The sequence below is a fragment of the Marinobacter pelagius genome, assembly GCF_003315345.1.
GTDB classification, from domain to species: Bacteria; Pseudomonadota; Gammaproteobacteria; order Pseudomonadales; family Oleiphilaceae; genus Marinobacter; species Marinobacter pelagius_A.
This window is the reverse complement of sequence record NZ_QNRO01000012.1, coordinates 57,405-115,075: the sequence shown is the minus strand read 5'-3', so window position 1 is coordinate 115,075 and position 57,671 is coordinate 57,405. Positions and strand designations below refer to the sequence as shown.

At 58.7% G+C, this 57,671-nt stretch carries 45 protein-coding genes (2 of these 45 cut by a window edge); 17 read left to right on the top strand and 28 right to left on the bottom strand.

Going from position 1 to position 57,671, the window contains the following annotated elements; all coding sequences use genetic code 11:
• The 8 genes from hflK to DET50_RS11835 all read right to left on the bottom strand — a co-directional run.
• Positions 1 to 110, bottom strand: partial view of an FtsH protease activity modulator HflK gene (hflK, locus tag DET50_RS11870; RefSeq protein ID WP_113863059.1) — the beginning only. It extends 1,093 nt beyond the left edge of the window; the window shows 110 of its 1,203 coding nt (coding positions 1–110); the start codon lies at positions 108 to 110; the stop codon falls past the left edge of the window.
• Positions 111 to 188: 78 nt separating this feature from the next.
• Positions 189 to 1,487, bottom strand: a complete 1,299-nt coding sequence (gene hflX, locus DET50_RS11865) for a ribosome rescue GTPase HflX (protein ID WP_113863058.1) — start codon at positions 1,485 to 1,487, stop codon at positions 189 to 191.
• A 118-nt stretch (positions 1,488 to 1,605) separates the two neighbouring features.
• Positions 1,606 to 1,857 (bottom strand): RNA chaperone Hfq, encoded by a 252-nt coding sequence (hfq, locus tag DET50_RS11860; protein ID WP_008170056.1) that lies wholly within the window; start codon positions 1,855 to 1,857, stop codon positions 1,606 to 1,608.
• A gap of 38 nt (positions 1,858 to 1,895) precedes the next feature.
• Positions 1,896 to 2,924 (bottom strand): tRNA (adenosine(37)-N6)-dimethylallyltransferase MiaA, encoded by a 1,029-nt coding sequence (gene miaA / locus DET50_RS11855; protein WP_113863057.1) that lies wholly within the window; start codon positions 2,922 to 2,924, stop codon positions 1,896 to 1,898.
• A gap of 10 nt (positions 2,925 to 2,934) precedes the next feature.
• Positions 2,935 to 4,845 (bottom strand): DNA mismatch repair endonuclease MutL, encoded by a 1,911-nt coding sequence (mutL, locus tag DET50_RS11850; RefSeq protein ID WP_113863056.1) that lies wholly within the window; start codon positions 4,843 to 4,845, stop codon positions 2,935 to 2,937.
• A 20-nt stretch (positions 4,846 to 4,865) separates the two neighbouring features.
• Positions 4,866 to 6,221 carry an N-acetylmuramoyl-L-alanine amidase gene (locus tag DET50_RS11845; protein WP_113863055.1) on the bottom strand — a complete coding sequence of 452 codons (1,356 nt, stop codon included), beginning with the start codon at positions 6,219 to 6,221 and terminating at the stop codon, positions 4,866 to 4,868.
• Positions 6,222 to 6,257: 36 nt separating this feature from the next.
• Positions 6,258 to 6,755, bottom strand: coding sequence for a tRNA (adenosine(37)-N6)-threonylcarbamoyltransferase complex ATPase subunit type 1 TsaE (gene tsaE, locus DET50_RS11840; RefSeq protein WP_113863054.1), 498 nt, complete (start codon positions 6,753 to 6,755; stop codon positions 6,258 to 6,260).
• A complete protein-coding gene (locus tag DET50_RS11835) occupies positions 6,752 to 8,311 on the bottom strand; it encodes an NAD(P)H-hydrate dehydratase (protein WP_113863053.1) in 1,560 nt (519 codons plus the stop codon). The genes tsaE and DET50_RS11835 overlap by 4 nt, the downstream gene beginning before the upstream one ends.
• Before the next feature lie 147 nt (positions 8,312 to 8,458).
• On the opposite strand from DET50_RS11835, the gene queG reads away from it, so the two are divergent.
• Positions 8,459 to 9,544, top strand: coding sequence for a tRNA epoxyqueuosine(34) reductase QueG (queG, locus tag DET50_RS11830; RefSeq protein ID WP_113863052.1), 1,086 nt, complete (start codon positions 8,459 to 8,461; stop codon positions 9,542 to 9,544).
• Here the strand turns inward: queG and orn are convergent.
• Entirely contained in the window at positions 9,534 to 10,076 is a 543-nt protein-coding gene (gene orn / locus DET50_RS11825; RefSeq protein ID WP_113863051.1) for an oligoribonuclease, read from the bottom strand. The genes queG and orn overlap by 11 nt on opposite strands.
• Before the next feature lie 254 nt (positions 10,077 to 10,330).
• Here orn and rsgA point away from each other — a divergent pair, with 254 nt between their 5' ends.
• Positions 10,331 to 11,386 carry a small ribosomal subunit biogenesis GTPase RsgA gene (rsgA, locus tag DET50_RS11820; protein ID WP_113863050.1) on the top strand — a complete coding sequence of 352 codons (1,056 nt, stop codon included), beginning with the start codon at positions 10,331 to 10,333 and terminating at the stop codon, positions 11,384 to 11,386.
• Between the two features lie 82 nt (positions 11,387 to 11,468).
• Complete coding sequence (gene asd / locus DET50_RS11815) at positions 11,469 to 12,323, top strand: archaetidylserine decarboxylase (protein WP_113863049.1); 855 nt, start codon at positions 11,469 to 11,471, stop codon at positions 12,321 to 12,323.
• 2 nt (positions 12,324 to 12,325) lie between these two features.
• Here the strand turns inward: asd and epmA are convergent, their stop codons facing one another.
• Positions 12,326 to 13,294, bottom strand: coding sequence for an EF-P lysine aminoacylase EpmA (gene epmA, locus DET50_RS11810; protein ID WP_113863048.1), 969 nt, complete (start codon positions 13,292 to 13,294; stop codon positions 12,326 to 12,328).
• A gap of 7 nt (positions 13,295 to 13,301) precedes the next feature.
• A complete protein-coding gene (gene efp, locus DET50_RS11805; RefSeq protein WP_113863047.1) occupies positions 13,302 to 13,877 on the bottom strand; it encodes an elongation factor P in 576 nt (191 codons plus the stop codon).
• Positions 13,878 to 13,922: 45 nt separating this feature from the next.
• Here efp and epmB point away from each other — a divergent pair, with 45 nt between their 5' ends.
• The 3 genes from epmB (at position 13,923) to DET50_RS11790 (ending at position 19,211) form a co-directional block, all read left to right on the top strand.
• Positions 13,923 to 14,963 (top strand): EF-P beta-lysylation protein EpmB, encoded by a 1,041-nt coding sequence (gene epmB / locus DET50_RS11800; RefSeq protein WP_113863046.1) that lies wholly within the window; start codon positions 13,923 to 13,925, stop codon positions 14,961 to 14,963.
• Positions 14,964 to 15,119: 156 nt separating this feature from the next.
• Positions 15,120 to 16,931 (top strand): GTPase, encoded by a 1,812-nt coding sequence (locus DET50_RS11795; protein WP_113863045.1) that lies wholly within the window; start codon positions 15,120 to 15,122, stop codon positions 16,929 to 16,931.
• 195 nt (positions 16,932 to 17,126) lie between these two features.
• Positions 17,127 to 19,211 (top strand): EAL domain-containing response regulator, encoded by a 2,085-nt coding sequence (locus DET50_RS11790; RefSeq protein ID WP_113863044.1) that lies wholly within the window; start codon positions 17,127 to 17,129, stop codon positions 19,209 to 19,211.
• Positions 19,212 to 19,263: 52 nt separating this feature from the next.
• Here DET50_RS11790 and serB read toward each other — a convergent pair whose 3' ends face one another.
• Positions 19,264 to 20,496 carry a phosphoserine phosphatase SerB gene (gene serB / locus DET50_RS11785; RefSeq protein WP_113863043.1) on the bottom strand — a complete coding sequence of 411 codons (1,233 nt, stop codon included), beginning with the start codon at positions 20,494 to 20,496 and terminating at the stop codon, positions 19,264 to 19,266.
• On the bottom strand, positions 20,489 to 22,783 hold the full coding sequence (gene parC, locus DET50_RS11780; RefSeq protein ID WP_113863042.1) for a DNA topoisomerase IV subunit A: 2,295 nt from the start codon (positions 22,781 to 22,783) through the stop codon (positions 20,489 to 20,491). The genes serB and parC overlap by 8 nt, the downstream gene beginning before the upstream one ends.
• Before the next feature lie 256 nt (positions 22,784 to 23,039).
• On the opposite strand from parC, the gene DET50_RS11775 reads away from it, so the two are divergent.
• Positions 23,040 to 23,279, top strand: coding sequence for a hypothetical protein (locus DET50_RS11775; protein WP_113863041.1), 240 nt, complete (start codon positions 23,040 to 23,042; stop codon positions 23,277 to 23,279).
• A 95-nt stretch (positions 23,280 to 23,374) separates the two neighbouring features.
• Here DET50_RS11775 and DET50_RS11770 read toward each other — a convergent pair whose 3' ends face one another.
• Positions 23,375 to 23,959, bottom strand: a complete 585-nt coding sequence (locus DET50_RS11770) for a YceI family protein (RefSeq protein WP_113863040.1) — start codon at positions 23,957 to 23,959, stop codon at positions 23,375 to 23,377.
• Positions 23,960 to 24,025: 66 nt separating this feature from the next.
• Positions 24,026 to 24,571 (bottom strand): cytochrome b, encoded by a 546-nt coding sequence (locus tag DET50_RS11765; protein ID WP_113863039.1) that lies wholly within the window; start codon positions 24,569 to 24,571, stop codon positions 24,026 to 24,028.
• 441 nt (positions 24,572 to 25,012) lie between these two features.
• On the opposite strand from DET50_RS11765, the gene DET50_RS11760 reads away from it, so the two are divergent.
• On the top strand, positions 25,013 to 26,308 hold the full coding sequence (locus DET50_RS11760) for an EAL domain-containing protein (protein ID WP_113863038.1): 1,296 nt from the start codon (positions 25,013 to 25,015) through the stop codon (positions 26,306 to 26,308).
• Here the strand turns inward: DET50_RS11760 and DET50_RS11755 are convergent.
• The 7 genes from DET50_RS11755 to DET50_RS11725 all read right to left on the bottom strand — a co-directional run bounded on the left by DET50_RS11755 (position 26,295) and on the right by DET50_RS11725 (position 37,677).
• Positions 26,295 to 28,070, bottom strand: coding sequence for an SLC13 family permease (locus tag DET50_RS11755; RefSeq protein ID WP_113863037.1), 1,776 nt, complete (start codon positions 28,068 to 28,070; stop codon positions 26,295 to 26,297). The two genes, DET50_RS11760 and DET50_RS11755, sit on opposite strands and share 14 nt — an antisense overlap.
• Positions 28,071 to 28,165: 95 nt before the next feature.
• On the bottom strand, positions 28,166 to 30,061 hold the full coding sequence (gene parE / locus DET50_RS11750; protein WP_113863036.1) for a DNA topoisomerase IV subunit B: 1,896 nt from the start codon (positions 30,059 to 30,061) through the stop codon (positions 28,166 to 28,168).
• Between the two features lie 67 nt (positions 30,062 to 30,128).
• On the bottom strand, positions 30,129 to 30,614 hold the full coding sequence (locus tag DET50_RS11745; RefSeq protein WP_113863035.1) for a protease complex subunit PrcB family protein: 486 nt from the start codon (positions 30,612 to 30,614) through the stop codon (positions 30,129 to 30,131).
• A gap of 2 nt (positions 30,615 to 30,616) precedes the next feature.
• Positions 30,617 to 33,301 carry a S8 family serine peptidase gene (locus DET50_RS11740; protein WP_181799979.1) on the bottom strand — a complete coding sequence of 895 codons (2,685 nt, stop codon included), beginning with the start codon at positions 33,299 to 33,301 and terminating at the stop codon, positions 30,617 to 30,619.
• 174 nt (positions 33,302 to 33,475) lie between these two features.
• Positions 33,476 to 35,527, bottom strand: a complete 2,052-nt coding sequence (locus tag DET50_RS11735) for a TRAP transporter large permease subunit (RefSeq protein WP_113863033.1) — start codon at positions 35,525 to 35,527, stop codon at positions 33,476 to 33,478.
• Positions 35,528 to 35,542: 15 nt separating this feature from the next.
• Positions 35,543 to 36,553, bottom strand: coding sequence for a putative solute-binding protein (locus DET50_RS11730; RefSeq protein WP_113863032.1), 1,011 nt, complete (start codon positions 36,551 to 36,553; stop codon positions 35,543 to 35,545).
• A 59-nt stretch (positions 36,554 to 36,612) separates the two neighbouring features.
• Complete coding sequence (locus DET50_RS11725; protein ID WP_113863031.1) at positions 36,613 to 37,677, bottom strand: hypothetical protein; 1,065 nt, start codon at positions 37,675 to 37,677, stop codon at positions 36,613 to 36,615.
• A gap of 227 nt (positions 37,678 to 37,904) precedes the next feature.
• On the opposite strand from DET50_RS11725, the gene DET50_RS11720 reads away from it, so the two are divergent.
• The 8 genes from DET50_RS11720 to DET50_RS11685 all read left to right on the top strand — a co-directional run bounded on the left by DET50_RS11720 (position 37,905) and on the right by DET50_RS11685 (position 44,967).
• On the top strand, positions 37,905 to 40,403 hold the full coding sequence (locus DET50_RS11720; protein WP_181799978.1) for a penicillin acylase family protein: 2,499 nt from the start codon (positions 37,905 to 37,907) through the stop codon (positions 40,401 to 40,403).
• A gap of 565 nt (positions 40,404 to 40,968) precedes the next feature.
• Entirely contained in the window at positions 40,969 to 41,352 is a 384-nt protein-coding gene (locus DET50_RS11715; protein WP_258546116.1) for a hypothetical protein, read from the top strand.
• 110 nt (positions 41,353 to 41,462) lie between these two features.
• Positions 41,463 to 41,768: a hypothetical protein gene (locus DET50_RS11710; RefSeq protein WP_113863029.1), complete on the top strand. Its 306-nt coding sequence runs from the start codon at positions 41,463 to 41,465 to the stop codon at positions 41,766 to 41,768.
• A 97-nt stretch (positions 41,769 to 41,865) separates the two neighbouring features.
• Positions 41,866 to 42,378 carry a DUF411 domain-containing protein gene (locus DET50_RS11705; protein ID WP_113863028.1) on the top strand — a complete coding sequence of 171 codons (513 nt, stop codon included), beginning with the start codon at positions 41,866 to 41,868 and terminating at the stop codon, positions 42,376 to 42,378.
• 10 nt (positions 42,379 to 42,388) lie between these two features.
• Entirely contained in the window at positions 42,389 to 43,243 is an 855-nt protein-coding gene (locus DET50_RS11700) for a beta propeller repeat protein (RefSeq protein WP_258546115.1), read from the top strand.
• A complete protein-coding gene (locus DET50_RS11695; RefSeq protein ID WP_113863027.1) occupies positions 43,236 to 43,691 on the top strand; it encodes a c-type cytochrome in 456 nt (151 codons plus the stop codon). The genes DET50_RS11700 and DET50_RS11695 overlap by 8 nt, the downstream gene beginning before the upstream one ends.
• Positions 43,692 to 43,742: 51 nt before the next feature.
• Positions 43,743 to 44,219: a hypothetical protein gene (locus tag DET50_RS11690; RefSeq protein ID WP_113863026.1), complete on the top strand. Its 477-nt coding sequence runs from the start codon at positions 43,743 to 43,745 to the stop codon at positions 44,217 to 44,219.
• Positions 44,220 to 44,244: 25 nt separating this feature from the next.
• The gene (locus tag DET50_RS11685) at positions 44,245 to 44,967 is read left to right on the top strand and encodes a cytochrome c biogenesis CcdA family protein (protein WP_113863025.1); all 723 of its coding nucleotides are present in this window, start codon (positions 44,245 to 44,247) and stop codon (positions 44,965 to 44,967) included.
• Positions 44,968 to 45,524: 557 nt separating this feature from the next.
• Here the strand turns inward: DET50_RS11685 and DET50_RS11675 are convergent.
• Positions 45,525 to 47,459 carry a sensor domain-containing diguanylate cyclase gene (locus DET50_RS11675; protein WP_113863075.1) on the bottom strand — a complete coding sequence of 645 codons (1,935 nt, stop codon included), beginning with the start codon at positions 47,457 to 47,459 and terminating at the stop codon, positions 45,525 to 45,527.
• 29 nt (positions 47,460 to 47,488) lie between these two features.
• Positions 47,489 to 50,065, bottom strand: a complete 2,577-nt coding sequence (locus DET50_RS11670) for a sensor domain-containing phosphodiesterase (protein WP_113863023.1) — start codon at positions 50,063 to 50,065, stop codon at positions 47,489 to 47,491.
• Positions 50,066 to 50,379: 314 nt separating this feature from the next.
• Between DET50_RS11670 and DET50_RS11665 the strand changes: the two genes are divergently transcribed.
• Complete coding sequence (locus DET50_RS11665) at positions 50,380 to 53,850, top strand: EAL domain-containing protein (RefSeq protein ID WP_113863022.1); 3,471 nt, start codon at positions 50,380 to 50,382, stop codon at positions 53,848 to 53,850.
• A 56-nt stretch (positions 53,851 to 53,906) separates the two neighbouring features.
• Here DET50_RS11665 and DET50_RS11660 read toward each other — a convergent pair whose 3' ends face one another.
• From DET50_RS11660 to DET50_RS11645, 4 genes are all read right to left on the bottom strand, one after another.
• Entirely contained in the window at positions 53,907 to 54,734 is an 828-nt protein-coding gene (locus DET50_RS11660; protein WP_113863021.1) for a substrate-binding periplasmic protein, read from the bottom strand.
• A 342-nt stretch (positions 54,735 to 55,076) separates the two neighbouring features.
• Positions 55,077 to 55,685, bottom strand: a complete 609-nt coding sequence (locus DET50_RS11655) for a tyrosine-type recombinase/integrase (RefSeq protein WP_113863020.1) — start codon at positions 55,683 to 55,685, stop codon at positions 55,077 to 55,079.
• Between the two features lie 85 nt (positions 55,686 to 55,770).
• Complete coding sequence (locus tag DET50_RS11650; protein ID WP_113863019.1) at positions 55,771 to 56,589, bottom strand: ABC transporter ATP-binding protein; 819 nt, start codon at positions 56,587 to 56,589, stop codon at positions 55,771 to 55,773.
• A 14-nt stretch (positions 56,590 to 56,603) separates the two neighbouring features.
• On the bottom strand, positions 56,604 to 57,671 hold the 3' portion of the coding sequence (locus tag DET50_RS11645) for a FecCD family ABC transporter permease (RefSeq protein WP_113863018.1). 9 nt of this gene lie beyond the right edge of the window; 1,068 of the gene's 1,077 nt are visible here — the last part of the coding sequence; its start codon lies off the right edge, out of view — the gene reads right to left on this strand; its stop codon occupies positions 56,604 to 56,606.

Genomic DNA, 57,671 nt, shown 5'->3' with positions numbered 1-57,671 from the left:
AGGGCCTCATCAAGGTCTGGCGGCCCCTGATCATTTCCGCCGCGACGACCACCACCGGTCCCCCAGGGATCGTTGTCGTTACGGTTTCCACCCGGTTCGTTCCAGGCCATAGTGCTCTCCGTTCCTATACTTGTCGAATGGCTGCAAATACTAGGGATTTATACGCGCCCCGGCAACAGTTTACGCTCTCAGGCGTGGCTGTCTTCAAGGCGAATCTCATGTTCTTTCACGCCCGCCCGGCTCAACAACTGGAGCCAGTCCCGGTTCTGCAGGCGCACTTCCACCACGCTGTCGCCCGTTTCCCGGTGCTCTTCACTGAGCACTGAGCCGGCTTCGTGCAACAAGGCCCGCAACTTTCCGTCGGCGGGACCCAGCAATACGAAATGGTGCACGACGTCCTCGGCCAGGCGTTCGACAATGGCATCAAACAGGATATCAATTCCTTCACCGCTTACCGCCGACACCCAGACCCGCACCGGGACCCCCTCTTCGTTCCGGTCAATCCGTGGGGTGAATCCGTCCAGCAGGTCGATCTTGTTGAACACCTGTAATACGGGAATCTCGTCCGCTCCGATCTCAGCCAGGACGCTTTCAACCTGTTCGATGTTGTCGTCACGACGACCATCGTAGCAGTCGATTATGTGCAACAGCAGGCTGGCTTCGGTGGTCTCTTCCAGGGTTGCCCGGAAGGCTTCCACCAGTTTGTGCGGCAGGTGCCGGATGAATCCGACCGTGTCCGCCAATACGACCGGACCGATATCCGGAAGTTCCAGACGCCGCAGCGTGGGATCCAGCGTTGCGAATAACTGGTTGGCAGCGTAGACGGTAGAGGTGGTCAGCCGGTTGAACAGGGTGGATTTTCCGGCGTTGGTGTAACCCACCAGCGAGACCGTAGGGATGTCGGCCCTGAGCCTGGCACGGCGCCCCTGGTTCCGCTGCCTGCGAACCTTTTCCAGGCGCTTGTGGATAGATTTGATTCGCTCACGCAGCAGGCGACGGTCGGTCTCGAGCTGGGTTTCACCGGGCCCCCGCAAGCCGATACCGCCCTTCTGCCGCTCAAGGTGAGTCCAGCCGCGAACCAGCCGGGTAGACATGTGCTCGAGCTGGGCCAGCTCCACCTGCAGCTTGCCCTCGTGGGTCCGGGCCCTCTGGGCAAAAATATCGAGGATGACGCCGGTGCGATCCAACACCCGGCACTTGAGTTCACGCTCGATATTCCGCTCCTGACTGGGACTCAGGGCATGATTGAACAGCACCACATCCGCCTCGGAGGCGGTAATGGCATCACGGATCTCTTCCAGCTTGCCTTCACCCACAAACAATCGCGGGCTCGGCTGCTTGCGCGAGCCGGTGACCACAGCCACGGGCTCCACACCGGCAGAGGTCACCAGCTCCCGGAACTCTTCCAGGTCTTCGGAATCCTCATAGGCGGTAAAATCAATGTGAACCAGCACCGCCCGTTCGCCGACATCAGGACGCTCAAACAACTTGTACAGACTCCCGGGTCATCAGAATCGACCCCTCAGAAAAACAAACACCCGCGCACCTGAAGCCGCGGGACGGCTCTTCGGAAACGCGGGTGGCAATACCGGGAAAGCGGCTGTATCAGTCTTCAGACTCGCCCTCTCCTCCCGGAGCCTGCTGCGGAATGCGGACATTGCGGGCAGGAACCACAGTGGAAATTGCGTGCTTGTAGACCATCTGGCTGACAGTGTTTTTCAGCAAAATCACGAACTGGTCGAAAGACTCAATCTGGCCCTGAAGCTTGATACCGTTGACCAGAAAGATGGAAACCGGGATGCGCTCCTTGCGCAATGCATTGAGGTAAGGGTCTTGTAAGGAATGCCCTTTTGACATGTGTGTTCTCCTGTTATTTAAGTAGATGCAGATCGTCGTTATTCAGATTTTAATGTGGTGCGAAGTCCGAGCTTTTTCAAGGCTTTTTCGACGACCAGTTTATCGCCACTATCAAGCCAGTGGACATCGGACCATTTTCTCAACCAGGTGAGCTGCCGTTTTGCCAGCTGGCGGGTAGCAGCAACACCCTTGCTCACAAACTCGTCATAGTCACTGTTGCCTGCAAGATGTTCCCATGCCTGCCGATAACCGACACAGCGCATCGACGGAAGTTCCGGATCAAGGTCACCCCGCGCCATAAGCGCCCGTACTTCATCGAGGAAGCCGGCTTCCAGCATTCGACGGAAACGCAGTTCTATCCGGTCATGGAGCACTTTGCGCTCACCGGGTGCGATTGCAAGTTGCGTTATAGTATACGGCAGAGCACTCCCTTCGTCTGCCTGCCACCGGGTGAAATAGGTGTAATCCTCGACTTCTGCTCCACCCGAGGCTCCTTTCTCCGCCTGCCAGAATGCCGAGATCGGCTTCCCGGTGAGCCTGATCACTTCCAGCGCCCGCAACAATCGTTGCCGGTTATTGGGGTGGATAATACGGGCGGCTACCGGATCTTTTTCCGTCAGCTCGTCATGAAGAGCCTGCCAGCCTCTCTCCGCCGCTTCACCCTCCAGACGGGCACGCAACTCAGGGTCCGCAGAAGGTAATCCGGACATGCCGTGCAGCAGGGCCTTGAAATACATCATGGTGCCGCCCACCAGCAGTGGTATGCGCCCGGCTTCGGTAATCTTCTTCATCTCCGCCAGGGCGTCGCGGCGGAAGTCGGCGGCGGAATAACTCTCTGCCGGATCACAGATATTGATGAGCCGGTGCGGCGCCCGGGCCAGTTCTTCAGCCGAAGGCTTGGCGGTGCCGATATCCATTCCCCGGTAGATCAGCGCGGAATCGACGCTGATGATGTCGCAGGGCAGGTGTTCGCACAGGGCGATCGCCAGATCGGTCTTGCCCGAGGCCGTTGGCCCCATCAGGAAGATGGCAGGCGGGTGCTTGCCCGGTACATTACTGGTCGTCATCAGGACTGCCTCAACGCCCGCGCAGGAACAGTTTGTCCAGCTCGCTCAGGGTCACCAGGGTCCAGGTGGGGCGGCCATGGTTGCATTGGCCACTGCGTTCCGTGGCCTCCATGTCCCGAAGCAGGGAATTCATCTCGGGGATGGTCAGCTGGCGGTTTGCCCTGACCGAGCCGTGGCAGGCCATGGTGCCCAGCAGTTCGTGGGTAACGGCCTCGACCCGGTCACTCTGACCATGCTCGATGAGATCGGCCAGCACATCCCGGACCAGCTGCTCGGTGTCGGCACCACGCAGGAGCGCCGGTACCTGCCGGACCGCCAGGGTTTCCGGACCGATCCTTTCGATCTGCAGACCCAGTTGCTGCAACCCTTCACCGTGAGTTTCCGTGAGCGCAGCTTCCTTCTGGCTAACCGCCATCGATACCGGCACAAGCAGCGGCTGGCTTTTCAGGTCCTGCTCCGCCAGCGCCCGCTTCATCCGCTCGTAAGTGATGCGTTCATGGGCCGCATGCATATCCACCACGATAAGACCGGCACGGCTCTGGGCCAGGATATAGATTCCGTGTAGCTGAGCGATGGCATAGCCCAGGGGTGGTTCCTCCTCACTGTCGGCAGGCGGTGTCGCCTGCACCTGCGCCAGTCCGGCCGAACCGGGAGAGGACTCGGCGGCCACCCCGCCGCCGGCATTCAGGGACTGATAGAACGCCATCTGGTCACTGGCCCGCCATTCCTGCTGGGGCTCCGGTGGCCGGCTCCCACCGAAACCGGCAGGCGAAGGGGCACCGTGACCGGCATTCTCCCGGGGTGGATAAGACCAGCCCTGCTGCGGGTTCATGGCGCCGGTATTTTCCGGAGCCGCCGGCTGGACTGAAGCCTCCCGGCCAAAGGATTGGGCCACCGCACCGCGCAAGTGGTCATCGGGCCGGACATCTGCCAGCGCCCGGTGCAGGGTGCGGAAAATGAAATCGTGGACCAGTCGGCCGTCCCGGAACCTCACCTCGTGCTTGGTGGGATGCACGTTCACATCCACCGTGGCGGGATCCACTTCCAGGTAAAGCACGAAGGCAGGGTGACGATTGTTGTACAGCACATCCCGATAAGCCTGGCGCACTGCATGGGCCACCAGCTTGTCCCGGATCACCCGGCCATTGACGAAAAAGTATTGCAGGTCCGCCTGGCTGCGGGAAAACGTGGGCAGGGCAACCCAGCCCCAGAGCCTCAGCCCTGTGGCCTCGGCATCGATGACCACGGCATTGTCGATGAACTGCTGGCCACACAATGCACCGATTCGGCGCTCCCGGTCCAGCGGTGACTCGGCCGGACGCAGGCTCTGCACCACGCGCTGGTTATGGCGCAGGGTGAACCCGGTATCGAACCGGCTCAGGGCCTGGCGACGGATACACTCGTCGACGTGGTTGAACTCGGTCTTCTCGGTACGAAGGAACTTGCGCCGGGCCGGCGTATTGAAGAACAGATCGCGGACTTCCACGGTGGTCCCGACCGGGTGGGCCGCGGGAGAAATCCGGGCATCCATCTCACGGCCTTCGACTTCCACCCGGGAGGCGGCTTCCTGGTTTTCGGTCCGGGAAGTCAGGGTGAGCCGGGACACGGAACTGATACTGGCCAGGGCCTCACCCCGGAATCCGAGGGAGGCAACGGCTTCGAGATCATCGAGACTGGTGATCTTGCTGGTCGCATGGCGGCTGAGGGCCAGAGGCAGGTCATCCTCCTCGATGCCACTGCCGTCATCACGGACGCGGATAAGCTTGACGCCGCCCTGCTCTATCTCGATATCGACCCGGCTGGCACCGGCATCCAGGGCATTTTCGACCAGCTCCTTGACCACCGATGCGGGACGCTCCACCACCTCACCCGCGGCTATCTGGTTCGCCAGCCGGGGAGAGAGCAAATGAATGTGGGGCATGTTTCGGGAAAACCTCTTGCTCAGGATGCGGGAATACGAATGGTTTGCCCTACCATAACACGGTCATCCCTCAAGCCGTTAAATCGCATCAACTCGTTAACGGAAATCTGGTTTTCCTTGGCTAGCTGGGACAGGGTGTCCCCGCGCTGGATCCGGTACTGACTGACGTCATTGCCACCCTTGCCGTTCTGCTTCTGCCACGCCAGCAATGTGCCTGGCGGCGGCGTCTTGCGGAAATAATCCTCGATGCCGTCCATGATGGCACCGGCCAACCGGCTGCGATACCAGTCCGACGCCAGGTTCTTCTCTTCCTGGGGATTGGAGATAAAGCCCGCCTCCACCAAAATGGATGGGATATCCGGCGATTTCAGCACCACGAAGGCCGCCTGCTCCACCCCCGGCTTGTGCAACTCGGCAACGTTATCGAGCTTGCCCAGCACCGAACTGCCAACTCCAAGGCTGGCGTTGATGCTGGCAGTCATGGACAGGTCCAGAAGAACACCCGCGAGCATATCGTCCCGACCTTCCAGGGATACGCCACCGGTGCCACCGATCAGGTCGGAGCGGTTCTCGCTCTGGGCCAGCCAGCGGGCTGTCTCACTGGTCGCTCCACGCTGCGACAGGGCAAAGACTGACGCCCCTTTCGGTTGCGGTGTGCGGAAGGCGTCGGCATGAATGGACACGAACAGGTCGGCGTTGTATTTCCGGGCCAGCAGCGTCCGGTTCCGCAATCCCACGTAGTAGTCGCCGGTACGGGTCAGTTTGGCGGTATAGCCGGGCTGCTTGTTGATCAGCGCCTCGAGGGTTTTCGCCATTTTCAGGACCACGTCCTTCTCCCGGGTTCCTCTCGGCCCGATGGCTCCGGGGTCCTCACCACCGTGGCCGGCATCGATCACCACGATGACATCCCGCTTGCCCGCAGAATCCTGGGTGACCGTCGGCCGGGTCGCCTGCTCCAGGCGACTGCCGCTCTCGTCGATCAGATCCACCACCAGACGGTGACCATACTGCTGGTTGGGCTCCAGCTGGAAACTCCGGGGCTTGATATCGCTCTTGAGATCCAGCACTACCCGCAGGTCGTTACCGTTTCGTGGCGCGCTGCGAATCCGCTTGATCGGGCTGCCGGAAAGGTCGAGATTGTCCAGGTCGGCCTTGAGCGACGCATTGCTGAGGTCTATCACCAGTCGTGAGGGACCGCTCAGGGAGAAGATGTTGTGTTGTAGCGGGCCGGTCACGTCCAGCACCAGGCGCGTGTGGTCCGGCGCGGGCCAGATACGCGCACCCTCGACACGGTCACCGGCTGTGGCTCCCCACGCCAGGGCCCAGGCTGTAACCAGCGCCAGCAAATTGATTAGGCTGCGTTTTCCCTTGAACATACCGCTTACCTGCAAAATATCAGCTGTCACCGGCGATCAGTGTTCCGGACCGACCAGCTCCAGTTCGTTCATCAAATGGGCACCCTGGGCCGAACGGGCCCGGATGACCACGGACCGCCCCTCACCCTCGCGCTCCAGGTGGATCTCCAGGTCCGGGTCCGGCAGGACGCCCTTGCCCCGCTCCGGCCATTCGATCAGGCACAGGCTGTCTCCGGAAAAATAATCCCGGATCCCCATGTACTCCAGCTCTTCCGGATCGCCCAGGCGATACAGATCAAAATGATAGGCCGGCGGCTTCAGGTGCTCGTAGGGCTCCACCAAAGTATAGGTCGGGCTCTTTACTGCGCCTTCATGCCCGAGGCCACGCATGACTCCACGGCTGAGGGTGGTTTTACCCATGCCGAGGTCGCCGTCCAGAAATACCGTCAGCCCCTGCCCGGATTCCATGACCAGGCGGGCCAGTTCCTGCCCGAGCTTCTCGGTTTCCGCCTCGCCTTCCAGAAACAGGCGGCGCTCGTTACCGTAAATCGTCATCCATCCTCCCGCTTCTGCACATCGTTAAACTCGATTTGCCGGAATACCGACGGCAGGCTATCGATCACATCGGTTGGTATCAGCCCCACATAACCGCGGGCCTCAGAGGCCCGGTCAGCCGCTGCCAGATGAGCACAAGCCCCCAGGATGGTCGCCCGGGCCAGGTCATCCAGCTGACCGCACATGGCCCCGAGAATTCCCGCGAGCACATCACCCATGCCGCCGGTGGCCATTCCCGGGTTACTGCCGCTAACAATATCCACCGTCTGGCTACCGGAGGCAATCACGGTTCCCGCACCCTTGAGCAGAACCACGCCGCCATAGATGGACTGCAGTTTGCGCGCCGCCGCCATCCGGTCAACTTCAACTTCCGCCACACTGCACCCCAGCAGCCTGGCGGCTTCTCCCGGATGCGGCGTCAGTACCTGATATTCCGAGGGCACGGCGACCCGGGCTGCCATCAGATTCAGGGCGTCGGCGTCCAGCACTCTTGGCTTGTCACTGGCCAGCACCTGCTGAAGCATCTGCTGGCCCCAGGCACTCTTGCCCATCCCCGGCCCGCACACCACAACCGATGCGGCTTCCAGCAACGGTGGCAGTTCAGAGCCATGAATAAGGCCATGCACCATCACCGACGGGCAGCGAGCCAGAGCCGCCGAGATATGCTCGGGGCGCGTTGCCAGTGACACCAGGCCGGCTCCGGAACGGGCCGCCGCCTCTGCCGCCATCAGGCCGGCGCCACCAAACCCACGATCCCCGGCAATAATGAGCACGTGGCCGAACCGTCCCTTGTGGGCATTGGCCGCACGCTCGGGGAGCCAGCGACCCACGCTTTCCCAGTGCCGTAATCGGCCCACGGGCGTCTGGCCACTGGCACCGATGTCGTTTTCGGTTCCCAGCGAGTCAAATACTACCTCGCCACATACCGCCGGTCCCTGCCCGGTGAACAGCCCGGATTTGAGGCCGATGAAGGTGACCGTCATCGTTGCCCGGACCACATCACCGCCGGCAACACCGGTCGTCGCATCCAGCCCCGAAGGCACATCCACCGCGAGCACCGGCACGCCACTGGCATTGCAACGGGCAATGACACCGGCAAACGGCTCCCGGGGCGCTCCGGAGACACCGGTCCCGAGCAGGGCATCAACAATCAGGCCGGCATGCTCGAACGAAGCATCGAGGGCCGCCTCATCGATTCCTGACAGCTCACGCACCTCGACGCCGTCTGCGACGGCCTTTTGCCAGGCTTTGCGGGCATCGCCGGAAAGCTTGTCGGTCGGGGCAACGGCAATGCACGACACTGTGAGCCCGTGCCGCTTGGCGTTGGCAGCCACCAGGTAACCGTCTCCACCGTTATTGCCCGCCCCGCACAGCACCAGTACCGGCCCGCAATCGGGCCAGCGCCGGACCAGCCTCCGGAAAGCCGCATGGGCTGCCGTCTGCATCAGTTCGAAACCGTCCACTCCCAGTTCGTCAATCACGTAGCGGTCCATCTGCCGCACAGCATCGGCGGAGTACAGGTCGTCTGGTAGACTGTGCGCAGATATGGGCGGCATGAGCCTGAGCTCCCGTTACAGAAACCGGTTTAAGAAAATTGGCCAGATACCTGTAAAGCATAGCAAAACAGTGAAAAAGGTCATAACTTAATCAAATTAAACTTCCGCAGTGAATCCACCCGGACCACGCCCGCTTACGTTGCAGCCATGACCGAGCCGAAAGAAACTCCACCAGCACCGCCCGAACTCGATGATTTGCCGGGTAAAATCCGGCAATGGGCGCGAGAGCTGGGTTTTGCCGATGCCGGCATCACCCTGCCGGAGACCGGCCCCCACGCCGACCGGTTGCAGGCCTGGCTGGCCGAGGGATACCAGGGCGAGATGGAGTACATGGGGCATCATGGCGACAAGCGTTACACCCCGACTTCGCTGGTGCACGGCACGGCGCGGATCATCTCGGTACGCATGGATTATCTGCCGGCGCCGGACAACCCGAAACAAGCGCTCACTGACCGGGAAACCGCCTACGTGACCCGCTATGCCCTGGGTCGGGACTACCACAAGCTGATGCGCAAGCGCCTGGCTACACTGGCGAAATGGATCGATGAGGCGGTCAGCGGGTTCGAGTACCGGGCCTTCGTTGACAGCGCTCCGGTGCTGGAGCGCGCACTGGCCCAAAGGGCCGGACTGGGCTGGATCGGCAAGAACAATATGGTGATTCACCCGAAGGCCGGGTCGTTTTTCTTCCTGGGCGAGATTTTTACCAGCGCCCCACTCCCTGTGGATCCACCCTTTGAAACCGAACACTGTGGCAGTTGTTCCGCCTGCCTGGAGGTGTGCCCGACGGACGCCTTTGTCGGCCCTCATCTGCTGGATGCCCGTCGCTGTATCAGTTACCTGACCATTGAGCTGAAAGGCTCCATTCCGGAGGAGTTGCGCCCGAAGATGGGTAACCGGGTGTTCGGCTGTGATGATTGCCAGCTGGTCTGCCCCTGGAACAAGTTCAGCAAGCCGACGGCGGAACAGGATTTCCAGCCCAGGCATGGTCTGGATAACAGTTCGCTGGCTGAGCTGTTCCTGTGGACGGAGGAACAGTTCCTGAAGCGGACCGAGGGGTCGGCAATCCGGCGCACCGGCTACGAGGGCTGGCTCAGGAATCTGGCGGTGGGGCTGGGCAACGCGCCCACCACTATTCCGGTGGTGGAGGCGCTGAAGCAGCGGGCGGACCATCCGTCAGAGATGGTCCGTGAGCATGTGCACTGGGCGTTGCGCCGGCACGGGCTTACAGCTTGAAGAAGTGATCGCGGTAGTGGCGCAGTTCGTTGATGGAGTCGCGGATGTCGTCGAGTGCCAGGTGGCTGCCTTTTTTCTTGACGCCATCGAGTACGTCGGGGCGCCATCGGCGGGCGAGTTCTTTGACGGTGGAGACGTCGAGGTTGCGATAGTGGAAGAAGGCCTCAAGTTCGGGCATGTACTTCACCAGGAAGCGGCGGTCCTGGCCTATGCTGTTGCCGCACAGGGGTGATTTTCCGGCGCCCACGTGTTTTTTGAGGAACGCGAGGGTTTCCTGTTCGGCCGCCGATTCGGTGATGGTGCTTTCTTTGACGCGTTTGGTGAGGCCGCTGGCTCCGTGGGTGTTGGTGCACCATTCGTCCATGGCCTCGAGGAGGCTGTCGGGCTGGTGGACGGCGATGACGGGGCCTTCGGCGATGATGTTGAGTTCTGCATCGGTGATGATGGTGGCCATTTCTATGATGCGTTCTTTTTCCGGATCGAGGCCGGTCATTTCCAGGTCGATCCAGACCAGGCGATTGCCTTCTGCCATGTTTTCCTAACCTTCTGATTTTGGTGCTCGCTGGCGGCGGGGCGACCTATCCGGGAACCGCTACGAGCACGTCCATGTGCGCTTGTTTCAGGCCATCCCTGGCCTTCAACATTCCCGGATAGGTCGCCCCACCGCCACCCCATATTCTGGAGATATAGTCGCTGTGGTTCGCACCATAGTACAGCGACCAATCGGTGATTCCAGTATGATGGCACGGTCGATGACGAACTTTCACGGGATCTCTGAAATCATTTATGGCAAAACGGCGACTGAACAAACAGCAACAGTGGCGTATCAAGAAGGTCCAGCAGGAGCGGGCAGCCCGTGCGGCCAGAAAGGAAAAGGCCATTGAACAGCAGGCCGAGGCCGGTGAACTGGGGACGGAGCAGGAGGGGCTGATCATCGCCCATTATGGCCAGCAGCTGGATGTGGAGGCGCTGGAGGGCGAGGATTCCGGGACGGTTTTCCGCTGTTTTGTCCGGGCCAACATCGACAGCCTGGTGACCGGTGACCGGGTGGTCTGGCGCAAGGGCAAGAGTGACACCGGGGTGATTGTTGCCCGTTGTGATCGCCAGAATCTGCTGCAACGGCCGGACAATTTCGGGGCGCTGAAGCCGGTGGCGGCGAATATTGATCACATCATTCTGGTGATTGCGCCGGAGCCGGAGCCTCACGACAACCTGATTGACCGGTATCTGGTGGCTTCGGAGACCAGTGATATTCCGGCGGTGATTCTGCTGAACAAGACGGATCTGATTACCGATGGGAACCGGGAGCAGATTGAAGAGCTGCTGTCCCGTTATGAGAGTCTGGGCTATGAGGTGGTGCGTACTTCGGCCGCCGAGTCCGGTAATGAGCCGGCGCCGGAGGTTGCTGCACTGGTGAAGGATCAGACCAGTGTGTTTGTGGGTCAGTCCGGTGTCGGCAAGTCGTCGATTATCCAGACGCTGCTGCCGGGGGAGTCGCTTCGGGTCGGGGCGGTTTCGGAGAGCACCGGCAAGGGGATCCACACCACCACGACGGCCAAGCTTTTCCATCTGCCCCTGGGCGGGGATCTGATTGATTCGCCGGGTATCCGGGAGTTCGGGCTGTGGCACATGACGCCGCAGGAGATCGAGTACGGTTTTCGGGAGATCCGGGAGTTGATCGGCACTTGCAAGTTCCGGAATTGCCGGCACATGGGAGATCCTGGGTGTGCCCTGGAGGCGGCGGCCGCGGACGGGCGGATCAGTCCGGAGCGGCTGAAGAGTTTTCACCGGATTCTGGCGGACATGGCCGAGCAGCAGGCCCGGGGCCTGAAGGTGGACTGATTCGCAAAGCGGTAAAACCGTATCTACACGTCTATGCCGTTTTGCTAAACTGCGCGCCTTCTCAAGCAAAGGGTTCGTTTTGATGTTCGATAAACTGTTCGTTCTGAGCCAGTACCTCACTCCACAGCTGGCTGTTTCACGTCTTGCCGGTCGGTTTGCGGATAGCGAAGGCAGTCCGGCTTTGAAGGACCGTGTGGTGAAGTGGTTTATCGGCCGCTATGGCGTGGATATGAGTGAGGCTGCGGAACCGGATCCGACTGCTTACGCGAGCTTCAATGCGTTTTTCACCCGGGCACTGAAGCCGGGTGTCCGCCCCATTGCCGAGGGTGAGAAGACCCTTGTCAGTCCGGTGGACGGCAAGATTTCCCAACTGGGCCAGGTGACCGGTGATCGGGTTTTCCAGGCCAAGGGCCAGTCTTTCAGCCTGAATGAGTTGCTGGGGGATAACCTGCAGCGCACCGAAGCATTTTCCGAAGGCGAGTTTGCCACCATTTACCTCGCCCCCAGCGACTATCACCGCATCCATATGCCCATGGCGGGCAAGCTGCGGGAGATGGTGCACATCCCCGGCAAGCTGTTTTCGGTCAATCCGGTGACCGCCGAGCACGTTCCCAACCTGTTTGCCCGCAACGAGCGGGTGGTGTGCATCTTCGATACCGACGCCGGCCCCATGGCGATGGTGCTGGTGGGCGCGATGATCGTTGGCAGTGTCGAGACCACCTGGTCCGGCGTGGTGGTGCCCGGCAACGGTCTCGTCACCGACTTCCAGTACGAGGGCGAGCAGGCCCGGGAGTTTGCCAAGGGCGAGGAGATGGGCCGGTTCCGGCTGGGCTCCACGGTGATCATGGTGATGCCCAAGGGTGCTGTAAGCTGGAAAGAGAATCAGGTTGCCGGCAAAACCGTGCGCATGGGTGAGGCTTTTGGCGAGCTCGCCTGAGTTCAGGCGCGCTCGAACGGGAAGGCCAGCACTTCTGAAATATCCTCAGCCCCCAGCTTGAGCATCAGCAGCCGGTCCAGCCCCAGGGCGACGCCGGCGCAATCCGGCAGGCCCTGCTCCAGCGCCGCCAGGAACGCGTCATCAATGGGCATCTCAGGTTCTCCGGACAATCGGCGTTGATGGTTATCCGCCTCGAACCGGCGCCGCTGCTCGATCGGGTCGGTCAGCTCCCAGTAGCCGTTACAGAGCTCCAGCCCCCGGACATACAGCTCGAAACGGTGCGCGACAGGGTAGCCCTGATGTTCCGACACCCGGGCCAGTGACGCCTGGGAAGCCGGATAGCCGGTGATAAACACCGGGCGATCAATGCCCAGGTTGGGCTCGACGGCAAAGCTCATCAGCAGGTCCAGACAACCATCCCGCCCCAGTCCTGCCAGCTGTTCCGGCTCCAGCCATTCCTCGCAGCGGCGCATCAGCTCCCGCTCCGTGGACTCGAACGGGTCCACGTGCGCCCAGGTCTTCACAGCGTCCCGGTAATACAGGACCTCCGGTCGCTCGCAGCCCAGCCAGCCGCATACCAGGTCGGAGACCTCGGTCATCAGCTCCCGGTCATCAAATCCCGGCCGGTACCACTCCAGCATCGAGAACTCCGGGTTGTGGCGCCGGCCCCGCTCACCATTGCGGAAGACCTTCGAGACCTGATAGATCGGGCCGGAGCCGGCGGCCAGCAGGCGTTTCATGTGGTATTCCGGGGATGTCTGCAGCCAGCCACCCTCGATGCCGGAGGCGGATACCTGCGCCGGGATGCCATCGAGGTTAACATCGGTCACGCCACAGCGCCCCAGCACCGGGGTTTCGACTTCCATTACCCCTCTTTGCGCAAAAAAGCCGCGCACAAACGCAAGTTGTTGTGCACGGCTTTTCAGGGCAGCCTGCGAGGCAGCGGGCTGCCAGACAGGTTGATCAGTCATTGCCGAATCAGCTGCTCTTGACGCGGCTGACGTACTCGCCGGTCCGGGTGTCGACCTTCAGCACTTCACCGATGGTGATGAACAGGGGCACGTTGACAACGGCACCGGTGGACAGGGTGGCCGGCTTGGAGCCACCCTGGGCGGTGTCGCCTTTCATGCCCGGATCGGTATCCACCACTTCCAACTCGACAAAGTTGGGCGGGCTCACGGTCAGAGGAGCGCCGTTGTAAAGGGTTACGGTGTAGACGTCCTGCTCTTTGAGCCACTTGACGGTATCGCCCACCGCCTTGGCGTCGGCGGGATACTGTTCGAATGATCCGTCGGTTTTCATGAAGTGCCAGAACTCACCGTCGGTGTAGAGGTATTCCATGTCCTGTTCGATCACGTCGGCCGCCTCAAGGCTCTCGCCGGACTTGAAGGTCCGCTCCCAGACGCGGTTGGTCATCAGGTTCCGCAGTTTTACCCGGTTGAAGGCCTGGCCCTTGCCCGGCTTTACAAACTCGTTCTCGAGAATGATACAGGGGTCGCCATCCAGCAAAACCTTAAGACCGCCGCGGAATTCGTTGGTAGAATATGAAGCCATGAAATGTCCACCTGACACAATGTCGTTAAAATTTCAAAGGTCGCTATGATACAGCGAACCCCCGCCCGTATAGAAGCCCACATCTGTGAACAGGATTCCCGGAGCTGGCAGGAACTGCTCTCAGGCTCGGTCACCACGCCCGAGGCGCTGCTGGAGCGGCTGAAGCTGCCCGCCGAATCCTGGCTGGAAGGTGCGCGGGCCGGCCACCGGCTGTTTCCGATCCGGGTACCGGAGCCTTTTATCGCCCGGATGACGCCCGGAGATCCCGACGATCCGCTGCTGCGCCAGGTGCTGCCGCGGCTGGAGGAGACGGCCGAGGTGTCCGGTTTCATCCGGGATCCTCTGCAGGAGAATGGGGCTATCCAGACCATCGGGCTGATCCGGAAGTATCGTAGCCGGGCGCTGCTCATGGTCACCGGCCAGTGTGCCATCAACTGCCGCTACTGCTTTCGCCGGCACTTTCCCTATGAAGAGCAGCGCCTTACCCCCGAGGACCGGGAGGAGGTGCTGCGCACGCTCAGGAACAGCCCGGAGATCAATGAGGTCATATTCAGCGGGGGCGATCCCCTGGCGGTCAATGATCGCCTGCTGGCCCGCTGGGCAGAGGACATCGCCAGGGTGCCCCACATCCGGAGAATCCGGTTGCACACCCGGCTGCCGGTGGTGATTCCCCAGCGTGTGTGCGACGCCCTGCTCAAGTGGATCAGCAGCTCGCCGCTGCAGGTGGTCATCGTGCTGCACATCAACCACCCCGCCGAGATTGACACGCCGACCCGACGGGCCCTGGGTTACCTGCGCGCGGCCGGAGCCACGCTGCTGAACCAGAGCGTGATCCTCAGGGGCGTCAACGACACCGCGGACATCCTTGAGGATCTGAGTGAAACCCTGTTTGCGGCCGGAGTCATGCCCTACTACCTGCACGCCTTCGACCCTGTAGCCGGCGCCCATCACTTCGACGTGGTCGATAATGAGGCGCGCCAGCTGATGCGGGAGCTGCTCAAGCGGCTACCCGGCTTCCTGGTTCCGAAACTGGTCAGAGAGGTTCCGGGCGAAGAAAGCAAGACGCCTCTGGACCTGTGGCCGTGAGCGAGATCACAAACCTGGACGCCAATCACTTGCAAAAGTTTGTTAACTCGTGATCTTCTCGCTTTTCGTCGACCGTTTGCTATTTTACAGTCGACTATGGGTTACACATAAAAACATAAGGGAAACCGACGGTGGCCCAGACATTGGCGCGAATTCATGGAAGGCACGATTCTGAAACCTGATCTACGAGTACCGGAACAGAAAACCACGACCCTGTCCTTTTGCGAAACGGCGCCGAAGCCCTTCCGCAACTGGGTGGCTCAGTTGCCCATGGCCAACATTGGCGAGGTGTCCCGGCAGCTCTACCATGCGATCATCGAGCTGAACCACCTTTCGGTCGCGCCCCAGCAGAGATTGCAGTTTCTGGAGCTGATCCGGGAGAAGATCCATTTTGTCTGCAACGAGCTGTCCCGGCATTACCTGGGCCTCGCCGTCGCCCTTCCCGAGAAACAGCGCAAGATTGCCAACCTGGCCCAGGCACTGCAGATGCACCTGGCCACCGGTTACAAGATTTGCATCCTCGACGGCCTCGACAACGGCGGCCTGGACAGAAACCGTAAGCCCGTCACCATGGCAATCCACCGGGCCATCTCGGAACTGTCCGCCACTATCCTGCGCTCCCATCAGCTTTATTGCCCGAGCCCTGCTCGCAGCTGGCTGGAGTGCCATCGCCTTTACCGTTTCGCCTACCGAAACGGCATGGCCCATCTTCAGGTGGAAGACAACACCCTGAAGTCCCGCCGCACCAGCTCCCTGGCCGACAGTTACAAGCGGGTTCTGCTGCTTGGTTGCGCTCGCCCCAACCAGTTGCGGCAGTCCGAACTCAACCAGGCCTACGAGCTGTTCGAGACCTGGACAGAACACACCCAGTGCGGCCCGGATATTGGCGAAGACAGCCTGTTTGTAGTGAACATGGAGCATGACAATCCGCCGATCTATCGCAGTCTGCTCGATAACCAGCCCGGTGACGACAGCTTCGGTTTCGACACCCGGGAGCTGTCCAACATGGTTTCCGAGACGCTCCAGGCACGGCGCACGCACCAGGAAAAAGAAAATCCCCTGCGTATCCCGGCCAATATCAGCGACACCCTGCTGACTCACCTGAGCCAGGCCCTCGGCATCCTGGCCAAACGCAACTTCAACCGCATTGCCAGCCAGGGCACCCTGGAGGTCTGCGTCGGCCTTACCGCTGTCCATTATTTCATCGCCGGTGAAAAATCCTTCGCGGAGTTTGTCAGTGGTAATGCCAGCGCCCGGGAGGAAGAGGACAACCACTTCCTGACCGAATCGAAGAAAGCGGAAGACGCCTGGGCCGGCGCCCATGATGCCGGCCCCAGCGAGGAGCGGCATTCCTCTCCCGACACCCCGATCAACTTTCGCGGTGGCTATTTCGGCAAGCCCGCAGCAGATCCGATTCCGGAGAAGAATCTGCCCCGCTCCCACCAGGCCCTTCTGATCAACACCAGCCCTGGCGGCTACTGTGTTGGCTGGGAAACCAATGTGCCCCCGTCCATCCAGGCTGGCGAGATTCTCGGCGTGCGGGAACAGCAATCCCATCCCTGGAGCGTCGCCGTGGTGCGCTGGATCCGCCAGGTCAAGCACCAGGGCACCCAGGTAGGCATTGAACTACTGGCCCCCAGCGCCGCGCCCTGCGGCGTCCGGCTGCTCCAGAAGATCGGCAACAACAGCGAATACCTCCGGGGTTTATTGTTGCCGGAAATCAGCGTGGTCAACCAGGCGGCCACCCTGATCACTCCCCGGCTGCCGTTCCAGTCAGGGAGCAGGATTTCCCTCCTGCACGATGGCAGGCAGGACCAGGGAACGCTCGGTCGCAAGGTGTCTTCCACCGGCAGTATCAGCCAGTTCGAACTGAAGCTTCAGAACAATACCGCGCTGAACATCGCCAGCCAGGCCGACACCCCGGTGGCCAGTGAGGATGAGTTTGATTCGCTTTGGCCGACGCTCTGATAAGCGAGACGCAGGTAGCGAACTGGCCAAACAGAGGGTTGTTATTACCCCCTAACCCCTGCATCATTCTGCATAAGTGACAGACCGGCCTCTGACTCTCGGCAAGCAGTTTTCCTCAAGGCACTGTTTTACAAGCAGATCTTAACGCTGCCCCGGAGCCGGCTCCGCAAACGAGTAGAGCGAGACGTCTTACGAATGCAGAAAAAGAACGCCACAGTACATCTGCTGATTCTTGATCCATCTCAAAATGATGCCGAATCACTGGTCAGCCTGCTGAGGAATTCCGGGAAGGCCACACGAGCTCATCGCATCACCTCGGAAGAAGATCTCGAAGAGGTGCTGAAAACCGGCAACTGGGATCTCTTACTGGCCCGGGATGTGGACGATGAATTCGGTGCCGACGAGGCCCTGGCGATGGTTCGCCGGATGGACAAGGACATCCCGTTCATCCTGCTGATGACCGAAGAAAGCCGGGAACGGAAAGTTGGCATCATGAAGGCCGGCGCCCAGGACGCAGTGCCGTTCGACTATTCGGATCAACTGGTGCTGACGGTCAACCGTGAGATTTCCGCCCTGGAAGAGCGCCGGCGCAGGCGCGTGCTGGAATCCCACCTTCGGGAGGCAGAACAGCGCTGCCAGCTGCTGCTGGAAAGCTCCAAGGACGCCATTGCCTACATCAATGACGGGATGCATATCTATGCCAACCAGTCCTACATGGACTTCCTCGGTTACGACGATATCGATGACCTGATCTGCATTCCGGTCCTCGACACGCTCACCCCCGAAAGCCAGGAGCGGTACAAGGAATTCATGAAGCGCTTCGCCGAGAAGGGCGAGGACGGCATGACCCTCAACTGCACGGCACGGCGCAGTGATGACCAGGAACTGAAGGTCACCATGAGCGTGTCTTCGGCCACCTACGATGGTGAATTGTGCACCCAGATTGTACTCCAGCCCGAGCACAGCGATGCCGAACTGGAGGAGAAGCTGCGCCAGATCAGCAGCCAGGATCTGCTCACCGGCCTGTATAACCGGCAGTACCTGATGGACGCCCTTTCAGAAACCATCGCCAGGGCCGGCAAGGACAACCAGACCGGGGCTCTGGCCTACATCGCGCTCGATAACTTCATCACCATCAAGGGTCAGGTGGGCATCGCAGGAGCCGATCTGTTGCTTGGAGACCTGGCGGCATTGCTGAAGGAAACCGCCGGAGAGGATGCCACCCTGGCGCGGCTGAGTGATGATGCCTTCTGCATGATGTGCCTGCCCTGCGATGAGAAAGTCATGGCCGAACGGGCGGAAAGCGTCCGCAAGGCCATTGAGGACAACCTGTTCGACATCAACGGGAAAACCGTTCCGATGACAGTCAGTATCGGCGTGGCGGCGATTACCGAAAACTCGCCCAAGGCCGAAGAGTTGCTTGGCCGGGCGCACACCGCCTCCTCCGATGTCAAAAAGCAGGACGGCCATGCCCAGGGCAACGGGGTGCTGGTCTACAACCCGGCAGACTACGAAACCCTTGATTCCAGCAACTCTGTAGAGGCTATCCAGAAAGCTCTCGAGGACAACAGCTTCCGGCTCCTGTTCCAGCCGATCATCAACCTGCGCGGTGAAGGTGAAGAGCATTACGAGGCCTTCGTTCGGATGTTCGACAAGGACGACCAGGAGGTTTCGCCCTATGACTTCTTGCCACCCGCCGGGCCCAATGAGACCGCAATCAAAATCGATCGCTGGGTAATCCTGAACGCGATAAAGCAGTTAGCCAACCACCGCTCCCACGGCCATGACACCCGCCTGTTTGTGAATATCACGGCAGAGACCCTGCAGGACAAGACCTTCACTCCCTGGCTGAGTGTGGCCCTGAAGGCAGCGAGGTTGCCCGGCGATGTGCTGATCCTCCAGGTTCGGGAGGGGGATGCCAACAACTACATGAAGCAGGCCAAGGAATTTACCCGGACGGTTCACGAGCTGCACTGCAAGGTGTCGATTTCCCAGTTCGGCTGTGCCCTGAACCCCTTCAACACCTTCAAGCATGTGAACGCGGACTTTGTGAAACTGGACGGTTCCTTCACCGAGGAGATCCAGAAGAGTGACGACGCCAAGGCCCAGGTGAAAGAAATGATCAAGACCTTGCAGAACTCCGGCAAGCTCTCGATCATTCCGCTGGTGGAAAACGCCAGTATCCTGGCCACGCTATGGCAAGCCGGCGTGAACTATATCCAGGGCTACTACCTTCAGGCCCCGGCCCCGGAAATGAACTACGATTTCGGCGAGGGCTGAGAAACAACAAGGGCGCCAGTTGGCGCCCTTGTTCATTCCAGCTTACCTGCCTTCAAAACTCCGAATCCTGCAGGGTCTCACTGGTTTCACGTTCCCTGAAGCCGATCAGGTACAAGATCGCGTCCAGACCCAGGGTCGAGATGGAGTGACGGGCGGACTCCTTCACCAGCGGCTTGGCCCGGAACGCGACCCCCAGGCCCGCCTGGCTCAACATGGGCAGGTCGTTGGCACCATCCCCGACGGCAATTACCTGCTCCCGGGAAATGTGTTCTTTCTCCGCGATCTCCAGCAGTAGTTCCGCCTTGCGCTTGCCATCGACAATTTGCCCGGCGACCCGTCCGGTTACCTTGCCATCCTCGATTTCCAGCTCGTTGGCATAGATGTAATCGATCCCCAGCTTACGCTGGAGGTGCCGCGCGAAATAGGTGAAGCCACCGGACAGGATCGCCGTGCGGTACCCCAGGGCCTTGAGGCTGCGGATCAGGTGCTCGGCGCCCTCGGTCATGCGCAAGCGGGCCGCGATACCCTCAAGTACCGACTCGTCCAGCCCCTTGAGCAGCGCCAGACGCTCGGCAAAGCTCTGACTGAAGTCCAGCTCCCCCTGCATCGCCCTTTCGGTGATCTCCGCCACCTGGGGCCCGACGCCGGCCTCCAGCGCCAGCTCGTCGATCACCTCGGCCTCGATCAGGGTGGAATCCATGTCGAACACCACCAGGCGCCGGTTACGGCGGAAGATGGAATCCTCCTGGAAGGCAATGTCCACGTTCATCTCACTGGCGATCTGCAGGAAATCCGCCCGGAGCTGCTCCAGATCCGAGGGCGTTCCGCGCACCGAGAACTCCACGCAGGCAATGCGGTTCTCCGAGGGGTCCAGGGACGGCCGGCCCGACAACCGGGAGATGTTGTCGATGTTCAGTCCGTGGCGCGCGGTGATCGCGGAAACCCGGGCAATCTGTTCCGCCTTGATGTCCCGGGCCAGCAGGGTAACGATGTAGCAGGCGCGATTCCGGCCGGCGGCCCAGGCCTGGTATTCCTTCTCGGTGATCGGAGCAAAGTGGACCTGGAGGTCCAGGGCATGCAGGCGGAACAGCAGGTCCCGGATCACCGGGGAGGATTTGGACTCGTCGGGAATCTCGATCAGGATGCCCCAGGTCAGGTGATCGTGGATCACCGCCTGGCCGATATCCAGGATCCGCACGTGATAGCGGCCCATGATGCCGGTAATCTCGGAAGTCAGCCCCGGCTTGTCACGCCCGGAGACGTTAATCAGTACCAGTTCACTCACTGTCGGAGTTCTCCTCTTGTCCGGCCCGTGCCGCCGAAGGAATCACGTCAATGGCATCAACCCGCTGCAAGCCCCGGGGCAGCTTGTGGCCGCGCCGGCCGCGCTCACCCAGGTAATGCTCCAGGTCACTGAACTGCAGCCCCATCTTGCGTTTACCGGCCCGAATCTCGAGCTGGTCGTCCTCAGCAAATACCGCCACGGCCACCACAAATTCCTCCCGGTTCTGAACCCGGGCCGAAGGGATACTGATGATCTTGTTGCCCTTGCCCTTCGCCAGTTCCGGCAACTCGTTCAGGGGGAATACCAGCATCCGCCCCTCGTTGGAAATGGCGGCGAGGTAGAGTGTCTTGTCGGCCCTGGGCACCATCACCGGGGGCATGATCTTCGCTCCCTTGGGCACTGACACCACGGCCTTGCCATTGCGGTTCTTGCTGATCATGTCCTGCAGCGAGGTGACAAACCCATAGCCGCCGTCGGTGACCAGAAGGGTCTTGCTGGCCGGGTCACCCATCAACAATCCGGCAAAGGAGGCGCCGGACGGAGGATTGATGCGGCCGGTCAGGGGCTCGCCCTGCCCCCTGGCCGAGGGCAGTGAGTGCGCCATCAGGGCGTAGGCACGGCCGGTAGAGTCCAGGAAGATCGCCTGCTGGTTGTTGCGCCCACGGGCGGCCAAGGCAAAGCGGTCACCGGCCTTGTAGCTCAGGCCTTCAGGCTCGATGTCATGGCCCTTGGCCGCGCGCACCCAGCCCTTCTCCGAAAGCACCACGGTCACCGGATCGTTGGAGACCAGGTCCACTTCACTGAAGGCACGGGCTTCCTCGCGCTCCACAATGGGCGAGCGACGGTCGTCCCCGAACGTCTCCGCGTCCTGCTGCAGCTCAGTCTTGATCAGCTCCCGGAGCCGGTCCTCGGAGCCCAGGATCGCCTGCAGCTCGTCCCGCTCGGCGGACAGTTCGTCCTGCTCGCCGCGGATCTTCATTTCTTCGAGTTTCGCCAAATGGCGCAGTTTCAGCTCCAGAATGGCTTCGGCCTGCTCGGGCGAGAGTCCGAATCGGGCCATCAGCTCGTCCTTGGGCTTGTCCTCGTAGCGAATAATCTCGATCACTTCATCGATATTCAGATAGGCGACCAGCAGACCCTCGAGGATGTGCAGCCGGGCCAACACCTTGTCCAGGCGGTGCTGGAGACGGCGGGTCACGGTGGTACGGCGGAACGCCAGCCACTCGGTCAGGATCTGGTGCAGACCCTTCACCCCCGGTCGGCCATCGTTACCAATGACGTTGATATTGACCCGGTAGGTCTTCTCCAGATCGGTACTGGCAAACAGGTGGGCCATCAGCCCGTCCAGGTCGACGCGATTGGAGCGCGGTACAATCACCAGCCGGGTCGGGTTCTCGTGGTCGGATTCATCCCGCAGGTCCGCCACCATCGGCAGCTTCTTGGTCTGCATCTGCTGGGCAATCTGCTCCAGCACCCGGTTGCCAGAGACCTGGTGCGGCAGGTCGGTGACCACCACTTCGCCATTTTCCCGGATCCAGCGGGCCCGCATGCGCAGGGAACCGCGACCGGTCTCGTACATCTGGCGGATGTCCTTGCGGGGCGTGATGATCTCCGCCCGGGTCGGGAAATCCGGCCCCTTGATGTGCTCACACAGCTCGTCGACACCGGCTTCTGGCTTGTCCAGCAAGCGAATACAGGCAGCGGTCACCTCCCGGACGTTGTGCGGCGGGATATCGGTAGCCATCCCCACCGCGATCCCGGTGGTGCCGTTCAGCAGCACGTGCGGCAACCGAGCCGGCAGCACTGAGGGCTCCTCCATGGTGCCGTCGAAGTTGGGCACCCAATCCACCGTACCCTGCCCCAATTCGCTCAGCAGCACCTCCGCGAAGGGAGCCAGACGGGACTCGGTGTACCGCATGGCAGCAAAGGACTTGGGATCATCCGGGGAACCCCAGTTGCCCTGCCCGTCCACCAGCGGATAGCGGTAGGAGAAGGGCTGGGCCATGAGCACCATGGCCTCGTAGCAGGCGCTGTCACCGTGGGGGTGAAACTTACCCAGCACATCACCGACGGTACGGGCGGATTTCTTGTACTTGGAGGTGGACTTGAGCCCGAGCTCCGACATGGCGTACACAATCCGCCGCTGGACCGGCTTCAGTCCGTCCCCGACGTTGGGCAGGGCCCGGTCGAGGATGACGTACATGGAGTAATCGAGATAGGCCTTCTCCGTGTAATCCCTTAGCGAGACGCGCTCGAAGCCTTCATCGGTGGTCTGAAATTCTGGCATGGATGCCCCTTTTGCCTGAATTGCCTGTTGTTTGGAATGGCTGTGATGCTACCCTCCCCGCCCTCCAATTACACGGGGCCAGAGGAAGAACGCACATTATATGGACGCAGGGGCGGATACACCAATCCGTTGCTGACCTGGTGAGGGTGCGCAAACGCCAATAGCGGAATTCCCGCATGGAGAGACCGTAAGGGGCGCCGTATTCTCACCAACAGTTAATAGAAGACCGTTTCCATTCCCGAACAAGCGGAACACTATGAAACCCAACCTCAAGGCCTGCGGGCAAGCCATGGTGACCGCCATGGTCAATGCAGTATTGGCATTAGCGCTGATGCTCCTGGTGGAGTTTGCAATCAGTGGGAGTTTCGCGGTACCGGAGCCCTATCTATGGGCGGGTCTGCTGATCTGGCTGGTGATTTTTGCCGGTCAGTTCTGGCGTCAACGCCACCTGTGCAAGAACTGTCCGTCCTCCCGGGAGTCCTCAGGCTCGATCTGACTAACGGCAATGGTCCTGTCTTCTGGCGGAAGAGCCTGAAAGGCAGGAAGGTTCCGGGCTGAGCCCGGAACCGGTTCTGGCAGGGTCAGCCAGGATTACTGTCGAATCCCCTCGACAGAGATAATGATCTCAACGGTCTCGGAAGCCGGGCCGAGATCCATCGGAATACCAAAGTCCTTCAAACGCAGTTCGGTCTCTGCCTCAAAGCCCATACGGTAGCCACCCCAGGGGTCCTCACCGTGGCCGACCATCTCGGCGTCCAGGGTAACCTCCTTCGTAACACCGCGCAGGGTCAGGTCACCGATGATGTCCGCTTCGCCATCCTCGTCCACGACCACACGTTTGCTGGTGAAAGACGCTTCCGGGTATTCATCCACGTAAAGGAAATCCTCACTACGCAGGTGCTTGTCACGCTCGGCGTGATTGGAATCAACACTGGAAGTATCGATGGTCACGTTGACCGAGCTGTTTTCGGGATTCTCGGCATCATAGACAAACTGACCGTCGAAATCGTTGAAGCGGCCATACAGCCAGCTATAACCCAGATGGGAAATCTTGAAAGTGATGAACTGGTGCGTACCCTCATTGTCGAAGGCGTAGGTGCCACCATGCTCATCAGCCTGGACGGCACCGCCGACCAACGCCATGGATACCGCGGATGCAAGCAATACTTTCTTCATTAAAGGTTTCTCCCTTTTGGTAAACCAGCCCGCTCATCGGGCGTCGCTTCTTTCTTGCCTCGCTGCTCACTTACCGAGCATACGAAGCAGCGTCCGGTCACGATCAACAAAGTGGTGTTTCAGCGCCGCGAGGGCATGAAGGCCTGCCAGCACCACAATCGCCCAGGTTGTCCAGTAATGTATGGTGCCGGCGATGTCCTCCATGCCCTTCACTTGTCCGGTGACTGAGGGCACGTCGAACCAGCCGAAGACGCTGATGGACGAACCGTCGGCCGTCGTTATCAGATAACCACTGACCATTGCCACAAACAGCAGCAGGTATAACACCGCATGCGCCGCATGCGCAGACAACACTTCCAGGCGCGTGTGCTCCGACAGGGGCGCTGGTGACGGATTGATGAAACGCCAGATTACCCGGACAACCATAACCGCCAGCAACAGGATGCCGACACTCCGGTGAATGTCGGGGGCACGACGGTACCAATCATCATAGTAGGTCAGGTCTACCATCCAGTAACCGAGCGCAAATAGCCCGATCACTGCAGCGGCTACAAGCCAGTGGATGATAATGGCGACCAGACCGTAACGGTCGATGCTGTTTCGAAATTGCATTGCCTGGAGACCACTCCCTGTCACTTGAATTGGTGGAACGAGTCTAGAAAGACCGGATGGTGAATAAAATCAAAATGTTTTGCTGCCGAACATCAGAAATTCTGAACATCCGCCTTGACCTATCCCTTTAGTCGTATACGGGTTATACGGATTGTTCAAATTCAAGACAAAGATAAACTTCTCACATACCTTTTCAATCAGCCGGGATGAATCCAGGAGAAACGTCATGGAACTCGAATTCGACGAAAGCGTTGTTGTTCCCAGCAACAACTGAGTAAAAGCGGTCTTCGGGCCGCTTTTTCATTCTCTCATCCCGACAACACCCTCCATAACACCGACGGATTCCCGTTTCTTCAGGGAAGTTGTGGTAATGGCTGCATTTTTTTGGCAATCTCCGCGAAAGAATGCAGTCTCGCGCCGTAACGACGACCCGAAGAAACCATGCCCCAGCCATTGCCTCAAAAGTTGAGATCCCCCGAGCTTGACCAGCTCTCCCCCATGCTCAACCAGGACGGCGATGTATGGACCGCGGATTTCCAGGGCCTGACACTGAAGACCGCGCTGCAGCCCATCTACAGCATTCCCCACAAACGGATTGTCGGATACGAGGCGCTGATCCGGGCCTTTGACACCACAGAAGCCCAGATCCTGCCGGTGGACCTGTTCAAGCTGCCAGCTTCCGATTTCGAGAACCTCCTGCTGGACCGGCTGTGCCGCTACCTGCATATCCGAAACTACAGCAGCATCAAGGATGAACTGAACTGGTTGTTCCTGAACGTTTCACCCAAGGTGGCCACGGTTGGCAACCCGTCTGATTCATTCTTTGACCAGCTGCTGAAGAAAACCGGGCTGCCATCGCACCGGATCGTGATGGAAATCGTCGAACAACCCACCGATGATGCCGAGCGACTGCGGGAGACCGTGGCCTACTATCGGGAACTCGGCTGCCTGACAGCCATTGATGACTTCGGCGCCGGCCACTCCAACTTTGAACGAATCTGGAACCTGTCCCCGGACATCGTCAAGCTGGACCGGACCCTGCTGACACGGGCCACCAAGGAACCGAAGGCCCGGCAGATTCTCAACGGCATCGTCTCCCTGCTGCACCAGTCAGCGTGCTTGGTGTTACTGGAGGGTGTGGAAACCCGGAGCCAGGCCATGATCGCCATTGATGCGGGCGTGGACTTTGTCCAGGGTTTCTATTTCCGAAAACCCAGTACCGAACTCAGCGGCCTGGAAACATCGCCCGCGGATTTTGGCCAGCTACTGGATGAGTACAAGCAACGCAACCAGGTTACCTTCGATCCGACCCGGCAGGTGGTGAATTACTTCGAACGCTTCTTCCTGAGAGCCATTGACCGAATGTGGTCCGGCGCCACCATGGCAGAGGCCTGCACCGACCTCCTCAACCACCCGACGGTTTCCCGCTGCTACCTGGTGGACGCCAACGGCATTCAGATCGATGCAACCCTGGTATCGAATGCCGGCACACGCAACCTCGACCCCCGGTTCCGGCCGCTGGAAGACAGCAGCAGCGCCGACTGGTACCGCCAGCAGTACCTCCGACAGGCCCTGGCGCAGCCGGAGACGCTGCAGGTGACCGCACCTTACCTGTGTGTCACCGGGGCCTATATGTGCGTGACACTGTCCCTGGGGTTCTACCAGAACGGGGAACTCAGAGTACTGTGCTGCGACATCCTCTCCAGCCCGATCGATCCCAGGATCAGTACAGACTGATCCCGTAGACCACCGCAATCACCGCCACGGTCACCAGGCCGATAAACAGGTTCATGGGCAACCCGACCCGCACGAAGTCGGCAAAGCGGTAGCCACCGGGACCGAACACCATCATGTTGGTCTGATACCCGAGGGGCGTGGCAAAACTGGCGGATGCGGCCATCATGACGGCAATTACGAAAGGTTCGGCGGGAGCTCCCATGGCCGTGGTCATGGACAGTACCACGGGTATCACCAGCACGGCGGCCGCATTGTTGGTCACCATCTCGGTCAGGGTGGAGACCGCAAAATAGACCAGCAGGATCGCCAGCAGAATGTGGCCATGACTGAGCCCCAGGATGCCCTCGGCCAGGTAGCTGGCGGCTCCGGTTTCCTGTAAGGCGGCTCCCAGGGCGAATGAAGCGGCAATGGTAAGAACCACCGGCACATCCACCGATTTCTGGGCCTGACCCACGGAACAGCATCCGGTCAGAATCATCAATGCGGCCGCCAGCAATGCTGCGTTGAGCATGCTCATGACTCCGCAGGCCGCCAGTCCCACCAGCACCACCAGAATGCTCCAGGACACCCAGGCCCGGTCGTGACGGGGCGTGTCGGTGTCCAGATCGTTGATCAGCAGGAAGTCCTTGTTATAGCGCTGCCGGCTCACGAAGGCTGGCCGGGCTTCCAGCAACAGGACATCCCCCGGTTTCAGGCGGATGTTGCCCAGATTGCCGGATACCCGTTCACCCCCGCGGGCCACCGCCAGAACTACCGCACCGTAGCGGTCCCGGAAGCGGGCATCCCGGATGGTCAGCCCGAGCACATCCGACTGGGGCGACAGCACCGCCTCCACCAGCCGTCGCTCGGTCCGGTCCTTGCTCAGGGACGGCTCATCCTCGTGAACGGAGGGGACGATACCGTTGATCCGCAGCAGGTCGGAGATGGCCTGGGTATCGCCGGCAAAGACCAGGCGGTCGCCTCCGCGCAGGTGCTCCTCGGAGGGCACGGCCGTCACCACGCTGCCATCCCGTTCGATCTCCACCAGGTACAGGCGCTCAAGCTCCCGCAGCCCCGCCTCGCCCACGGTCTTGCCCACCAACGGGCCACCGGCGGAAACCGCCACCTCCAGGGTGAACTCCCGCATGGAACCGAATTTCTGCTGGTCTTTCCGGTCCGGCAGCAGCCGGGGCATGACCAGCAGCATGACCGTCAGACCAATAACGGCCACCGGCAGGCCCACCATGGTGATGGAGAAGATGGAGAAACCGTCGCCGCCGGTCAGTTGCTGGTACTGGCCATTCACCACCAGGTTGGTACTGGTGCCGATCAGCGTCAGGGTGCCGCCGAGGATGGCCGAATAGCTCAGGGGAATCATCAGCTTGGAGGGTGAAATACCGATCTTCCGGGACCAGGCATGCACCGCCGGAATCATGGTCGCCACCACCGGCGTGTTGTTCAGGAAACCACTGAGCAGGGACACCGGGAGGGCGATGCGGGCCTGGGCACTGCGGACGGTTTTGGGGGAACGAAGCAGGTGCCGGACGAGGAGATCAACGCCGCCGGAATGGTGAATGCCCGAGGCGACCACAAACAATGCCACCACGGTAATCAGGCCGGTGTTACTGAACCCGGCCAGGGCCTGTTCCGGAGAAATCAGGCCACTGACGCTCAACACCACCAGCACGCCCATCATGACCATGTGGGGCGCAAAGCGTCCTGAACTCATCAGTAGTAATGCCGCGCCGGACAGACCCAACGCGAACCAGCCCTGCCAGTCCATATCCGGTATTCCCCGTTATGAAAACTGGCAGCATAGCGATTATCTGGAATACTTAAAAAGAATAAAGCGCGATTTTTAAAGCACTTTAAAGAATATCAAACTGCCACGTCGGCCATGTTGCCGTAGGTTTCCAGCCACGCGCGGCGGTCGGACGCCCGCTTCTTGCCAAGCAGCATGTCCATTCGTTCATCGGTCTGGTCACCCTCCTCCAGTGTCAGCATGACCAGTCGGCGGGTGTCCGGTGCCATGGTGGTCTCACGCAGCTGCAGCGGGTTCATCTCGCCCAGCCCCTTGAACCGGGTGGTCTGGATCTTGCCCTTGCGCTTCTCCGCCGCCAGGCGATCTATGATGCCCTGTTTCTCGTGCTCATCCAGGGCATAGAAGGTTTCCTTGCCCAGATCGACCCGGTACAGGGGCGGCATGGCCACGAAAACGTGGCCGGCGGCAACGAGGGGCCGGAAGTGCTTCACAAACAGCGCACACAGCAAAGTGGCGATGTGTAGCCCGTCGGAGTCTGCATCCGCCAGGATACAGATCTTGTTGTAGCGCAGGCCAGCGAGGTCGTCCGAGCCCGGATCCACACCGATGGCGACAGCGATATCGTGGACTTCCTGAGAGGCCAGGATCTCGCCGGAATCCACTTCCCAGGTATTGAGAATCTTGCCCCGCAGAGGCATCACCGCCTGGAACTCCCGGTCCCGCGCCTGTTTGGCGGAACCACCGGCGGAGTCCCCCTCCACCAGAAACAGCTCGGAACGGGCGGTATCGCCACCGGAGCAGTCGGCAAGCTTGCCGGGCAGCGCCGGGCCCGAGGTTACTTTCTTGCGGGCCACTTTCTTGCTTGCCCGCAGGCGGCGCTGGGCATTGCTGATGAACAGTTCCGCCAGGGCTTCGGCGACATCGGTATGCTGGTTCAGCCAGAGACTGAAGGCATCCTTCACCACCCCGGAGATGAAGGCAGCAGCCTCCCGGGAAGATAGCCGTTCCTTGGTCTGCCCCGAGAACTGGGGCTCCTGCATCTTGAACGACAGCACGTAGGCCACCCGCTCCCAGATATCTTCCGGCGACAGCTTCACGCCCCGCGGCAGCAGGTTGCGAAACTCGCAGAACTCCCGCATGGCCTCAAGCAGACCGGTCCGAAGCCCGTTGACGTGGGTACCGCCCTGGGCCGTCGGGATCAGGTTCACATAACTTTCCATGACCGCTTCGCCGCCCTCGGGCAACCACTGGATCGCCCAGTCCACGGCCTCCTTGTTACCGGAGAAGCTGCCGGTGAACGGCTCCAGGGGAACCGCCTCGATGTCCGCCAGCGCGGTGCGCAGGTAATCCCGCAAGCCGTCTTCGTAGAACCATTCATCCTTCTCGCCGGTTTTTTCCTGCAGGAAGGTGACGATCAGCCCCGGGCACAAGACCGCCTTGGCCCGGAGGTTATGGCGCAGGCGGCTGATGGAGAAATTGGGGCTGTCAAAATACTTCGGATCCGGCTTGAAGCGCAGCCGGGTGCCGGTATTGCGCTTGCCGACCGTGTCGATCACCTCCAGTTCGGTGACCTTGTCGCCGTTTGCGAAGGTCATCCGGTGCAGCTGGCCGTCGCGCTTGATGGTCACTTCCAGCTCGGTGGACAGGGCATTGACCACCGAGACACCCACCCCGTGCAGACCGCCGGAGAAGTTGTAGTTGCCCTGGGAGAACTTGCCGCCTGCGTGCAATCGGGTCAGGATCAGCTCGACACCCGAGAGCCCCTCTTCCTTGTGAATATCCACCGGCATGCCACGACCGTCGTCCTCGACACTGAGAGAGCCGTCGCTGTGCAGGATCACGTCAATGCGGCGGGCATGGCCGGCCAGGGCCTCGTCGACACTGTTATCGATCACTTCCTGGGCCAGGTGGTTCGGGCGCGAGGTGTCCGTGTACATGCCCGGGCGTTTGCGCACCGGATCCAGACCGCTCAGGACTTCAATGGCGTCGGCGTTGTACTGTTGCTGGCTCATAGTCAGGAAGTGACTCCGCAATTGGTCAGAAAAGCTGAGCCATAGCTTAGGGATTCAACGGCAAAGATCAACGGTTGTTTTGCCCGGGCGTGACACGGATGTCACTCCAGCCGCTGGCAGTGACGGCAATCGCGGCGCAGGGAGTGGTCAGCGCCTGGGTGACCAGCATGCCCGGTTGCGGTTCGCGGATACTGACGACAAGCTCCAGGGTGTCATCCTCGATGGCAGAGGACACCAGGGTGACGCTATAACCGCCCGTGGGTTTCTGGCCCAGGGCCGCAAGCACCACCCGCTCCCGGTCAAAATCCACGGCCCGGAGTGGCGCCAGGGGCAAGGTCCGGCCCTGCAACCCTTCCAGACGGCCGACATCGGCTTCACTCTTCAGAAGTATATGACCGGGCGCCGTCAGCCCACAGTGGGATGACTGACTGATCTGCCTGGCCAGGGGCGCACCTTCGTCGGTCTGAACCTGGGGCTGACTGGTGGCACAGCCGGCAACCACCAAACTGGCGCCGGCGAAGGCAAGAGAAAGACAACGGGACAACAACGTCATGATCAGCGAATACTCTTGGTGGGTTCGTTATCCGGCTGTGCCGAGAGCACACGATAGCCCTCAAATCCCGGGCGCGGGAGCACATCGGGGGACTGGGCGGAAATCGTCGGCCTCGAGTAGCTGGTGGTCATCCGGATGCCCTGGATGGCTTCACCTGCGGTAATGGTGATCTCCTCCCGGAGACCGGAGACCGGATACTCGGCACAGGCTTCGCCAGCATGACAGATCAGGCCGTCGTTATCGAGGTCCGAGCCGGCCACCAGGAAGTAGGTTCCGGGCGGGACTTCGGAGAGGTATCTGGGTTCGATGCCATCATCCGGGCGGAAGCTGAACTGGTACTGGCCATTGTCCACCTCAACGGTTGCCTGGGATACGGTAGTAAAGATATCGCCTTCGGGGACCGGATCCACCAGCAGCACGAAGTGGCGACCGGCGTTGCGGAGCGCCTGGTCAGCCAGTTGCTGGCCGATGACCGGGATTTCGAGAGTGCGCTGTTCAAGATCCCCCTGATAGGTCACCAAAAGTGATGTACGTTCGGATACTCCCTCCTCCAGGGCCTCAGGAATCAGGGACATTTCAATAGAAAAGCTCGTACCCGAACTGCCCGGTGGGGGCGAAGTCCAATCGAGCCAGGCGGCAGGTGTAGCGAGTTCGACGGATTCTATTCTTACAGTTGAGACTGACTCCGGGTCCCCATAGACCTCAAGTAGCACCGAAACTGACGTCGCACCTTCAGTGGACAAGGTGACAATGGGGGGAGATGCAGTCAGAAGGTCCGTCACAGGCGCCGCGGATGCTGCCAAGACCGACTTGGCGGCATCCATCAGCCCCCAGCCGAGCTCGTCGTTTCTACAGGCACTGTCACAGGAGGAAACCGTGAGTTTGCCAGCCTGCAGCATTGCATTCACCGCCGGGTAATCTAGCAACCCGTTCTCGCTTTTCATCAAGGCCAGCACACCCGATGCATGTGGAGCGGCCATGGACGTGCCCTGCAGCAACGCATAGGTGGCTGAGGGGGCAGTATCTCCGTCCAGAACGGCGGCGCTGGTGCTACTGACCAGGTCACCCCGGCCATCGGCATTGCCGTCCCGGCTGGCATCACCACCCGGGGCAGCCAGATCGACCCAGGAGCCGAAGTTGGAATAAGAAGAAAGAACACCGGCACCGTCCACAGCACTGACCGCAAAAACATTTGCAAAGGCAGCCGGATAAGATGGGGTGTTGGTTGCGGCATTACCCGCAGCCGCCACGTAAATTGCACCACGATCCGTACCCTGGTTGATGGTATCCTGCAGGCTCTGGATATATGGCAGGCCACCCAGGCTAAGGTTTATTACTTCTGCCCTGGGCTTGCCTGTGCCGTCATCATTCACCCAGTTCAACGCTGCGAGAAGATCCGCGGACGAGCCTGTCCCCCCCTCACCCAGCACCCGGACCGGAACCAGCGTGGAATTGAAGGCTACGCCTCCTCCACCGGTGCCATTCACTGCAGCAGCAACTGTCCCAGCCACGTGGGTACCGTGGTAGACGCTGCTACCTATGCTGTTACCCGGGTCGGAAGGATTGCTGTCCGGGCCCGGGTCGCCATCATTGTCGTATTCGTCCGAGACAAAGTCATAGCCGTCACCCACATTGGCATTCAGGTCGAGGTGCCAGTTCTCCGGAGGTTGACCGAAAAGCCCGGTATCCAGCACTGCAACCCTGACTTCGGCCCCGGCATCAGACGACAACTGCCAGGCAATGGGGGCGTTCAGCAACTCATAGTGCCATTGCTGACCCTGTGCCGGATCGGCGTATATGGGCTCATTAATGGGCGTAGGCGAAGTAACCTGATTTTCGGCCAGATAATTGGGTACTGCGTTTTTAACCGAAGCTTGCTTCCGCAAGCGCTCGATCCAGACCAGGGTCTGCTCGGCACCTCGCCCCTGGCCCTGACTCAGAGCCTCACTCATTCGTACCTGCCAGAGCCCCCGGCCAAGTCCTCGGGCCTTAGCCATACCAAGTGCTGACATTTGCGCAGCGACAGCTCCTGGGAAATCTTTCCGGGCCTCCATGAGAACGATTGCCTCGCCCTCAGCAAACTGGTGGTTAGGCCATTCATAGGCAGCTTGTGAGGCGGATAAACCGGCAGCCGAGGTGGTCAGAATGTAGAGCAAAGGTCTGGCATCGCCCGCCAAAACTTCAAGTTCGTAAGGTCCCTCGGTCTCACTTTCGGGCAGAGTCACACTGATCTGGGAGACCGTATCGTTCGTCGCGTCGCTGTCAATGGCAGGAGCGGCCGTGTCAGCGGGATCCCTGAGTTGCATTGCAAGGCTGGACTGACCAGCGCGCGTGGAAAACGCCTGCAAGGACACCGTCTGGCCCGGAACCATTGGAATCGAAAAAACATCTTCGGTGTCGGCAAAGTATTCCGTGGACGGCACATCCGAATCACCGGGATAAAAACCCGAGGACCCGCTCACATAGCCGGCCAGGATAAACTCACCCGGCAACGACTGGGGCGCCGTTTCGGGTGTGCCGCTTAGCATGAGCGAATCGGCAGTATCGGCATCCACCCGGGTCCCGGCCTCGATATCGATAATCCCGGAGAGCGCTACATCCACCGGCTCGCTTTCGCCATCACCGGAGCCACCGCCACAACCGGCCATAGCCACTGCCAGGCCCACTACCAAGCTTTTCCGAAACATCCCGGGTCCCTTTCGTTCTTTCAATTCGCCTTTTCCGTCTGCCAATTCAAGCATACACCATCCCCCGACATTCGTTACCGCTCTTGTGTTCGAGTACGGGAATACCCCCTCCACGGATGAAAAAACCGCCAGCGGCCGGGCCGGTGGCGGTGACTTCAATGTACCTAAGCGAAGTTACAACGCGTAGAACAACAACGGAACAAAGGCGACCAGCAGGAGTGTCGGCCCCATGACTGCCAGGGGCAGCAGGAGACGCTCATAGCGGTGCCAGAAGGAACCGGTGCGCTCGGCCGCGAGCACTTCCGTTTCCCCCACCACCTGCCGGGTCAGCAGGTGGTTCAACGCCACGGGCGGGCTGAGATACCCCAGCTCGAAGGCAACGAGACACACGATCCAGAAATGCAGTGGATCGATACCCAGCTGGATCGCAGGCTGGGCAATGGTGGCGGATACCAGGATGACGGCGCCGAACGGATCCATCACCATGCCGATAACGGTCAGCATCACCACGATCACCAGCATGGCAATCCAGGGACTAGTCAGATCTTCCGGGAACAGTGCATGGACGATGTCCGAACGCTCCAGGATACCGCCCAGACAGATCGAGAAGCCGATCAGGGCCAGCAGCGCGCCGATATGCACCGCGGAATCACTGGCGGCCGCAGAGCTCCGGCTCCAGAACGCCTGGGCGCGGGTCTCCCCGTCTTCCCGGCTGTCCCGGCCAGCATCCAGCAGCACCAGAGCCAGCATCACCAGCGGCAGAATCAGCGGGGCGCTGTACTCATTGAATTGCAGCCCAAGGATGATCCAGATCGCCAGGATGACGATAGCCCCCACGACCACGTAGGGCAGCAAGGCCCGGGTCTCGCCGATGGCCGCCCGAAAAGCACCGGGGGCGGGCCGTGGTTTCCAGTTGCCCTCGGTCTTGCACACGATCAGCGAAAACAGGCTGGCCGACATAATGAAGACCCAGAAGCCCCAGCTATACATCTCGGTGGTGGTGACCTCCTTGTTCAGGGCCGCCACCACAACGATCAACAGGCAAGGGTTGAGCACCACACCCAGGCTGCCGGACATGGCGGTGGTGGCCAGCGACAACTGCCGACCGGCACCGGCGCGGCGCAGCTCGTCGTAGACAACGCCACCGACGGCCAGGATGAAGATGCCCGATGCACCGGTAAACGCCGTCGGGAAGGCGGTGGCAAAAATGATCACCGAAGCCAGCAACGGAGCGGGAAGATTGAAAGGCTTGATGACGTTCAGCAGCAGCTCCGGAATCCGGGTCTGCTTGAGCATCATGCCCACCAGCACGTACAGGCCGATGTTGATGAACATCGATGAGAGGTTGGACATCATTCCGAAATAGATAGCCAGGCCCGATGCATAGCCATCCACCAGGAAGAAATAACTCATGGCGATCAGGCCCATGCCGCAATACAGCGGAATCACCAGGCCGGAGGACGCCCTGAGCTTGCCGGCACGGATCCGGTCCGGAACGTTCAGGAATCGAGCTGCGTTGATCACCATGAACAGCCCGAACACCCCGGCCCAGGCATACTGCAAGCTCATGGTGTCCTCAGAGCCTGGCGAGGTAGCAAGCTTGCCGAGATAGGCATTCAGGGACAGAACCATCAGGCCGTTGACCACAAACTGCACACCCTGGCTAAGTCGCCATTCCGCCCGATTGCGTGGCAGCCGCAGCGCAATGTGGTCGGTATCCAGCGCGGCAATAGCCGCTGCCATGGCAAACATGGCAATGAACAGGTACTTGGTCAGCTCGATATTGTCGAGCAGGAACTCGGCCAGCCCCTGTTCCACCGCCTTGAACATGCCGAGTGCCGGCGTGGCATGCTTCAGATTCTGCTGGTAGATCGCATATTCCTGCTTACACAGTTCCAGGTTGCTTTGCAGGGACTTGCGGATTGCCTCCGGATCAGGCGGTGAGCTGAACAGGTCATCGGGGTCCGGCTTGTAGGCGGCCACCCGTTTGGCCACTTCCGCGTCGATATCCATTTCCAGCTGGCACGAGGGTTCCGTGGCATCCGGATTCAGGAGGTAGTAGTTCGGCCACGTCTGCTCACCGACCCACAACAGCCGGGAATGCAGGGAGTTCCCCATGCCCAGCAGCAGGGTGAACAGCAGTAATAGCAGGAGGACTGCCCCGTGCATACGATGCACGGGGTAGAGAGTCCTCGCGGCCGGAGCGGTCAGTGCTCGCCAGTTCATGAGTTCTCCGCCCTGTTATTCGCGGTTGGCCGCGGTACATTCAGCCGCCGAAGGGTTGCTGGCGCAGCGGATCTTGCTGAGCAGGCTCATCATCTTCGGGTGGTAAACGTCCGGGGCGCCGTTCAGGCCATCCCGCATTTCGATGCGGTTTTCCCGGAACATCTCCTGGTAGCCACGAATGTCCTTCTCGGGGATCCGGACCCATTTCTCCTCCGGAATCGCGGCTTCCTGCTTCTCGATCAGGTTCATGGCCTGCGGGAACATGTTCCAGGCAACCTCACGGGATTTCTGGGCGCTTGCATCGTCGAGAACGTCATCCCGGGCCACAATCTGAAGCGTCAGCTGAGCCAGCGGATAGTCGACCACACCCCCCTTATCACCGATGCCCTTGTAAAGTTCCAGAGCCTCATAGGCGAACGCAGGTGCATAGGCGGTATCAACAGAGCCGTTATTGAACTTGCCGGCAAAGTTGGTGATATCGGAAGGTACAACCGTTGCTTTGACGAAGTTCACCATGTGAATGGCATCTTTCTGGTAGTCCAGGGTTGCCATGCGTTTGCCGGCAAGTTCACCGGCAGTGTCGATGCTGCGGTCATTCACGAAGAGGTAACCCGCGCCGACCGGCACAATGCCCAGAACCTCGTAGCCGTTGGCTTTCATCAGAGGGGCCGCCTTGGGCTGGGCCAAAGTTGCCAGCAGGGTCTGCAGGTTATCGTAGGTGGGAATGGCACCCACGGCGCTGATACTGCCAGTAAACTTGTTGTAGGGACGGATGCGTATATCTGTCGCCGCTACCGCGTCACACTGGCCGGCGTTGAAGTCACCGATGGCAACACCTTCATCCGTGTAAGGCATCAACTCGAAATCCACCCCGTGGCTTTTCATCTCCAGGGCGTAGTCCTCAACGAAGTTGTAAAAGTCTCCGTTGGCACCGATGACATCGAAAACACACATTGAAATACTCTGTGCCGACGCAAAGGGCGACGCTGCAACCAGGGCCATGGCGGTTAGGGATTTGCGGATCATAACGACCTCCGGGTCATTCTTGTGTTTATCGTTAGTTCAGAGGGAGATAACAGCCCGCCTCAGAGCAGGCCATCCAGACTCATGGTTTCAACATTCTCGGTTTCCCGCTGCGGGCTCATCTTGCCAAAGAAAGCCTGCGGGGTCCGGTAGCCATAATTGGCAGACCAGTGCTTGTCGGACGAGAAGCGGATCACGCCAGCAGCTACTTCATCCACCAGACGGTACTCGTCCCAGACCTCAACGGTTGCATTTGACTCAACGAAGGAGGCGATAGCTTCCTCCAGCTTGTCGGGACGCCCGAAGGTTTCGGCCGCCACCGCCTGGAGTGCGTGCGGTACGCGCATGCCCTTTTCGATTCCGAGCTCCATGCTGTGCTCAAGCACCTGCCAGGGATCCGGAGACAGCGCCGGACGGGTATCCGGCAACAGCAGCCAGACCAGCGCACGGATAGCGTTGGGCATCCCCCCCCACTTTTCATTATCCAGGCAGGCGGCGGCGCGCTCGGCCTGGGGCGCGATGTTTTTGGGCACGCCCGCCATGGCGCCGGAGTTGGCATCGTTCACGATGGCCTGCATGCCGGTCAGCAGCCCCAGCAGGAAGGTGAGCTCGTCCTGCTCGCTGAACAGGAACGGGCATTCCACCGGCTCGACTGAAGGATCAAATTCGTAGGCGGCCATCGCTCTCTGGAAGGAGGCATAGCGACGCTTGGCGGTCAGGGCATTCAGGCGTTTGGCCTCTATTCTGGCGTCCTTGGCAGCCTCGACATTGCCCTGGTAGTCCGCCCGCAGGTAGGCCAGCTCCGCCTCCCAGGCCTTGTACTCGGCACAGTTACCCGCCAGCAGCATCAGCAGAGAACCGGTGCTGTCCGGTGCGTCGGTCACTCGCGAGAAGGAATAGAGCAGCGGATCAATGCCTTCACCCAGTGCGCACGCCATCCTGGGATCAGACATCTGCAGGACATAAGGGGTGGCCTCACCCTCGGAATAGTTTGAGAGCACCACACCGGTGGTGGTGTAGATCGGGTTCGCGGAACAGCCGGCAAGCAGGATCAACGCCCCGGCGGTCAGAAGTTTTGAAGAAGCCACGCGACTGCGGCGGTATAAGGTAACCAGAGTGGAAATCATAATTCGCCCTGCTTTGCATTGTTTTTATAGATTGAAAGGTATCCCTACCCTCATCGTCCTTGGATGCAAGGATGCGACCAAAACTGTCAGACAAAAATGGCTCGATTGCCGAAGCGGATATGCCGATGAGGCCAATGGCCCTCATGGAAAGGACTGCATGACGGAACCTTTTGCCGGTTCGCCCCGTTCCCTGCGTTGCCAAAACAACAAAACAAGGCGACACGATGATGAACCCGAAACAAGCAATTCAACTGGCACTGATTCCCTTTATCCTGACCGGATGCCTCTCCAACAATGACCCGTCATCACCCCCACCTCTGCCTCCCGGAGACGGATCAGAAACTGAGCTTGTCGGCGACAGGCAAACCCTGTACCGGGCGACCCTAAGACGTACCTCCTTTGGCATTCCACATATCGAGGCAGATGATTTCTCCAGCCTCGGTTACGCCTATGGCTACGCACAGGCTGAGGACAACCTGTGTCTGCTCGCTGAAGACACCCTGACCATCCGGGGCTTGCGATCCCGGTATCTTGGCCCGGAAGGACCATACAGCATTCCCTCCAACGGGGCCTCCACGACCAACCTGAATGCGGACTTCTTCTGGCGTACCACCCTGACCGATGAAGCCATTGCGCCTTTCAAGTCAAACAGTGACCCGGAGGTGCTGGAAGCCTCGAAAGGCTATGTAGACGGATTCAACCGTTATCTATCGGAAGTGCGGGACGGCCAGCACCCGGGCCGGCACGAGGCCTGCCGGGACAAGGAGTGGCTGTTCGCCCTGGAAGAGCAGGACATGTACCGGCGCTATCTTCGGCTTGCGGTGCTGGCAAGCTCCTCGGTATTCGTCGATGGTATAGCCACTGCGCAACCACCGGAAACCACGGATACCACTCTGCCCACCGCCGAGGATCTGCTCTCGGCGCTGGAGGGCGAGGGGAGCGGAAGCCTGCCCTTCCCCTTCAGCGCAGAACTCCCGATTGGCAGCAACATGTATGGCCTTTCAGCAGAAGCAAGCCGGACTGGCGAATCAATACTGTTCGGCAACCCGCACTTTCCCTGGGAGAAAACGGAACGCCTTTATCTGGCCCACCTGAAGGTCGGCGGCGAAACCGAAATCATGGGGGCGGCGTTGTATGGCTTACCCGCTGTCCTTATCGGTTTCAACGAGCATTTTGCCTGGAGCCACACGGTATCCACGGCCTACAGGTTCACCTTCTACGAGCTCACTCTGAACCCGGCCGATCCGACTCAATACCTGTACGAGGGTGAATATGTCGATATGGAAAGCTCCGATATCACCATTGAAGTACTGGAAGAGGATGGTACCGTCGGAGAACGCACCCGCACCCTGTATCGGTCGAAGTACGGCCCGATGCTGACCTTCGAGGCCGCTGGTGTTCCGGTTCTGAACTGGTCGTCCCTGAAGGCCTACACACTCCGTGATGCCAATGCGGAAAATGACCGCCTGCTGAATCAGTTCTTCCGCTGGAACCAGGCCGACAGCTTCGAGGAATTCGTGGACCTGCACGCCAGTGTCCTGGGCGTACCCTGGGTCAACACCGTGGCAACCGGTCCGGGCCAGCAGGCGTACTACGGCGATGTGACGGTCGTACCGAACGTGCCGGATGACAAGGCCACGGTTTGCGCCACCGCCCTGTCCCCGGTTTTCGACCAGCTGGCTCCGGGGCTGCCGGTGCTGGATGGCTCCCGGGCCGATTGCGAATGGGACTCCGATCCGGATGCACCCGCAGCCGGCATCTTCGGGCCAGCCAACCTCCCGACCCTCCGCCGGGACGACTGGGTGCACAATTGCAACGACAGCTACTGGGTCACCAACCCGGAAGAACCGCTTACCGGCTTCGCCGCAATCATCGGTGATGAGGAGACAGCGCGAACTCTGAGGACCCGCAAGTGCATGCAACAGGTCCAGGATCGCCTGGACGGGACCGATGGACTGGCCGGCAGCCTCGGCTTTGACCTCGCCAACCTCCAGTCCGTGGTACTCAATAGCAGCCTGCTGTCAGAGGAATTGGCGCGGCAGGATGTGCTTGACGCTTACTGCCCGTCAGGCACGTTACTGAGCAGCTCCGGCCAGCCGGTGGACATTTCAGCCGCCTGCGAGGTGTTGAGACAGTGGGACGGCACCCACAACCTGGACTCCGTGGGCGGCCATATCTGGCGGGAATTCTGGCGTGGTATTGACCCTTTGCCGGTCACCTCGCCGGACAAGTGGCTGACTCCGTTCGATCCGAACGATCCGGTCAATACACCGGCGAACCTCAATGTGGCGAGTCCGCTGATCCAGGCGGCCTTTGCCGATGGCGTGCAACGAATCCAGGACTCCCCGATTGCGCTGGATGCGGCCGTCCGGGATATCCAGTTGTCTGGAATCCACGACACGCCAATCCCGATTTTCGGAGGTGAGGGTTTCGAAGGCAGCTTTACCATCGCCAGTTCCCGACCGAATGATCTGAGTGATGGGCGCTATGATGTGAACTACGGCAACAGCTACATCCAGACCGTCACCTGGCGGGAAAATGGCACGCCGAAAGCCGAGGGCTTTGTGACCTACTCCCAGTCCACCGATCCCGCCTCGCCCTATTTCAAGGATATGACTCAGGCCTATTCCGAGAAGCAATGGATTGCCTTCCCGTATACCGAGGAAGCTATCCGCTCCGACCCGAACCTGGTGGAATACCGGCTCGTGGAACTGGCTCGCGATTAATCCGGTCTGGAACGAACAAAGGGCCCCTTTCAAAGTAATAGTAAACTTTATGTAAATTGGTAAGTGAGTGACTGAATGCCCCGTGAGCAGGCGCTCTCGGGGCATTTCTATTTTTTACACAGTATGTAAGCACGTATGTAAAAAAATACTGTGAGCTTTGTGGAGGGCTTTGCCCTCTCGCCATATGCTGCGATTTACGGGAGGCCTTTTGGAGCCAGCGTTGAACGGATGGGCAAGCTGATGGGCGGTAATAAGCGCGTCTTGGTCGCAAAGCGGACATTCAATATGCACGCAGAACCACAGTCACTCGTTATGCTGCGCACGCCTCCGTAGCATAAAATTGGCGCGAGGGAGAGGATTCAAACCGCTTTATGTTTCTCCTGGCTTGAAAAATACTCGGTAACTGATAATCCCCCCCCTAAATTGGAAGAACCTCACCATGGCCTCGCAGAAAAGCCACCCCCGCTCTGTAAACATTGAACCAAAAAGTGCTACGATCTTTGGAACTGAAACCTAGTCTGTGTGTCACAGACTCTACTTTCTCACCCTGGGACCTATAATCAGGATGTCTGCAAAAAGCCGCCCAATCATGGCCCTGTTGCTATCACTACTGCTGGTGATGAGCGGGCCTGCGTTTGCTATGTCAAACGTAGCGGTTAATCAGGCGGAGACTGCAATGGCGGATTGCGGCTCGATGATGAATGTCCAGGCCGAAAACTCCGGTTCTTCCTCCGATACCACAACGGATTGCGTTTCCGCCCCTGATATGGCCTGCGCGAGCGCCACCGGATTGGTCAAATGCGGGGTCAACGTGAGCCTCGCTCTCTTACCAGGGAGTTCCATCGGTTTCACCGATACCGGCTCTCAGCCCTTATCGATCACCCGAGCGGCGTTTTATCAGAATCCGTTCCTGGCTTCGATTACTCCCCCTCCAGAACATCACTCCTGAGTCTTAACCCGGACGTTTGCCCATTGCGGCAGACTCTTTGACGTTATTACTTGCAACAAGGTCCTGAGTTTCCGTTTATCCGAAACGAGGCCTTAACCGGAGTGAATCAAATGCGTAATTCAAAGCTCAAGCTTATCCTGGCCGCCGCAACTCTGGCAGGCAGCGTCGCGCTCTTCTCCACTTTCGCCCATGGCGAGGGTGAAGGCACGATGGCCGGTCATTCCGACCACCATGGAATGATGTCATCCCAAGGCATGGATGGAATGGGAGGCATGATGGGAATGATGAACATGATGTCTGACATGTCCCCCGAAGATCGTGCAGCCATGATGGAGTCCTGCATGAAAATGATGCAGAGCCATATCAGCGACGCCACGCACGGCGACACCGAAGATAAAGGCGGTCAGGCAGGCTAGTTCGAACACTGACCTGAACTGACACACAGAGCCCGGGGATGCGACGCATGCCCCGGGCGTTACGCTGCCCAAAGCTCATATCGATCGAGAATCATCCATGAAAACCAAAACTTTTGCCCTTTGTACGGGGTTGGCCGCCACCGTCTTTGCTGCCGGCTTCACCACCCTGGCAATTTCCGCCAACGAACCTGTCGAATCACAAGCCGCCCTGGCCAGTCTTCAGCAGACAGAAAAGGCCATCACCATCTACAAGAGCCCCAACTGCGGTTGCTGCCAGTCCTGGGCGGAGCACCTCGCTGCCAACGGATTTGACACCCGAATTGTGGAGACCGATAACCTCAATGCAGTCAAGCAGGAACATGGTGTCACCCGGGACATGGCCTCGTGCCATACGGCGCTGATCGATGGCCTGGTCATTGAAGGGCACGTGCCCGCCGGTGACATTCTGGCCTATCTGGAAAGCCCTCAGCCCGATACCACAGGGCTTTCGGTGCCGGGCATGCCCCATGGCACCCCTGGCATGGAGACGGGCCGGAAGGACGATTACCAGGTGATCGCCTTCAACGCCAACGGCCAGCAACGTGTTTTCCGCGAACACACGGATTACTGAGGTCAGCCCCATGAAAACGATGGTTAACCACCCGGGCATCCTGCTCTCAGTTTTTTTCCTGCTCATGCTGGCTGTCGCCATGCCTGCCGCGGCTCAAGCCCAGCCAGCGGACCACAGCCGGCAGGTGAAGGCACTGGCGACCAACGCCTCAGGCGCACTGCTGGTACTCAGAAACGGCGGCCTCTTTGCCCTCGAAGGTCAGGCGGTCACCGAAGTACCGCTGCCGCCGGCAGCCTCCGGTGCCGAACCCCGCTCTCTGGCCAGAGGCGCGGACAATCGCATTTACCTGGCCGGACCTGGCCTGGGCGTTTGGCGTTATGACAGTGCGAGTGAGCATTGGCAATCCCTCAACGACACGCTGACCGAGGCCGGTATTACCGCCATTGCCGCTCACGCCACCCAGCCGAATACTCTGTACGCCTACCATGAAAAAGACGGCATGTTCCGTTCCAGAGATGCCGGCGTTGAATGGGTAAAAGTGGATAGTGGGCCCCGGGAGCCGGTGCAGGCGTTCCTGCATTCGGACATGCCCGGCAGCATGGAGAGCGGCTGGCTGTTTGCCGGCACCACTCGCGGCGTCGCCCGGTCCATGGACTGCTTCTGCTTCTGGGGCGACGCGGGCGAGTTGCGCGGCGCTGTATCCGCTATTGCCTACGATCCTGAGGCCCCTGAAAACGTTTATGCCGTGATCGAGGGCCAGCTTCATCACAGTCCGGACGGTGGAGAAACCTGGGCAGGCGTTGATGTCGCCGGGGTCGTGACCGCTCTGACATTCTCCCCCACGCAGGGGCTTGTGCTGGGTACCGGAAATGGTGATCTGCTCGCCCGTGACGCTTCTGGCCAATGGGCATCTGTTCATGAATAAGTGGGTTGCCTCGCTGGTCCTGTTCGCTGCGCCAGTTGCCGGAATGACATCGGGCGGGTCTGCGACCAGCGAGAGTGTACCGGCGAAGCTGGCCGAAGGCCGTCAGGTGTACGAGCAATCCTGCGCTTCCTGCCACGGATGGCAGGGTGAAGGTGCCGCCAACTGGCAAAAACCGGATGAGGCCGGTGAGAGACCACCGCCCCCTCATGATGAAACCGGCCATATCTGGCGTCACAGCGATGCCATGTTGTTCAGAATGATCGCGGAGGGATGGCGACACCCTTTCAACAAGACTGACCGGCTGACCATGCCGGCGTTCAGGGACACCCTCACCGACCAGGAGATACAGGCCGTGATTGAGTACCTGAAGACCTTCTGGGATGAGGATCAGCGCCGGTATCAACTGGAAGAAAGTCAGAATGCCACTGAGCCAGAGGGTTCCTCCTGACCCCTCACGGCGATCAGAAGACGTTAACTATCAATCTCGGGACTCTTGGAAATGCCATTGAAACAGTACATCCAAAATCGTTCATTGCTTCTTGGTGTTGCCGGTTTCAGTGTCGTGGCGGCAGCCATCCTGGTATTACCGCGCTACCTGAAGCCGGATCCCGATGCCGGTGTTACTTTCTATGCCACTGAAGAATGTGCACCTTTTGAAGGTGAATGCGTCGGGCGAGAGGGCGATCAGAGTATCACCCTTGAACTTGGTCGGGACACGATCGAATCGATGACCGAAATTCCCATTCGCGTGCGCCTCGACAACATGACTGCGGACTCCCTGATCGTCGATTTCGAGGGGCTACACATGTACATGGGCATGGTCCGGACACGCCTGCTACCTGATGATAAAGGCGTATACCAAGGCACTATCACGCTCCCGGAGTGCGGTACCGGCAAGATGTTATGGAGGGCGCGGGCCATTCTGGAACACGGCGTGTCCAAAGAAGGCATCAAGTTTGATTTCTGGGCGGTTTGACCGCTACACAGTGATAGGAGGTTAAATGCCTGATCTTGCGACCTGGGGTGTGGCTGCCGCGTTTGCGGGCGGCCTGATCTCTTTCTTCTCACCCTGCACCCTGCCTCTGGTTCCCGGCTATCTGTCGATTGTTACCGGAGGCGCTCTGACCGAGGCATCGAATCGGTTCAAAGCCTTCTGGCTGAGCCTCTGTTTCGTGATGGGGTTCAGTCTGGTATTCATGGCTCTGGGTGCAAGCGCGAGTATCCTCGGCCAGTGGTTGATGGCCTACCGTCAGGAAGCCAATCTGGTGGCTGGCGTGCTGATTATTCTGATGGGCCTGTTTATGCTCGGTTGGTGGAGCTTACCCGCCTTGCAGCGGGACTGGCGTTTTGGGCAAACCCTTGAGGGTGGACGTCCTACAGCAGCGTTCCTTCTCGGTATCGCCTTTGCGGTGGGTTGGACGCCGTGCATTGGGCCCATATTGGGCGCTATCCTGGCTCTCAGTTCCACCCATGCGAATGCCGAAACCGGCATGCTGTATCTTGCTGTCTATTCGTTGGGATTGGCGCTTCCGTTCCTGGGTACCGCCTTGTTCATGGAGCACTTTCGGCAACGAGTGCGTTGGTTAAGTCGCTGGAGTCGATGGCTTAGAGCCCTGGCAGGCTTGGTGCTGGTTATCATGGGTGTGATGGTGCTTACCGGCCAGATGACACTCTTTGCGTCGTGGATGTTGTCAACGTTTCCAATTCTTGGAAAGCTCGGTTGATTTTTCTGTGGCTGAACTAAAGGGATAAGGCCCACAGATTCGATAGGATGGGCGCTGAAAATAAAGTGAGCATTATTGGCTTTAATGATAGAGCGCTCAACGAGTAACGACCGGCCGGCTACAACAATTCGAAGAGCCCGGCCCGGTCGCAAAGCGAACATTCGGTGAATGTCAAAACCACGTCCCGTTAACCACATTGATACCTGTCCTTGTCACGTCGCAAGTCAAATTCAGCAACGTGGTCAATCGGGTAGATTTTGTCCCTTTTCGGACTCCATAGGGGCCTCGCGGAATCAAAGAGGAAGAAAAGAAACTTATGGTAGTTGTCCAAAAATTCTTTGAGTGAAATTCGATTCCCGCCACCGGTCCGCCTTGGGTCAACATGCGCCGCACTGTTTCTGACACTCCGAAATTTCTCACCAAAATCCTGTGGCACCGGCTCTATTGTCAACAAGTTGAAGCTCTCGTCGGTGCCGTTCATAGTTCGCGTCCGTGTTCCGCATGCTAATCAGCATTAAAACTAAAAGTGTCCGGCACAGCCAACTTTCAGATAACGTTCAAGATGAAACGTCCTCTATCCGCTCAGGGCCAGAGGTTATGACCCGATCACGTCCGGCGGCTTTGGCTTCATAGAGTCCTGAATCGGCCCGCCTGATGGCAGGTTTCAGTGATGATTCTTTGGGGTCGACCAAAGTCACACCAAACGAAGCGGAATACTCAACCTTACCAATCTCCCCCAAACCTACGGGACGACTGCCGATAGCCTCTCGAATACGCTCGGCAACCATTGTTGATTGCTCGCTCGTTGTTTCCGGCAACAGAACAGCAAACTCTTCGCCACCCATCCGACAGAGAACATCCCCTTCTCTGAGTTGTTTCCGAACAGTGTCAGAAAAGGCCTGTAACACCTGATCACCTACGTCATGACCGTAGGTATCGTTGATGCGTTTGAAATGATCCAGGTCGATCATTATCAGACTTAGAGGATTCCCACTGCGCAGGGCCCGAGCCATTTCCATATCCGCCTGAGCCTCCAGGTAACGACGATTACCCAAGCCGGTCAGCGGGTCCGTCATCGACTGCTTTATCAATAACTCCTCAATCTGTTTTCGCTCAGTCAGATCAAATACCATAGCACGGGTGTATTGAAACCCAGCGTCAGTAATCTGGGCCGTGGCCTCAACAGCAACGGGCAGACGCCCTCCGTCATGGCAAAGCAACTCGCATTCCACAGAGCCCTCGCGACCTTCAATCACATCACGAAAGGCCGAATCCAGACCAGCCCGTGTTTCCGGGCTCACAAAGTCCCGATAATCCCGGCCGATCACTTCCTCTTTCGGATACCCCAGCCATTCCAGTTCAGTGCGATTGATTTTTACAACGCGTCCTTTTTCATCCAAAGAGTGGTAACCGCAGGGAGCCTGCTCATAAAGGTCTTCCAGTTCGACAGCGTACTGGTGCGCTTTTTTCCGGAGTGTTTCTTCCCGGTGCTGTGTCAAAACCCAGAAAACGCCAAAGCTCATCGCCAACATGTATGTCAGCATGAGACTTATAAGTTGTCCGGGGTTTTCTGAGAACAGATCGCCCAGTGTCGGGCGCGGCAACGTGATTCCCAGTCGCCATGGCTGAGATCCCGTCTGACTGAGTACCTGCTCGGCCTGGCTGCGATAGTGATGATTTCCGAGATCGAGGCTTCTGAATACCAGAATCCGGTTCTCCAACATGACCTCTTCCCCCGCCTCTGACTTCATTGCTCCCCAGGCTTCAGGCCATTGCCGGGAAAGAACACTGCCAAAGGCCAACTCGCTTTGCGCGGTTGGCAACAGAGATGCGCCCCTGGCATCCACCAAAAGGGCTTTTACTTTCGGATCCATACGTAAGGAATGAGGCAGGTCAGAGACCAGATAAGCCCAATCCACCGTGAAAACTAATACTCCCAGTCGTACCCCTCTCTCACTGAAGACAGGCGTTGCGATATCCACCAGGGCAGTTGTGAGCTCGGGTCCGACGACACTCGCTCCCAGATAAGGCAATGACACATAGATACTTCGAGGTTCCAGAACGCTGGTTTTCTGCCAGACATTAGATTTAACCTTTTCGGTCCCGGATGATGAATTGCTTTGCTCCCCGGACGATAGCCAGCGCCGGCCGTTGATATCAAACAGCGTCATCTGAGCGTAGCGACCGAAATGCGTGTGCAGGGTATTCAGCAATCCCTTCAGTTGCTTACGATCGTCTTGGAATATTTCCTCCTGATAAGGAGACTTGGCTGCGCCGGCCAAAACAAGAAAACGATGCAACGCGGGAAGTTCGGCAATCGCCAACGTGTGATTCAGGCTCTCATTGATTCTCTCGACCAACGCATCGTATTCGGCGTTCAGTAGTGTTTTAGCCGTCACCCGGGCACTGTCGACCTGGCGTTCGAGATGCGCATTGAAAATCGGAAGCAGCGAGGCCGTCACCAAAAACATGGGCAGCAAAGTTGCAACCATCAAACGCAACCCGATAGTCCTGGTGAGATTCACTCTGAATCGCCCCTTGGCAAAACGTTTGGCAGTGCTTTCAGGTCTGTCAGCGGCATCGGTCGGGCAAAATAATAACCCTGGAGCAGGTCACAATGTCGGCGGGCCAGATCCTGTTGCTGTTCCGGGGTCTCAATGCCTTCGGCCACCACTTTCATGTTCATGCGGTGCGCCATGGTGATAACCCCCTGAACAATGGCGGCCATCCGATGGTCGGTCTCGATATCTTGAATAAAACTACGATCCAGTTTTACTTTGTGGGTGGGCAAGTCTCTCAGGTAACTGAGGCTGGAAAAGCCGGTACCGAAATCATCCAAAGCCACGCGGATGCCCATGCGCTTCAGCGTTTCCATCAACTCGATGACCGGCTCTGCCCCGTCGAGCAGGACGCTTTCGGTTACCTCCAGCTCCAGAAGTACCGGTGACAACCCGGTATCAGCCAGGACCTTTTGTACCTCCTCCAGAAAACCATCTCTGAGAAACTGTAACGAAGAGATATTCACTGCCACTGGCAGCTCCCAGTCACTGCAGTCAGCCATATCGGCGAAATCCTGGCAGGCCTGCCGCAGGATCCAACGCCCCAAGGGGATAATCTGTCCGGTCTGTTCGGCGAGGGGAATAAACTCACCCGGGGAAACCACGCCACGACTGGGGTGATGCCAGCGTACAAGCGCTTCCACGCTTCGAAGACGACCGCTCATGGCATCCACAATGGGTTGGTAATGGAGCTCAAACTGATCTTCTATTAAAGCCGTGTAGAGATCCTGGCGCAGGGTTATGGTGTTTCGGGCCTTTTCTTCGGTGTGACCTTGATACCACTGCCAGGTGTTTCGACCCTGCCGCTTGGCACGGCGCAAAGCCAAGTCAGCGTGCTGCATGAGCTCATGGGATTTTTCAATTGACTCGGTATTGCTGGCGATGCCAATACTGGCACTGAGATGAATACGTTGCTGATCTACGTCGATCGGCTCAGCCAATGTTTTTAGGATATGGTTAGCCACCTCGGTGACCTCCTCCCGAGTGTGACAGTCGCTCAACAAAACCCCGAACTCATCCCCGACCAGCCGAGCAACAATGGCAGCGTCTCCAGCCACCTCCACCAGTCGTGTTGCCACGCAGACTAACACCCGACTGCCAACGGTATGCCCAAGTCCTTCGTTAATGGGCTTGAAACCATCCAGGTCCAGATACAGGATGACCACCCGGCCTGACTGGTGTTTACAGGATTCAAAAACCTCTTCAAGTCTCCGTGTAAAGGCGTCCTGGTTAGGCAAACCAGTCAATACATCGTGGGTCGCCTGAAAAACGATCTGGGCTTCTTGTTCCTTGAATCGGGTGATATCTTGCTGAATCCCGATGAAGTGCGTGCAATTTCCGTCACGATCAAACACCGGGCTTATTCGCAGATGATTCCAGAAGGGAGCTCCGTTCTTGCGGTAGTTACGCAATACCACATTGACTTCGGTTTGGTCGCGTAATCCTTCACGAATGACATCCACACATTGAGGATCTGTTTCAGGCCCCTGGAGAAACCGGCAGTTTCGACCAAGAATCTCATCCTGCGAGTACTCCGTGATCCTGCAAAAGGCTTGATTGGCGTACACCAGTGGGAAATCGAACTGACGCGCATCGGCCATGAGAATGCCATGGGGACTAGCCTCGACGCCGCGCTTGAGCATCCGAAGCTCAGAATCCTGTTCATTACGACGGGTCACATCACGACAAATACCATAGACCCCAACGATTTCTCCTCGAATAAGAACCGGGAAATTGGAAATCTCCAGCGCGTACGTGTGGCCGTCTCTATGAACAGCCAGGGATTCATAGGTCACTGATTCGCCTCGGCAGGCTTCTTGAAAGCCAGCCTGCGTGAGATCTCGGTAACGGGATTCAACAAACGTGTCGAAGTGGAGCCCCAGGATTTCAGCTTCTGGATAACCAGTGATGCGCTCAAGAGCCGAGTTGCAGCTTTGAAAGTGTCCCTCCAGATCAAAGGTATAAACACCAACGGGTGCGTTATCGAACAGGGTTCGATGCCATTCCGAGAGCGCTAAGCGATCACGGGCGTCCCGGTCGCGCAATAGCGCAAGCGCCGCCAGGGCAGCCCCTCGTTCAAGACTTTTCAGGTCTGCCTTCGTCGGCCGGGCAGGAGCACGATAATAGGTAGCGAAAGTACCCAGCAATTCTCCATGCCCCGTGATGATAGGCATTGACCAGCAGGCCCGAAGCCCCTCGGTTTCGGCAAATTCCCGATACCCGTCCCAGCGTGGGTCCTCACGAATATCCTCCGTGATAACCAGACGCCGCTCATGGGCGGCCGTGCCGCAGGTACCGAGGTCCGCAGAAACCGGTATTGCCTGCATGGCCTCAACATACGCTTCAGAAAATCGCGGGCTGGGCACAAGATTCAGCGTCTTGGCGTCCGCGTCAAGCCTCATGATTGACACCCGGGCCGACGGCATCGTCCGGCTAACCCAAGCGCTGATCGCGTTCAGGGTGCGGTTCAAAGGCTGTTGCTGCACAATTAATTCATGAATTGTCTGCAGGTCTTCCAGCAACGACAGCTCATCACTCATAGCAAATCCCGGTTAGCAGGTGTCAAAGGGTGCGCTCAAACGTGGTTATCGCACCGTGCCCCTTTGTCCCACCCTCTTTGAAAACGAAAAGCAAGCTAAGAATCACTGTTTTGTTGGCTTACCGACAAGCCAAAAACGCTGGAAGGGCTCATATATTACAAAAGTTTACACTGACCGACGTTGTTCAAAATAAACACTATTGATCGTCGCCTTATTTTAGGGCGAAATGGACACCTGTTTTTATTGAACAACGATCCTAGTCAGAGCCTCGCGAGTTTTTCTGCATCACCATTGGTTTTCCGGTGTTTTCCCCTATGATCCAGTCTCCCAGTGAACTGAGGCTTCAGGCCACATTGCTGATCCTGTTTAGTTGCAGCCTATTCATTGGTCTGCTCAGCCTTATCGTGGATGTGTTTCCATTCCTGGCTATCCCGGAACGTTTGATACTGGCCCCAGCAGGCGCTTTCGCCGTAATACTGGCTGGTTTTTCACTGTTCGCACTGACTTTTCCGAAACCTTTGTGGCGGATTCTGGCAGGCGCTCTGTTAGCTCTTCTGGGGAGCTACGGTCTCGTCACATCGGCGATAGCGCTACACGCCGACAACCTACCTTTTCTTTCTGATCGAACACTCGGACTACCTACGCTTCCTTCCATAGCGGTGCTATTGATGGCGGGGGTGTCACTATTGGGTCTGCGCGGCTCGAAGGGCAGTCTGTTCGGCTTTATCACTGGCTGCTTTGGCGTTGGCATTGGCGCGATGGTCATGATTAGCCACGTTCAGCCAAATCTTGATTCTGATAACGATGGCCTGATCTGGGGCTTCTCTGTGCTCTCCGGCGTGCTGTGCACAGGCATTGGGGTGGTGCTGGTAATCCTGTCAGAACATCGACCCCAACTTCGCTTCTCGATGAGTCGCCACCAGGTAGTCGTTGGTGCTCTCAGCGTAGCCAGTACGTTCGCGTTGTTTTTGCTGGCCAGCTGGGGTGTTCATGTGGAGCGTCACCAGGGCGCACAGTCAATTCTTCAGCACTATGCGGGGGCCCTGGAACACGGCGTGGACAATCACCTGAAAATGATTGAGCGGCTGGCGAACCGGTGGGCCGCATTCGAATATGACGTCCCTGAAGCGCTGGAAGCCACAGAAGTCAACAGATACTTCGACGATACTCCCGCGCTGGAGTCGATTCTGATAGTGCAAAACGATGGAGCCCCCCTCTGGAGAACTGCACGCAGCCCATTCAGCCTTATGTGGCTGATGGATCAATCGGTCAAGCCGGAGGTCTTGTCCTGGTTGCGCGAAAGCCGGACAGACGGCCCTCCAAATGGTTGGTTAATTCCAGACGAGGAACGACCGTACAAAGCACTCGCGCTCGTGACGGTCGGTGAGTCACAGGGAGCGCAAATGCTGGCCGCATTCGATCTGCAGACGCTACTCTCCTTTGAAGCCCCTCACCGCAGTCGCGACTTTGACATCACACTCGTTTCTCGGGTTCCTCAGGTCAAAGAGCCAGATTCGGGTGAACCGGAGGTTGAGGAAACAACCACCGTGCCCCTCCCCAACGGTCCGAATCTTCTATTGCGCGCAACCGCCGGTCCCCCCAACCCGAAATCTCTGCAGGGAGGATTCCCTCTGGCCGTACTCGTTTTTGGTCTGACCATGAGTTATTTGCTGATCATGGGTCGCAGCCTGCTGGGCGTCTATAAAAATCAGGCGAGAGCATTAAACGTCTCTGAACAGCAGTTCCGTTCCCTGTTCTCCCAAACACCGGATGCCATCCTGGCGTTTGATCAGCAGGGGTATTACCGAATGGTTAATCCCATCGCCCGGCGCATCATCGGACTGAAAGAATCAGACATTGGCGTGACTCACTATCTCCAGGTTTTGAAGAAACGAGACATCAGTGACCACGAGCAAGGAGTGTTCGAGACAGCCTTTGGAAACGCAGCAGCCGGCCACGCACAGAAGTTTGAAATCACTCTCACCTCTCAGCACATCTCGGAGGCTCGAACTTATGAGTGTGACCTCCTGCCTATCGTGGTCGATGGCAAGGTATCGGGCGTTTTCCTGATTGGCAAGGATATTACCGAGAGGCTGAACGCGCAGGAGAGTCAACGCATTCTGAAACGCAGCCTGGAATCGAGCGATAACGGGGTCGTGGTGGTGGACTACCGCTCTGAGGGCTTGCCCGTGGTGTTTGTGAACCCGGCCTTTTCACAAATGACCGGCTATTCCGAAGCGGAACTGCTGGGGGCACCCGTCCAGCTCCTGAGCGGACCAGAGACCGACGAGAAAGACATCGAGCAAATCCGTCAGGCGGCCAGAGCCGGTCAACCCCTGAGTCTGACGCTCAAGAGCTATCGCCGGGACGGCTCTCCGTTCTGGAACCAGGTCTCGATCACCCCGGTTCGCGACCATCGGCAGGAAGTGAGCCACTTCACCGCCATCATGAGGGACATCTCGGAGAAGAAAGAACAGGAACACCGCCTCGCCTATCAGGCAACCCACGACGTGTTGACCGGCCTCGGCAATCGAGCACTGTTCGAAGATCGGCTTGAGCACGACGTCTCGCTCGCAAATCGGAAGGGGCAATTATTGGCGGTGTTGTTTATCGACTTGGATGAATTCAAGCCCATCAACGACACCTTGGGCCACAAAATTGGGGACGAATTGCTGATCAGCGTGGCGCGCCGCCTTGAGGCCTCAACCCGTCCGACGGATACGCTTGCTCGGTTCGGCGGCGACGAATTTGTTCTCATATTACCCGCCCTGGCCGCTACCCACGAAGCCGAGGAAGTCGCAGAGCGTATTCTTGAAACGGTGACCAAACCACACCGGATTCGCTCCCACGAACTCCATATCTCGGCCAGCATCGGCATCAGTTTCATTTCCAAGGATCAGGAACATCCCGAAAAGCTGCTTCAACAGGCAGATATGGCCATGTATAAGGCCAAACAGCAAGGCCGGGATACATATGAAATCTACACGCCGGAGCTCGATAACAGGCTCACTAAACGGGTGACACTGCGCAATGATTTGCAGGAAGCAATCGAGTCCCGGCAGCTTTTTCTCCATTACCAGCCCCAGATAACCAAAGCTGGCACATTGTGTGGGCTGGAAGCACTCGTTCGCTGGAACCACCCGGAAAAAGGATTCATTTCCCCTGCGGACTTTATTCCGATTGCTGAAGAAACGGGCCAGATCGTGAATCTGGGGAAATGGGTTACGACTCAGGCTTGTCGCGATGCCCGCCTCCTGCTGGAAAAAGGGCTGCTTAAAGGGAGAATGGCTGTGAACCTGTCACCGATGCAGTTCCATCGCCCCAGCTTCCTCAGCGCGATTCGAAGCATTCTGGAAAAGACAGAGTTGCCCGCTGAACACCTCGAACTGGAACTGACAGAGGGCATCCTGATGAAGGACTCGGATGGGGCAATCGATATTCTCAACGCGTTGAACGGAATGGGCATCGCCACCGCCATCGATGATTTCGGTACCGGATTCTCGAGTTTCAGTTATCTGCGGGACCTACCAGTCGATAAGATCAAAATTGACCGGAGTTTTGTCAGCCGCATCAACACCAGTGAGAAGGACGCAGCCGTGTGCAAAGGGATGATAACCCTGGCTCGTGAAATGAATCTGAGGGTCATTGCTGAGGGGGTTGAAACCGCCGAGGAGGTTGAAATCCTGACCGAAAACGGTTGTGAGGCTTTCCAGGGGTATTATTTCGCCCGCCCCATGGCATTCGACGCCCTGGTTGATTGGATCGCACAGTCTCAAAAGAGCTGAGGCCGCACGGCAGCGGTCAGGTTTAGATACTAGGGTTAAGCTTTATTCTGCTCCGGTCAGTCACAATCGCGCACGGGCCATTGATCAAGCTCCGGATACAACCGATCCACTGGTAAACCTGATCGCTCAAGGCCCCGATCAATGATTGACTCAAACTGGCCGGTTTGTCGCAATTCCTGCAAGCCGGCATTGAGTTGATCTCGAAGAATTCGGCCGTCCGATGCCTGTTTGCTGAATAACACGTGATAAAAACCACGCCGTATTGACTTAGGGTGAAAAGTGAGCTGGCTTGCCTGTTCAGGAGCGAACCACTCCTTGATCAGGGCCTGGCCGGTTACCGGATCCATTGGAAACAGATCAATCCGACCGGCCAGCAATTTTTTGAAATTGGCCTGGTCGGAGGTAGTTACGTCCGTTTGCACGATCCCCTCAGCCAAAAGAGGGGTGATGTTTTCGCTGTAACTGTAATCCTGGGTGATTCCAATGATCTTTCCTGAAAGATCAGCCACTGAGTTCCAGTCAAATGTCTGGTCTTTTCTGTGATAGAACACATACCTATAGGGAACGATAGCGTTCGAATAGTAGTAATGCTCAGAGCGGTCCTCGGTGCAGGACCAAATTGCGGTGCCATCAAAACGCTTCGCATTGACCATGAAAAGAGCCCGGGACCAGGGCAGGAATGTGAATTCGACTTCCATCTCTTGAGTAGCGAAGGCTGCATCAATTAACTCCGCAACAAAGCCACCATTGGAAGAATCTTCATCAAAATAGGGGGGCCAGTGGCCGGTGGTTAACTGAACAGTGGTGGTGGAGGCCGACAAAACCGATGACAAACTGACCAATAAAACAAGGCAGGTTGCCTTCATGGCGGTACAACGAAGCATTGGTAATATTCCCTTTGTCCAATGTCTAGACAGGATGCTGAAACTAGATTTGCTATATTACAAACATCTTTGGCGAATGGAATAATACTGTGTCAGGGTCAGCAACAAGGCTGTACGGGGAAGTGCCGTCAGGCCCGGAACAAACTGGAACTATTTCCTCTACCTCCCAACGCAACTAGATGTCTTGCAATGGACAACACGTTGATCGCCTTCAAGTTGAGGGGCGTTAATGTTCGCTCATGTTTAGGACTGGAGGAGCCTAATCCAAACCCGAGGGTGCTCATCGACTGGAGCTGGCAGCGTCTGCGGCATCCACAGGTACCAAGGACACAAGTTACGCAACTAGATCTCAATACTCTCAGCTATCTCCAGAGCATCCTCGACCTCGACACCAAGGTACCGCACGGTGCTCGACATATTTGTGTGTCCCAAAAGCAACTGGACGGCTCGAAGATTCTTGGTCTTCTTGTAGATCAATGTCGCTTTGCTGCGTCTCATTGAATGGGTTGCGTAGACTGAAGGATCAAGTCCAATGCTGGTAATCCACTTTTTGACGAGACGGGCGTAATGATGAGTAGTGATATGTTCAAACTTTCTCATCCGACTCGGCCACAAATAATCCATACCTGAGAGTCCGCGCAATTCGATCCACGCTTCGACCGATTCCCGCGTCTTTTTCGTTATCTCAAACTGAACAGGTTGACTGGTTTTCTGCTGAATGACTTGCGCCCGATCCAGAACCTCTCCGTTTCTGGAAATATCTCGAACCAAGAGCTTTACCATATCGCAGGATCGGAGTTTGCAGTCAATTGCCATGTTGAACATCGCCAGTTCGCGGATATTCTTTGCGATCTCCAACCGAATGCGGATAGCCCATATTTGTTCGAGTTTGAGCGGTAACTTCTGGCCAACTGGATCGCAAAACGAACGTTCAGGCGGATAGACCAACACTTCCCCCGGGAGAAATTCCGCCTCTTTTTAGAAAGATCCGCAGTAACGGGATAGAACTCTGAGGGTAGTGGCTACGAGTCCTCATTTAAGAGGTAGTGGTACAGTGAGGACGTTGCCTAGGTCGGCTTTGTGCCGATTCTGCGAATCCGGTGCAAAATGGACGACCTTCCCGTCCCGCAGTGATGCTTGTATGCACCCGAAATACCCGGTTGACGAGGGATTCAGTAATAACTTCCGCAGGGCTGCCGATGGTGTCGAGTTGGCCGTTGGCCAGCACCGCAATACGGTCCGCAAACTGCGCCGCCTGGTTGAGATCGTGGAGTGACATCACCACGGTCAACCCGTGCTCGCGATTCAGGGTGGATAATAACTCCAGCACTTCCAACTGGTAGCCCCAGTCCAGAAAGGTGGTCGGCTCGTCCAGCAACAGGATATCGGTCTCCTGGGCCAGTGCCATGGCGATCCAGACCCGCTGTTGCTGACCCCCGGAGAGCGCCTCCACCGGTCGTTCTGCAAGGTCTGATACCCCGGTCATTGCCATGGCGTCGATGGTGGCGTTGTCGTCGATGGTGAGGTTCATTTGCCACCATTTCCGGTGGGGAAAGCGACCCAGAGCAATCAAGTCCCGAACCCGGATACCATCGGGCACAATCGGTTTCTGAGGCAGCATGGCAAGCCTGAGCGCCAGCCGGCGCCGGTCCCATTGCGCAACCGCCCGGTTGTCCAGGAACACCTGGCCCGACCGGGGTGGCAGCAAGCCGGCGAAACTTTTCAGCAGGGTGCTCTTTCCGGACCCATTGGGTCCCAGCAGGCAGGTGATTCCACCCTCGGGAATGGCCAGCGAGACGTTGTCGACAACCGGTTTGTCGCCGTATGCCAGTGAAAGATGCTCGGTTCGTAACATGGAGAGTCCCGGCCTCAGGGTTGACGCGATAACAGATACAGGAAAAACGGGACGCCGAGGACAGCGGAAACCACGCCCACGGGCACTTCGTAGGGGGAAAACATCGTTCGGCCGAGTAAATCCGCCAGTACGGCCAGCACCGCCCCCAACAGTACACACAACACCAACTGGACCGAGAGATTAGCCCCGGCCAGCCTCCGACTGATGTGGGGGATCAGCAGGCCAATAAAGCCCACCGGCCCCACCACCCCGACGGCACTGGCCGCCATTAGCGTGGCAATCAGCAGGGCAAAGGCACGCCAGCGGTTCAGGACTAGTCCCAGAGTGCGAACGTGCTCATCGTCCAGCTGCATGACTTCCATAGGTCGCACAAGCAGCGCGACACCGGCTAATCCGATGAGCGTCCAGGGCAACAGCGTATGCAGATGTTGCCATTCGGCGCCGTACAAAGAGCCGGCCAGCCACTGGGCGACCAGTTCAGTATGGGCGTGGCCCCAGAAGGCCAGCGCGCCTGTGGTCAGTGCGTGCAACATACCGGCAATCACAGCGCCGGTCAGGGTCATTTTGACGGGCGACAGGTGGCCGTGTCGCATGCCAAGGAAGTACACCGCCAGTGCGGTTACCAGCCCGCCCGCCATGGCAAACAGCGGCAGATACTGCAAGGCAAACGACGTATTGTTATAGGGGTTGGCACTGGACACCAGCCAGTCTCCGATAATAAAGGCGACGACCGCCACCAGGCTGGCACCGGCGGAGATGCCGAGAATGCCGGCTTCTGCCAGGGGGTTTCGGCTCAGCAGCTGTAACAGCCAGCCCGACAGCGCAAAGTGAATGCCAATCAGGACACCGGTCAGGGTGCGGGGCAAACGTAATTCAAAGACCACTCGCTGAACGTGTTCCGAACTGTCGCCGGTCAGCCCGGCCCACACCTGGGCCCAGCTCAGGTCGATTGCTCCCAACTGGACGCCCGCAACCAGGACAATGGCCAGACTGAGCCCGCCGGCCAGAATCAGTCGGGCAATGGGGCTGGTGCAGAATTTTCGAAGACTGCGTTGGTCTGCCCGTGGCGTTGTCGTAGCCGG

What these genes read in the sequence shown, in the direction of transcription:
- hfq (WP_008170056.1), bottom strand. Translation starts at nt 1,857, where the DNA reads ATGTCAAAAGGGCATTCCTTACAAGACCCTTACCTCAATGCATTGCGC.
- miaA (WP_113863057.1), bottom strand. Translation starts at nt 2,924, where the DNA reads ATGACGACCAGTAATGTACCGGGCAAGCACCCGCCTGCCATCTTCCTG.
- mutL (WP_113863056.1), bottom strand. Translation starts at nt 4,845, where the DNA reads ATGCCCCACATTCATTTGCTCTCTCCCCGGCTGGCGAACCAGATAGCC.
- DET50_RS11845 (WP_113863055.1), bottom strand. Translation starts at nt 6,221, where the DNA reads ATGTTCAAGGGAAAACGCAGCCTAATCAATTTGCTGGCGCTGGTTACA.
- tsaE (WP_113863054.1), bottom strand. Translation starts at nt 6,755, where the DNA reads ATGACGATTTACGGTAACGAGCGCCGCCTGTTTCTGGAAGGCGAGGCG.
- DET50_RS11835 (WP_113863053.1), bottom strand. Translation starts at nt 8,311, where the DNA reads ATGCCGCCCATATCTGCGCACAGTCTACCAGACGACCTGTACTCCGCC.
- queG (WP_113863052.1), top strand. Translation starts at nt 8,459, where the DNA reads ATGACCGAGCCGAAAGAAACTCCACCAGCACCGCCCGAACTCGATGAT.
- orn (WP_113863051.1), bottom strand. Translation starts at nt 10,076, where the DNA reads ATGGCAGAAGGCAATCGCCTGGTCTGGATCGACCTGGAAATGACCGGC.
- rsgA (WP_113863050.1), top strand. Translation starts at nt 10,331, where the DNA reads ATGGCAAAACGGCGACTGAACAAACAGCAACAGTGGCGTATCAAGAAG.
- asd (WP_113863049.1), top strand. Translation starts at nt 11,469, where the DNA reads ATGTTCGATAAACTGTTCGTTCTGAGCCAGTACCTCACTCCACAGCTG.
- epmA (WP_113863048.1), bottom strand. Translation starts at nt 13,294, where the DNA reads ATGACTGATCAACCTGTCTGGCAGCCCGCTGCCTCGCAGGCTGCCCTG.
- efp (WP_113863047.1), bottom strand. Translation starts at nt 13,877, where the DNA reads ATGGCTTCATATTCTACCAACGAATTCCGCGGCGGTCTTAAGGTTTTG.
- epmB (WP_113863046.1), top strand. Translation starts at nt 13,923, where the DNA reads ATGATACAGCGAACCCCCGCCCGTATAGAAGCCCACATCTGTGAACAG.
- DET50_RS11795 (WP_113863045.1), top strand. Translation starts at nt 15,120, where the DNA reads ATGGAAGGCACGATTCTGAAACCTGATCTACGAGTACCGGAACAGAAA.
- DET50_RS11790 (WP_113863044.1), top strand. Translation starts at nt 17,127, where the DNA reads ATGCAGAAAAAGAACGCCACAGTACATCTGCTGATTCTTGATCCATCT.
- parC (WP_113863042.1), bottom strand. Translation starts at nt 22,783, where the DNA reads ATGCCAGAATTTCAGACCACCGATGAAGGCTTCGAGCGCGTCTCGCTA.
- DET50_RS11775 (WP_113863041.1), top strand. Translation starts at nt 23,040, where the DNA reads ATGAAACCCAACCTCAAGGCCTGCGGGCAAGCCATGGTGACCGCCATG.
- DET50_RS11770 (WP_113863040.1), bottom strand. Translation starts at nt 23,959, where the DNA reads ATGAAGAAAGTATTGCTTGCATCCGCGGTATCCATGGCGTTGGTCGGC.
- DET50_RS11765 (WP_113863039.1), bottom strand. Translation starts at nt 24,571, where the DNA reads ATGCAATTTCGAAACAGCATCGACCGTTACGGTCTGGTCGCCATTATC.
- DET50_RS11760 (WP_113863038.1), top strand. Translation starts at nt 25,013, where the DNA reads ATGCCCCAGCCATTGCCTCAAAAGTTGAGATCCCCCGAGCTTGACCAG.
- DET50_RS11755 (WP_113863037.1), bottom strand. Translation starts at nt 28,070, where the DNA reads ATGGACTGGCAGGGCTGGTTCGCGTTGGGTCTGTCCGGCGCGGCATTA.
- parE (WP_113863036.1), bottom strand. Translation starts at nt 30,061, where the DNA reads ATGAGCCAGCAACAGTACAACGCCGACGCCATTGAAGTCCTGAGCGGT.
- DET50_RS11745 (WP_113863035.1), bottom strand. Translation starts at nt 30,614, where the DNA reads ATGACGTTGTTGTCCCGTTGTCTTTCTCTTGCCTTCGCCGGCGCCAGT.
- DET50_RS11740 (WP_181799979.1), bottom strand. Translation starts at nt 33,301, where the DNA reads ATGTTTCGGAAAAGCTTGGTAGTGGGCCTGGCAGTGGCTATGGCCGGT.
- DET50_RS11735 (WP_113863033.1), bottom strand. Translation starts at nt 35,527, where the DNA reads ATGAACTGGCGAGCACTGACCGCTCCGGCCGCGAGGACTCTCTACCCC.
- DET50_RS11730 (WP_113863032.1), bottom strand. Translation starts at nt 36,553, where the DNA reads ATGATCCGCAAATCCCTAACCGCCATGGCCCTGGTTGCAGCGTCGCCC.
- DET50_RS11725 (WP_113863031.1), bottom strand. Translation starts at nt 37,677, where the DNA reads ATGATTTCCACTCTGGTTACCTTATACCGCCGCAGTCGCGTGGCTTCT.
- DET50_RS11720 (WP_181799978.1), top strand. Translation starts at nt 37,905, where the DNA reads ATGAACCCGAAACAAGCAATTCAACTGGCACTGATTCCCTTTATCCTG.
- DET50_RS11715 (WP_258546116.1), top strand. Translation starts at nt 40,969, where the DNA reads ATGTCTGCAAAAAGCCGCCCAATCATGGCCCTGTTGCTATCACTACTG.
- DET50_RS11710 (WP_113863029.1), top strand. Translation starts at nt 41,463, where the DNA reads ATGCGTAATTCAAAGCTCAAGCTTATCCTGGCCGCCGCAACTCTGGCA.
- DET50_RS11705 (WP_113863028.1), top strand. Translation starts at nt 41,866, where the DNA reads ATGAAAACCAAAACTTTTGCCCTTTGTACGGGGTTGGCCGCCACCGTC.
- DET50_RS11700 (WP_258546115.1), top strand. Translation starts at nt 42,389, where the DNA reads ATGAAAACGATGGTTAACCACCCGGGCATCCTGCTCTCAGTTTTTTTC.
- DET50_RS11695 (WP_113863027.1), top strand. Translation starts at nt 43,236, where the DNA reads ATGAATAAGTGGGTTGCCTCGCTGGTCCTGTTCGCTGCGCCAGTTGCC.
- DET50_RS11690 (WP_113863026.1), top strand. Translation starts at nt 43,743, where the DNA reads ATGCCATTGAAACAGTACATCCAAAATCGTTCATTGCTTCTTGGTGTT.
- DET50_RS11685 (WP_113863025.1), top strand. Translation starts at nt 44,245, where the DNA reads ATGCCTGATCTTGCGACCTGGGGTGTGGCTGCCGCGTTTGCGGGCGGC.
- DET50_RS11675 (WP_113863075.1), bottom strand. Translation starts at nt 47,459, where the DNA reads ATGGTTGCAACTTTGCTGCCCATGTTTTTGGTGACGGCCTCGCTGCTT.
- DET50_RS11670 (WP_113863023.1), bottom strand. Translation starts at nt 50,065, where the DNA reads ATGAGTGATGAGCTGTCGTTGCTGGAAGACCTGCAGACAATTCATGAA.
- DET50_RS11665 (WP_113863022.1), top strand. Translation starts at nt 50,380, where the DNA reads ATGATCCAGTCTCCCAGTGAACTGAGGCTTCAGGCCACATTGCTGATC.
- DET50_RS11660 (WP_113863021.1), bottom strand. Translation starts at nt 54,734, where the DNA reads ATGCTTCGTTGTACCGCCATGAAGGCAACCTGCCTTGTTTTATTGGTC.
- DET50_RS11650 (WP_113863019.1), bottom strand. Translation starts at nt 56,589, where the DNA reads ATGTTACGAACCGAGCATCTTTCACTGGCATACGGCGACAAACCGGTT.